The 57,671-nt window shown below is 69.0% G+C and carries 44 protein-coding genes (1 of these 44 running past the window's edge); 28 read left to right on the forward strand and 16 right to left on the reverse strand.

The genetic code is table 11. The annotated features are described in order from the left end of the window. Window positions 1–401: 401 nt before the first annotated feature. Window positions 402–779 (reverse strand): iron-sulfur cluster insertion protein ErpA, encoded by a 378-nt coding sequence (gene erpA, locus ACK4JY_RS12150; protein ID WP_409606050.1) that lies wholly within the window; start codon window positions 777–779, stop codon window positions 402–404. Between the two features lie 67 nt (window positions 780–846). Between erpA and ACK4JY_RS12155 the strand changes: the two genes are divergently transcribed. The 13 genes from ACK4JY_RS12155 (at window position 847) to lpxC (ending at window position 14,867) form a co-directional block, all read left to right on the forward strand. After that, window positions 847–2,019: a deoxyguanosinetriphosphate triphosphohydrolase gene (locus ACK4JY_RS12155; RefSeq protein WP_409606052.1), complete on the forward strand. Its 1,173-nt coding sequence runs from the start codon at window positions 847–849 to the stop codon at window positions 2,017–2,019. Between the two features lie 244 nt (window positions 2,020–2,263). Beyond that, on the forward strand, window positions 2,264–3,013 hold the full coding sequence (locus tag ACK4JY_RS12160; RefSeq protein ID WP_409606054.1) for an SPOR domain-containing protein: 750 nt from the start codon (window positions 2,264–2,266) through the stop codon (window positions 3,011–3,013). After that, the gene (gene nagZ / locus ACK4JY_RS12165) at window positions 2,968–4,062 is read left to right on the forward strand and encodes a beta-N-acetylhexosaminidase (RefSeq protein ID WP_409606056.1); all 1,095 of its coding nucleotides are present in this window, start codon (window positions 2,968–2,970) and stop codon (window positions 4,060–4,062) included. Before ACK4JY_RS12160 ends, nagZ begins: the two co-directional genes overlap by 46 nt. 175 nt (window positions 4,063–4,237) lie before the next feature. Continuing rightward, entirely contained in the window at window positions 4,238–5,056 is an 819-nt protein-coding gene (locus ACK4JY_RS12170; protein ID WP_409606058.1) for a segregation and condensation protein A, read from the forward strand. Then, entirely contained in the window at window positions 5,053–5,712 is a 660-nt protein-coding gene (gene scpB / locus ACK4JY_RS12175) for an SMC-Scp complex subunit ScpB (RefSeq protein ID WP_409606060.1), read from the forward strand. The genes ACK4JY_RS12170 and scpB overlap by 4 nt, the downstream gene beginning before the upstream one ends. Window positions 5,713–5,884: 172 nt before the next feature. Continuing rightward, the gene (murC, locus tag ACK4JY_RS12180) at window positions 5,885–7,315 is read left to right on the forward strand and encodes a UDP-N-acetylmuramate--L-alanine ligase (protein WP_409606062.1); all 1,431 of its coding nucleotides are present in this window, start codon (window positions 5,885–5,887) and stop codon (window positions 7,313–7,315) included. Beyond that, entirely contained in the window at window positions 7,312–7,728 is a 417-nt protein-coding gene (locus ACK4JY_RS12185) for a DUF4375 domain-containing protein (RefSeq protein WP_409606064.1), read from the forward strand. Before murC ends, ACK4JY_RS12185 begins: the two co-directional genes overlap by 4 nt. Next, window positions 7,725–8,636: a UDP-N-acetylmuramate dehydrogenase gene (gene murB / locus ACK4JY_RS12190; RefSeq protein WP_409606066.1), complete on the forward strand. Its 912-nt coding sequence runs from the start codon at window positions 7,725–7,727 to the stop codon at window positions 8,634–8,636. The genes ACK4JY_RS12185 and murB overlap by 4 nt, the downstream gene beginning before the upstream one ends. Before the next feature lie 105 nt (window positions 8,637–8,741). Beyond that, window positions 8,742–9,677, forward strand: coding sequence for a D-alanine--D-alanine ligase (locus ACK4JY_RS12195; protein ID WP_409606068.1), 936 nt, complete (start codon window positions 8,742–8,744; stop codon window positions 9,675–9,677). Further along, window positions 9,665–10,552: a cell division protein FtsQ/DivIB gene (locus ACK4JY_RS12200; RefSeq protein WP_409606070.1), complete on the forward strand. Its 888-nt coding sequence runs from the start codon at window positions 9,665–9,667 to the stop codon at window positions 10,550–10,552. Before ACK4JY_RS12195 ends, ACK4JY_RS12200 begins: the two co-directional genes overlap by 13 nt. Window positions 10,553–10,567: 15 nt before the next feature. After that, window positions 10,568–11,896, forward strand: coding sequence for a cell division protein FtsA (gene ftsA / locus ACK4JY_RS12205; RefSeq protein WP_409606072.1), 1,329 nt, complete (start codon window positions 10,568–10,570; stop codon window positions 11,894–11,896). Window positions 11,897–12,115: 219 nt separating this feature from the next. After that, on the forward strand, window positions 12,116–13,735 hold the full coding sequence (ftsZ, locus tag ACK4JY_RS12210) for a cell division protein FtsZ (RefSeq protein WP_409606074.1): 1,620 nt from the start codon (window positions 12,116–12,118) through the stop codon (window positions 13,733–13,735). A 232-nt stretch (window positions 13,736–13,967) separates the two neighbouring features. Beyond that, on the forward strand, window positions 13,968–14,867 hold the full coding sequence (gene lpxC / locus ACK4JY_RS12215) for a UDP-3-O-acyl-N-acetylglucosamine deacetylase (protein WP_409606076.1): 900 nt from the start codon (window positions 13,968–13,970) through the stop codon (window positions 14,865–14,867). Between the two features lie 11 nt (window positions 14,868–14,878). Here lpxC and pgeF read toward each other — a convergent pair whose 3' ends face one another. Genes pgeF through lgt form a run of 3 tightly spaced genes read right to left on the reverse strand, consistent with a single transcriptional unit; the run spans window position 14,879 to window position 17,615 of the window. Beyond that, window positions 14,879–15,649 (reverse strand): peptidoglycan editing factor PgeF, encoded by a 771-nt coding sequence (pgeF, locus tag ACK4JY_RS12220; protein ID WP_409606078.1) that lies wholly within the window; start codon window positions 15,647–15,649, stop codon window positions 14,879–14,881. A 2-nt stretch (window positions 15,650–15,651) separates the two neighbouring features. Further along, entirely contained in the window at window positions 15,652–16,740 is a 1,089-nt protein-coding gene (locus ACK4JY_RS12225; RefSeq protein ID WP_409606080.1) for a class I SAM-dependent methyltransferase, read from the reverse strand. Further along, window positions 16,740–17,615, reverse strand: a complete 876-nt coding sequence (gene lgt / locus ACK4JY_RS12230) for a prolipoprotein diacylglyceryl transferase (protein ID WP_409606082.1) — start codon at window positions 17,613–17,615, stop codon at window positions 16,740–16,742. Before lgt ends, ACK4JY_RS12225 begins: the two co-directional genes overlap by 1 nt. A 188-nt stretch (window positions 17,616–17,803) precedes the next feature. On the opposite strand from lgt, the gene ACK4JY_RS12235 reads away from it, so the two are divergent. The 3 genes from ACK4JY_RS12235 to ACK4JY_RS12245 all read left to right on the forward strand — a co-directional run bounded on the left by ACK4JY_RS12235 (window position 17,804) and on the right by ACK4JY_RS12245 (window position 19,458). Next, window positions 17,804–18,079: an accessory factor UbiK family protein gene (locus ACK4JY_RS12235; protein WP_409606084.1), complete on the forward strand. Its 276-nt coding sequence runs from the start codon at window positions 17,804–17,806 to the stop codon at window positions 18,077–18,079. A 64-nt stretch (window positions 18,080–18,143) separates the two neighbouring features. Next, window positions 18,144–18,647, forward strand: coding sequence for a YbjN domain-containing protein (locus ACK4JY_RS12240; RefSeq protein WP_409606086.1), 504 nt, complete (start codon window positions 18,144–18,146; stop codon window positions 18,645–18,647). 4 nt (window positions 18,648–18,651) lie between these two features. Continuing rightward, complete coding sequence (locus tag ACK4JY_RS12245) at window positions 18,652–19,458, forward strand: pyrroline-5-carboxylate reductase family protein (RefSeq protein ID WP_409606088.1); 807 nt, start codon at window positions 18,652–18,654, stop codon at window positions 19,456–19,458. Here ACK4JY_RS12245 and ACK4JY_RS12250 read toward each other — a convergent pair. The 3 genes from ACK4JY_RS12250 to ACK4JY_RS12260 form a co-directional block, all read right to left on the reverse strand. Continuing rightward, window positions 19,448–19,942 carry a hypothetical protein gene (locus ACK4JY_RS12250; protein ID WP_409606090.1) on the reverse strand — a complete coding sequence of 165 codons (495 nt, stop codon included), beginning with the start codon at window positions 19,940–19,942 and terminating at the stop codon, window positions 19,448–19,450. The two genes, ACK4JY_RS12245 and ACK4JY_RS12250, sit on opposite strands and share 11 nt — an antisense overlap. Before the next feature lie 75 nt (window positions 19,943–20,017). Further along, window positions 20,018–21,361 (reverse strand): ATP-binding protein, encoded by a 1,344-nt coding sequence (locus ACK4JY_RS12255; RefSeq protein ID WP_409606092.1) that lies wholly within the window; start codon window positions 21,359–21,361, stop codon window positions 20,018–20,020. A gap of 7 nt (window positions 21,362–21,368) precedes the next feature. Then, entirely contained in the window at window positions 21,369–22,100 is a 732-nt protein-coding gene (locus ACK4JY_RS12260; protein ID WP_409606094.1) for a response regulator, read from the reverse strand. Window positions 22,101–22,188: 88 nt separating this feature from the next. Here ACK4JY_RS12260 and ACK4JY_RS12265 point away from each other — a divergent pair, with 88 nt between their 5' ends. From ACK4JY_RS12265 to ACK4JY_RS12295, 7 genes are all read left to right on the forward strand, one after another. After that, window positions 22,189–23,067: a branched-chain amino acid aminotransferase gene (locus tag ACK4JY_RS12265; RefSeq protein ID WP_409606096.1), complete on the forward strand. Its 879-nt coding sequence runs from the start codon at window positions 22,189–22,191 to the stop codon at window positions 23,065–23,067. A gap of 18 nt (window positions 23,068–23,085) precedes the next feature. Then, window positions 23,086–24,207 carry an 8-amino-7-oxononanoate synthase gene (locus ACK4JY_RS12270; RefSeq protein WP_409606097.1) on the forward strand — a complete coding sequence of 374 codons (1,122 nt, stop codon included), beginning with the start codon at window positions 23,086–23,088 and terminating at the stop codon, window positions 24,205–24,207. A 2-nt stretch (window positions 24,208–24,209) separates the two neighbouring features. Continuing rightward, entirely contained in the window at window positions 24,210–24,833 is a 624-nt protein-coding gene (bioD, locus tag ACK4JY_RS12275) for a dethiobiotin synthase (protein ID WP_409606099.1), read from the forward strand. After that, a complete protein-coding gene (locus ACK4JY_RS12280) occupies window positions 24,830–26,098 on the forward strand; it encodes an adenosylmethionine--8-amino-7-oxononanoate transaminase (RefSeq protein ID WP_409606101.1) in 1,269 nt (422 codons plus the stop codon). Before bioD ends, ACK4JY_RS12280 begins: the two co-directional genes overlap by 4 nt. An 86-nt stretch (window positions 26,099–26,184) precedes the next feature. Next, window positions 26,185–27,450, forward strand: a complete 1,266-nt coding sequence (locus tag ACK4JY_RS12285; RefSeq protein WP_409606103.1) for a NupC/NupG family nucleoside CNT transporter — start codon at window positions 26,185–26,187, stop codon at window positions 27,448–27,450. 16 nt (window positions 27,451–27,466) lie between these two features. Next, entirely contained in the window at window positions 27,467–28,087 is a 621-nt protein-coding gene (locus tag ACK4JY_RS12290) for a glutathione S-transferase family protein (protein ID WP_409606105.1), read from the forward strand. 270 nt (window positions 28,088–28,357) lie between these two features. Further along, a complete protein-coding gene (locus ACK4JY_RS12295) occupies window positions 28,358–30,796 on the forward strand; it encodes a DUF305 domain-containing protein (RefSeq protein ID WP_409606107.1) in 2,439 nt (812 codons plus the stop codon). Between the two features lie 85 nt (window positions 30,797–30,881). On the opposite strand, the gene ACK4JY_RS12300 is transcribed toward ACK4JY_RS12295, so the two are convergent. From ACK4JY_RS12300 to ACK4JY_RS12325, 6 genes are all read right to left on the reverse strand, one after another. Then, window positions 30,882–31,592: a hypothetical protein gene (locus tag ACK4JY_RS12300; protein ID WP_409606109.1), complete on the reverse strand. Its 711-nt coding sequence runs from the start codon at window positions 31,590–31,592 to the stop codon at window positions 30,882–30,884. 8 nt (window positions 31,593–31,600) lie between these two features. Then, entirely contained in the window at window positions 31,601–32,452 is an 852-nt protein-coding gene (locus ACK4JY_RS12305; protein ID WP_409606111.1) for a universal stress protein, read from the reverse strand. Between the two features lie 9 nt (window positions 32,453–32,461). Then, window positions 32,462–33,943 carry a SulP family inorganic anion transporter gene (locus ACK4JY_RS12310; RefSeq protein WP_409606113.1) on the reverse strand — a complete coding sequence of 494 codons (1,482 nt, stop codon included), beginning with the start codon at window positions 33,941–33,943 and terminating at the stop codon, window positions 32,462–32,464. Between the two features lie 228 nt (window positions 33,944–34,171). Further along, entirely contained in the window at window positions 34,172–34,807 is a 636-nt protein-coding gene (locus tag ACK4JY_RS12315; protein ID WP_409606115.1) for a methyltransferase domain-containing protein, read from the reverse strand. A 4-nt stretch (window positions 34,808–34,811) separates the two neighbouring features. After that, the gene (locus ACK4JY_RS12320) at window positions 34,812–36,431 is read right to left on the reverse strand and encodes an alpha-D-glucose phosphate-specific phosphoglucomutase (RefSeq protein WP_409606117.1); all 1,620 of its coding nucleotides are present in this window, start codon (window positions 36,429–36,431) and stop codon (window positions 34,812–34,814) included. A gap of 104 nt (window positions 36,432–36,535) precedes the next feature. After that, entirely contained in the window at window positions 36,536–37,147 is a 612-nt protein-coding gene (locus ACK4JY_RS12325) for a TetR/AcrR family transcriptional regulator (RefSeq protein ID WP_409606135.1), read from the reverse strand. Between the two features lie 325 nt (window positions 37,148–37,472). On the opposite strand from ACK4JY_RS12325, the gene ACK4JY_RS12330 reads away from it, so the two are divergent. From ACK4JY_RS12330 to ACK4JY_RS12340, 3 genes are all read left to right on the forward strand, one after another. Continuing rightward, complete coding sequence (locus ACK4JY_RS12330) at window positions 37,473–40,535, forward strand: TonB-dependent receptor domain-containing protein (protein ID WP_409606119.1); 3,063 nt, start codon at window positions 37,473–37,475, stop codon at window positions 40,533–40,535. Window positions 40,536–41,095: 560 nt separating this feature from the next. Continuing rightward, a complete protein-coding gene (locus ACK4JY_RS12335; RefSeq protein ID WP_409606121.1) occupies window positions 41,096–42,127 on the forward strand; it encodes a helix-turn-helix transcriptional regulator in 1,032 nt (343 codons plus the stop codon). 179 nt (window positions 42,128–42,306) lie between these two features. Continuing rightward, the gene (locus ACK4JY_RS12340) at window positions 42,307–48,216 is read left to right on the forward strand and encodes a hypothetical protein (protein WP_409606123.1); all 5,910 of its coding nucleotides are present in this window, start codon (window positions 42,307–42,309) and stop codon (window positions 48,214–48,216) included. A 122-nt stretch (window positions 48,217–48,338) separates the two neighbouring features. Here the strand turns inward: ACK4JY_RS12340 and ACK4JY_RS12345 are convergent, their stop codons facing one another. Together ACK4JY_RS12345 and ACK4JY_RS12350 are read right to left on the reverse strand one after the other, a co-directional pair. Further along, the gene (locus ACK4JY_RS12345; protein ID WP_409606125.1) at window positions 48,339–50,798 is read right to left on the reverse strand and encodes an EAL domain-containing protein; all 2,460 of its coding nucleotides are present in this window, start codon (window positions 50,796–50,798) and stop codon (window positions 48,339–48,341) included. Beyond that, entirely contained in the window at window positions 50,795–52,567 is a 1,773-nt protein-coding gene (locus tag ACK4JY_RS12350) for a FecR domain-containing protein (RefSeq protein WP_409606127.1), read from the reverse strand. The genes ACK4JY_RS12345 and ACK4JY_RS12350 overlap by 4 nt, the downstream gene beginning before the upstream one ends. Window positions 52,568–52,854: 287 nt before the next feature. Here ACK4JY_RS12350 and ACK4JY_RS12355 point away from each other — a divergent pair, with 287 nt between their 5' ends. Further along, window positions 52,855–54,306 carry a ShlB/FhaC/HecB family hemolysin secretion/activation protein gene (locus ACK4JY_RS12355; RefSeq protein WP_409606129.1) on the forward strand — a complete coding sequence of 484 codons (1,452 nt, stop codon included), beginning with the start codon at window positions 52,855–52,857 and terminating at the stop codon, window positions 54,304–54,306. 125 nt (window positions 54,307–54,431) lie between these two features. Here the strand turns inward: ACK4JY_RS12355 and ACK4JY_RS12360 are convergent, their stop codons facing one another. Continuing rightward, entirely contained in the window at window positions 54,432–55,388 is a 957-nt protein-coding gene (locus ACK4JY_RS12360; RefSeq protein ID WP_409606131.1) for a hypothetical protein, read from the reverse strand. Window positions 55,389–55,559: 171 nt separating this feature from the next. On the opposite strand from ACK4JY_RS12360, the gene ACK4JY_RS12365 reads away from it, so the two are divergent. Continuing rightward, the coding region annotated (locus ACK4JY_RS12365; RefSeq protein ID WP_409606133.1) for an autotransporter-associated beta strand repeat-containing protein crosses the window boundary (this coding region is incomplete at its 3' end): on the forward strand, window positions 55,560–57,671 show 2,112 of its 6,431 nt. 4,319 nt of the annotated region lie beyond the right edge of the window.

The raw sequence follows: 57,671 nt of genomic DNA on the forward strand, positions 1-57,671 counted from the left end.
GCGCCCCGCCCCGCCGCCCGTGCCGCCGCGCCCGCTCCCACCCCGGCCGAGCCCGCCGGCGAACGCCCCTACCAGGCCCCGGCCGCCGAGGCCGCCGCCACCCCGGACCGCCCGCGCCAATCGGTGCAGTAGGACGCTCCCACCCCCTCAGGGTTCCTCTTTCTCCGCGCAGACCGGCCGGGTCGGCGGCGGGTAATAGCTCCGTGTTCCTTCTCCCATTGTGGGGAGGTAAGCGCTCAACGGCCTGTGACAGTGCTCGCGGACAACGGCGCTCCCGACAGCCTCGCGCTGGTCGGTCCCCCGAGAGTCGGACCGTCCAAGTGTAAAGAGCTCTTGATGTGGCCGACGCCCGGGAACTGATTGGGCAGCGCGCAACCCTGTGACGCCGCGCTGACGGAGCCTCAGATCGAGAAGCTGACGCCGCAGCCGCAGCTGGACGCCGCGTTCGGGTTGCGGACGACGAACTGGGCCCCGGCTAGGTCGTCGACGAAGGCGATCTCGGAGCCCTTGAGGAAGGGCAGGGAGACGGGGTCGACGAGGGCGGCCTGGCCGTCGGCCTCGATGCGGATGTCGTCGGACTCGGCGGTCTCGACCAGCTCCATCCGGTACTGGAAGCCGGAGCAGCCGCCGCCGTCGACGGCGACGCGCAGCAGCACCGGGTGACCCTCGGCCGCGGCCAGGGTCGCCAGACGGCGGGCCGCGCTTTCGGACAGGCTGAGGCCGTGACCGCCGGCGTGGGGCGTGATCTGGAAGGCGGGGACGGATTGGACGCTGCTCACGGGGCTCTATATGAGGCGCGCACGGGCGATCGCAAAGGCCCGGCCAGCGAAATGAGCCGCCGTGTTGATGCCTGAACGCGCCGCATACGCCGAATATCCCGAACACAGCCGCGGCCGGCTGACCCCGGAGCCGATCAGCCGCACGCGCAACGCCTATGCCCGCGACCGCGACCGCATCATCCACGCCACCGCCTTCCGCCGGCTGAAGGAGAAGACCCAGGTCTTCGTGGCGCACGAGGGCGACCACTATCGCACGCGCCTGACCCATTCGCTGGAGGTGGCGCAGATCGCGCGGTCGATCGCCCATGCCCTGCGGCTGGACACCGACCTGGCCGAGACGGTGGCGCTGGCGCATGACCTCGGCCATCCGCCGTTCGGCCACGCCGGCGAGGACGAGCTGCAGGCGCGGATGGAGCCGTGGGGCGGCTTCGACCACAACGTCCAGACCTTCCGCGTCGTGACCCGGCTGGAGCATCGCTATCCGCAGTTCGAGGGGCTGAACCTGAGCTGGGAGACGGTCGAGGGGGTGGTCAAGCACAACGGCCCGGTGTCGCACCGGCTGGACGAGCCGGCGTGGAAGGCGATCGCCGACTACGCCCCGGCCTGGGATCTGCGGCTGGACAGTTTCGCCTCGCTGGAGGCCCAGGCGGCGGCGATCGCCGACGACATCGCCTACAACAATCACGACGTCGACGACGGGGTGCAGGCGGGGCTGTTCAGCCTCGAGGACCTGACGGAGGTGCCGCTGATCGGGCCGGTGCTACGGGGCGTGCGGGCGGACTGGCCGGATATCGACGAGCGGATGGTGCGGATCGAGGCGGTGCGGCGGATGATCGGCGTCATGGTCGAGGACGTGCTGGCCGAGACCGAGGCGCGGCTCGAGGCCGACAACATCCGCTCGACCGAGGATGTGCGCCGGGCGCGACGGCCGCTGGTCGGTTTTTCGCACGCCATGCTGGCCGATCTGGGCGTGCTGCGGGCCTTTCTGTTCGAGCGGATGTACCGCCATTACCGGGTCAACCGGACGCGCAGCCAGGCGCGGCGGCTGCTGGGCGAGATGTTCGAGCTGTTCATGGCCGATCCGGGCACCCTGCCGCCGGAATGGTCGGGCAAGGCCGGGACGGAGGATGAGGCGCGGCGGGCGCGGGCGGTGTGCGACTACATCGCCGGCATGACCGACCGCTATGCGATCGAGGAGCACCGCAAGCTGTTCAGTCTGGATGTGGGACTGGATCTTTGAACCTCGTTCACCGCCGTCATCCTCGGACTTGATCCGAGGATCAGAGGCAATCGGCAAGCTGTGCGGCGGTGACGGCCCCGCGACCGTGACCGTGGGGCATCTGACGGAGCACCGGACGGTCCGATCCTCGGGTCAAGCCCGAGGATGACGGGGGGAGGGGAACACACGGCCTGAAAAAGGACTCGGACCGGGATACAGTGGTCTTTCCGCGCGCGATTCGTGCGGCACGACGGAAGGCGCGGCCATGTCCCATGAAGATCCCTATCGCCCGAACCCGAGCCGGGACCCCGGCCGCGACCGGGGCGCCTATACGCCGCCGACCGACGACGACCTGCCGTTCAACCGTCAGGGCTATGACCCGCGACGCGGCGGCGGCGGGGGAGGTGGCGGCGGCAAGGCTCCGCCGATGACGCTGATCATCTCGGCGGTGGTGCTGCTGGTGCTCATCATCGCCGTGGTGGTCTATTACCGCGCGGGGCCGCGCTCGTCCGAGGACGCCCCGCCGGCCGTCGGCACGCCGGTCGGCGAGATGACCTCGGCCGCCCCGGTCGACGCCCAGCCGGTCGATCCGACCGCCGGCATCGAGGTGTATGCCGAGACGGACGCTCCCGAGGCGGCCCCGACCTTCACGCCGCCGCCGGAAGCGGTGCAGCCGCGCCCCGCGCCGGCGCCGGTCGAGACCGCGCCCGCTCCGGCCCCGGCCCCGGCCGCGCCGGTGAAGAAGGCCGCCCCGGCTCCGGCCCCGGCCGCCGGCGGGACCTCCAGCGTGCAGATCGGCGCCTTCTCGACCCCCAACCTGGCCGAGCGCGAATACAACGCCGTCGTCGGCCGCTATCCGCAGTTCACGCAGGGCGGCGCGCGGCGGGTGCAGGAGGTCACGGCCTCGAACGGTTCGACCGTCTATCGCACCACCGTCAACGGCCTGAGCCGCGAGCAGGCCAGCGGCCTGTGCAACGCGATCAAGGCCTCGGGCGGCGACTGCATCGTCCGGTGACGCGTTCGGCGGCGATCTATGGCTGCAGCGGCCACCGGCTGACGGAGGCGGAGAAAGCCTTCTTCGCCGAGGTCCGGCCGTGGGGCTTCATCCTGTTTCGCCGCAATGTCGACAGCCCGGACCAGCTGCGCGCCCTGACCGACGAGATGCGCCACTGCGTCGACGATCCCGACGCGCCGGTGCTGATCGATCAGGAGGGCGGTCGGGTGCAGCGGATGGGACCGCCGCACTGGGCCAAATATCCGCCGGCCGGGGCCTATCTGGAGGCGGCCGACGGCCTGCTGCGGGCGCGCGAGCTGGCGCGGCTGGGCGCGCGGCTGATGGCGCATGATCTGAAGTCGGTCGGGATAACCGTCGACTGCGCCCCGGTGCTGGATGTTCCGGTGCCCGGGGCCCACGACATCATCGGCGACCGGGCGTATGCGCGCGATCCGGAGACGGTGGCGGTGCTGGGCCGGGCGGCGGCCGAGGGGCTGCTGGCCGGCGGCGTATTGCCGGTGATCAAACACATGCCGGGGCATGGCCGGGCCTTCGCCGACAGCCATCACAGTCTGCCGGTGGTGCATGCCGATCTGGCGACGCTGGACGGCTGGGATTTCGCCCCGTTCAAAGCGCTGTCGGACATGCCGCTGGCGATGACGGCGCATGTGGTGTTCGACGCGATCGATCCGAAGCGGCCGGCGACGACCTCGAAAAAGGCGCTGAAGCTGATGCGCCACCGGCTGGGGTTCGGCGGACTGATCATCAGCGACGACCTGTCGATGAAAGCGCTGACGGGCGGCCTGGACGAGCGGGCGGCGGCGGCGCTGAAGGCCGGCTGCGACGTGGTCCTGCACTGCAACGGCGATCTGGACGAGATGCGCCAGGTCGCGGCGGGCGTCGGCAAGCTGAAGGGCAAGGCCGGCAAGCGGGCGGCGGCGGCGCTGGCGCGGATCGTGCGCGAGCCGGAGCCGCTGGAGCTGTTCGCGGCGCGCGACCGGTTCGACGCCCTGATGGCCGGACGGCTGGAGGCGGCGGAGGGGCCGGACGTGGGGGAGGGGCAGGCGTGAGGACGGGCCCGTTGATGTCCTTCCCCCCTTGCGGGGGAAGGTGGGCCGCGGAGCAGCTCGGATGGGGGGGCTCTTTCCGCGAGCTGTCCGCTAACCGTAAGCATGGGTGTTTCACCCCCCATCCGTCAGGCTCCGCCTGCCACCTTCCCCCGCAAGGGGGGAAGGAGATCGTTCAGTGACCGACGCCTTCCAGCCGAATCTGGATTTCGCCGCGGTCGAACAGGCCGATGCGGGCGAGGCCTTCGTGGTCGATCTGGACGGCTATGAGGGGCCGCTGCATGTGCTGCTGGCGCTGGCGCGGACGCAGAAGGTCGATCTGCTGAAGCTGTCGATCACCCGGCTGGCGGAACAGTATCTGGCCTTCGTGCACGAGGCGCGGCGGCGCAATTTCGCGCTGGCGGCCGACTATCTGGTGATGGCTTCGTGGCTGGCCTATCTGAAGTCGCGCCTGCTGCTGCCGCGCACCGAGAAGGCCGGCGAGGATATGCCGGCCGAGGAGATGGCGGCGGCTCTCGCCTTCCGGCTGCAGAAGCTGGAGGCGATGCGCAGGGCGGTCGAGGCCATCACCGCGCGGCCGCGGCTGAAGCGCGACGTGTTCACGCGCGGCGACCCCGAGGCGCTGGTGATCATCCCGTCGGACCGCATCGACGCCAGCCTGTACGAGCTGATGGCCGCCTATGTGACGCAGCGGCGGCGCGAGGAGCAGCGGCACTACAACCCCGGCCAGCGGGTCGAGGCCTTCGCCCTGGAGGCGGCGCGGGACTGGCTGCGCGATGTCCTGCCGCGGCTGGATCAGTGGACGCCGCTGGAGCGGGTGGCGCCGGCGCGGCAGGGCGATGAGGGGCCGTCGCAGTCCAGCTTCACCGCCTCGACCCTGTCGGCCAGTCTGGAGCTGGTCAAGGAGGGGGCGATGGAGGTCAAACAGGCCGAGGCCTTCGCCGAACTGTATCTGAAGCGGCGCGCGATCGGGCAGGCGATGGAGCTGGTTCCGTGATTCAGTTCGCCCCCGATCACGGAGAGATCGAGCGCCGGGTCGAGGCCCTGTTGTTCGCCGCCGCCGGGCCGCTGTCGGCGGCGGAGATCGCACGGCGGCTGCCCGAGGGGGCGGATGTCGGCGGGGCGATTTCGGCGCTGCGGGAGCGGTATGAGGGACGCGGGGTCGAGCTGGAGTGCGTGGCGGATCGCTGGCGGTTCAGGACGGCGCCGGACCTGTCGTTCCTGATGACCGAGGAGCGCGAGGAGCCGCGGCGGCTGTCGAAGGCGGCGCTGGAGACCCTGGCCATCATCGCCTACCACCAGCCCTGCACCCGCGCCGAGATCGAGAGCGTGCGGGGGGTGTCGCTGTCGAAGGGGACGCTGGACCTGCTGCTGGAGATGGGGTTCGTGCGGCTGAAGGGGCGGCGGCGGACGCCGGGGCGGCCGGTGACCTATGCCACGGCGGACAAATTCCTCGAACATTTCAGCCTGTCGAGCCTGTACGACCTGCCGGGGGTGCAGGAGATGAAGGCGGCGGGGCTGCTGGACCTGTCGATCCCGGTCGGCTTCGAGGTTCCCGATCCGTCGCGGGCGGGGGACGACGACGAGACGCCGCTGCTGCCGGGCGAGGAGGACTCGCCGGAGTTCGCGCAGGATTTCGTCCAGGAAGACTGAGTATTCCTCCCCCGCAGGGGGAGGGGGACCGCCCGAAGGGGGGGAGGGGGCTGACCTGATCCGCCGGTGTCCGGAGCAAGGCCCCCTCCACCATGCTGCGCATGGTCCCCCTCCCCCAAAGGGGGAGGAATGTGGTGTCGCATTCCGCCCGAACCCTTGCTAATCGCTTCCGATGATCGCTCGCCTTCGTCCCGTACCCTTCGACCTCGGTCCCGTGCATTTCGTCGGCATAGGCGGCATCGGCATGAGCGGCATCGCCGAGATCATGCTCAAGATCGGCTATTCGGTGCAGGGCTCGGACGCCAGGGCCAGCGCCAACACCGAGCGGCTGGAGAAGCTGGGCGCGCGCATCTTCATCGGCCATGACGCGGCCCATGTCGGGGACAGCGTTTCGGCGGTGGTCTATTCGACCGCGGTCAGGGCGACCAACCCGGAGATGATGTCGGCGCGCGAGCGGCGCATTCCGCTGGTGCGGCGGGCCGAGATGCTGGCCGAGCTGATGCGGCTGCAGTTCTCGATCGCGGTCGGCGGGACGCATGGCAAGACGACGACGACTTCGATGGTCGCGGCCATTCTGGACGCCGGCGGGCTGGACCCGACAGTGGTCAACGGCGGCATCATCAACGCCTATGGCACCAACGCCAAGGTTGGCGACGGCGACTGGATCGTGGTCGAGGCCGACGAGAGCGACGGCAGCTTCCTGCGGCTCAAGTCGACGGTGGCCATCGTCACCAATATCGACCCCGAACACCTCGATCACTACGGCGACTTCGACGGGGTGCGGAAGGCGTTCGTCGACTTCGTCGAGAACATTCCCTTCTACGGCTTCGCCGCCGTCTGCCTCGACCATCCCGAGGTGCAGCGTCTGGTGGCCTCGATCGATAACCGGCGGCTGGTGACCTATGGCGTCAATCCCCAGGCCATGGTGCGGGCCGACAATGTCGAGATGAAGCCGGACGGCTGCCGCTTCGACGTGGTGATCCAGCAGCCGGGGCTGGCCGCCCTGGACGAGCCGACGCGGATCGAGGGGCTGCATCTGCCGATGGCCGGCTGGCACAATGTGTCCAATGCGCTGGCGGCCATCGCCGTGGCGCGCGAGCTGGACGTGTCGGACGAGGCGATCACGGCGGGGCTGGCCGGGTTCGGCGGGGTCCGGCGGCGGTTCACCACCACGGGCATCGTCGGCGGGGTGCGGATCGTCGACGACTACGGCCACCATCCGGTCGAGATCGCGGCGGTGCTGAAGGCCGCGCGTCAGGTGGCCGAGGGCCGGGTCATCGCCGTGGTCCAGCCGCACCGCTTCACCCGGCTGGAATCGCTGATGGAGGAGTTCTCGACCTGTTTCTCGGACGCCGACGCGGTGTTCGTGGCCGACGTCTATGCGGCCGGCGAGCCGCCGATCACGGGGGTCGACAAGGACGCCCTGGTCGAGGGCATCCGGCGGTTCGGGCACCGGTCGGTGCACGCGCTGGAGAGCGTCGAGGCTCTGCCCGGCGTGATCGCGGCGGAGGCGAGGGCGGGCGATCTGGTGGTGCTGCTGGGGGCGGGGGACATTACGCAGTGGGCTTATGCGCTGCCGGGGCAGCTGGAGGCGCTGGGTTGAATTATCGGGAACTCGTCGAACCCTATTGGAATGCGGTGAGCATCCATGTCGGGGCGGATAAATTCACCCAGCAGTTTGCCGCATTGCCGCGGGCTTCCCAGCATCTCTACGCAACCCATTGGACGCAAAGTGAAGTGCAGAATGGGGGACTCGGTCAGTTTTTTGACAACGGCGCCGGCATTCTCGCGCCCGAGGCGGTGGAAGGATTTCGGACGCTGGGAATGCCAGAGGCGGCGGCGGCCCTGGCGGACGTTATGAGGTTGTTCGGTGACCCGTATCCGCGGGAGCGCAAGACGGGCGAGCAGGTGACCCTGCCCAGGACTATCGAGGATCGGTTTTCCAAGCTGCTCGAGTCCGAAGCCGGCGGCTTCTGGGATGCGGCCGATCGCTATGCGGCGACCCACACCACATGACCTCCATCGTATCTCTTCCCCCCGTGCGCGGTAAGTTGTTGCGCGACGAACCGTTGGGCCCGTTCACCTGGTTCCGCGTCGGCGGAAATGCGGACGCGCTGTTCATTCCGGCTGACGCTGACGATCTGGCCGACTTTTTGAAGGCGCTGGACCCGGCCGTACCGGTTACCGTGCTGGGCGTCGGCTCGAACGTCATCGTGCGTGACGGCGGGGTCGAGGGGGTCGTGATCCGGCTGGCCGGACGGCCGTTCGCCGGGATCACGACCGAGGGCGAGACGATCACCGCAGGAGCGGGGGCGCTGGACGCGATGGTGGCGCGGGCCTCGGCCAAGGCGGGGCTGGCGGGGTTGGAGTTCTATGCGGGCATCCCGGGCACCATCGGCGGGGCGCTAACCATGAACGCCGGCTGCTATGGCGCCGAGACGAAGGACATTCTCGTTTCCGCCTGGGGGCTCACGCGGGCGGGGGAGAGGGTCGAATATTCGCTGGCCGACTTCGGCTACACCTATCGCCATTCGCAGGCCCCGGCGGACATCATCTGGATCGAGGCGACCTATCGCGGGACGCCCGACGATCCCGAGGCGGTCGCCGGCCGCATCGCCGAGATCACCTCGCGCCGCGAACTGACCCAGCCGATCCGCGAGAAGACCGGCGGCTCGACGTTCAAGAACCCGCCGGGCCAGTCGTCGTGGAAGCTGGTCGACGAGGCGGGGTGGCGCGGCAAGCTGTTCAAGGCCACCGGCGGCGGGGCCATGTTCAGCGAACTGCACAGCAACTTCATGATCAATCCCGGCGAGGCGACGGCGGCCGATATCGAGGGGCTGGGCGAGGCGGTGCGGGCGGATGTGCTGTCGAAAACCGGCGTGCCGCTGGACTGGGAGATCAAGCGCATCGGGCGAGCGGGATAGGCACGGCCGCTGCCTTCATCGAAGGCTTTTGTGCGCGCGGGCGCGATTGGTTGACCGGCTGTTAAGGACGTGCGCCGCATTGCGGTGACTGTTCCGGAGCTTCGCATGACCCGCCCCTTCGCAGACCTGCACGTCGCCGTCCTGATGGGCGGGCTGTCGTCGGAGCGCGCGGTGTCGCTGAGCTCGGGCAAGGAGTGCGCCGACGCCCTCGAGGGGCAGGTGGCGCGGGTCAGCCGGGTCGACGCCGGACGCGACATCGCCCAGGTGCTGGCGGCGCTGAAGCCGGACGTGGTGCTGAACGCCCTGCATGGCGAATGGGGCGAGGACGGCTGCGTCCAGGGCATCCTCGAGACGCTGCAGGTTCCCTACACCCACTCCGGCGTGCTGGCCTCGGCCATCACCATGGACAAGGACAAGACCAAGTCGATCCTGCGCGCGGCCGGCGTCCTGGTGCCCGGCGGCGGCCTGTTCGACCGGCACGCGGTGGCGCGCGGCCACGTCATTCCGCCGCCCTATATCGTCAAGCCGAATGCCGAGGGCTCGTCGGTCGGGGTCTATCTGGTGGCCGAGGGGGCGCCGCCCCAGGCCGAGGTCGGGGCCGACGACTGGGCCTATGGCGACCAGGTGATGGTCGAGCCCTATATCCGCGGCAAGGAGCTGGCCGTCGCCGTGATCGGCGAGGCGACCGGCCCACGCGCCCTGACGGTGACCGACATCACCCCGGTCAAAGGCTTCTACGACTACGAAGCCAAATACGCCCCGGGCGGCTCGGTGCACAAACTTCCGGCCGATCTGCCGCCCCATGTATTCGAGGCGGCGATGCGGGAATCCGAGCGGGCGCATGCGGCTCTGGGCTGCCGCGGAGTATCACGATCCGACTTTCGTTATGACGATCTTAAGGACGTTCTCGTTCTTCTGGAGGTCAATACCCAGCCCGGCATGACGCCGACCTCGCTCGTGCCCGAGCAGGCCGCGTTCGCCGGGATGGGATATAAAGACCTGGTCCGGTGGATGGTGGAGGACGCCTCATGCCCGCGGTAGTTCGCGGCGGTCGGCGACAGAGTTCGAAACAGCCCGTCAAGCGGTCCGCGGCTCCCAGGGGGGGAGGCCGGGGCCGTTCGCCCCGCAACGCCCCGGCCACGCCGGGCAAGGTGGCGGCGATCGGCCGGCTGGACCTGTCGCCCCGCGCCGTCGTCATCTCGATCGTCGCCGGCGTCGTGGTGCTGGCCGGCGTGCTGGCGACCGGGGCGCGCGCCGACCGCATCGGCGCCTCGATCAGCGACGGCGTCGACGGCATGGCCGTCGGCATGGGGCTGAAGCTGGACAAGGTGTTCATCGAGGGCGAGTCCGCCGAGGCCAGCGCCGCCATCCAGCGGGCGGTGCAGCTGAACGGCGGCCAGGCCATGACCTCGATCGACCTCGACGCGGTGCGCGAGCGGGTCGAGGGGGTGGGCTGGGTCAAGGAGGCGCGGATCGTGCGCCTGCTGCCCAACACCCTGATCGTCCACGTCGTCGAGCATGACCGGCTGGCCATCTGGCAGGCCGGCGGACGCAATATGGTGATCGACAGCCACGGCCAGGTGATCCGCGGGGCCGACGCCGGCCGCTATCCGAACCTGCCGCTGGTGGTCGGCAAGGGGGCCGAACAGGCCGCCGCCGAGGTGCTGCCGCTGATCGCCCAGCGGCCCCGGCTGATGGCCCGTCTGGAGGCGCTGGTGCGCGTCGACGAGCGCCGCTGGGACCTGCGGCTGAAGGACGGCAGCCTGATTCAGCTGCCCGCCGCCGATCAGGACGCGGCCCTGATCCAGCTGGACGCGCTGGACCAGCGCGAACGGCTGCTGGAACTCGGGTTCGCCCGCATCGATCTGAGGACGCCCGAGGAGGTCGCTGTCCGGCCCTCCGCCGGCGACGCATAGGGCTGGATTTGTAGTATGGCTGGACGTCTTGTGGACAAGTCTGTGGATGGCGGAAAATCCGCCGCCGGCCGCGCGCCCGTCGTGGCGGCGCTGGATCTCGGCCAGTCCAAGGTCGGCTGCTTCATCATGAAGCCCGACGGCGTGCGCCATGCCGACCGCACCATCCGGGTGGCGGGGGCGGGGCACGTCCAGTCGCGCGGCATCCGCGGCGGCGGCATCGTCAATATGGACGAGGCGGCCCAGGCCATCGGCCATGCGGTCGAGCGGGCCGAGCGGGCCGCCGGCTCGCCGGTCTCGGGCGTGGTGGTGACCACCGCCATCGGCCAGATGGCCAGCCACCGGGTCCAGGCCCGCGTTTCGCTCGGGGCCAATCCGGTCGGCGACGCCGATCTGGCGCGCGCCATCGCCATGGCCTTGGCCCAGATCCGCCTGCCGAACCGCCGTCCGATCCATGTGCTGCCGATCGCCTGGTCGGTCGACGGTGCGCGCGGGGTGCACGACCCGCGCTCGATGAAGGGGCATTCGCTGGGGCTGGACCTGCTGGTGGTGTCGATGGCCGAGAGCGCCTTCAACGCCCTGAGCCACTGTCTGGAGCTGGCCCACCTCGACCTGCAGGGCGTGGTGGCGGCGCCGGTGGCCTCGTCGCTGGCGGCGCTGGAAGACGACGAGATGGATCTGGGCTGCGTCTGCATCGACATGGGCGGCGGCGCGACCTCGGCCGCGGTCTGGGGCGGGCGCTCCCTGCTGCATATCGAGAGCCTCAACGTCGGCGGCGATCATGTGACGGCCGATATCGCCCGGGGGCTGTCGACCTCGCGCGCCGGGGCCGAGCGGCTGAAGACCCTGCACGGCTCGGCCATGGCCAGCGCCAATGAGGACCGCGAGATGTTGGAGGCCCCGCCGCGCGGCGAGGATCCCTCGGCCGGTCCGGTGGTGGTGCCGCGCGCCATGCTGAAGACGGTCATCGCGCCGCGCGTCGAGGAGACGCTGGAGCTGCTGCGCGACCGGCTGCGCAACGCCGGGGTCGGGCTGGAGCCGGGCGCCGGCCTGGTGCTGACCGGCGGGGCGAGCCAGCTGAACGGCGTGCGCGAGCTGGCGGTGCGGGTGTTCGACCGGCCGGTGCGGCTGGGCAAGCCGCAACGGGCGCCGCACCTCGCCGACGCCGCCTCGGGGCCGGCCTTCTGCTCGGCCGCCGGCGTGCTGCTGCGCGCCGCCTATGGGCCGCGTGAGGCGGTGTCGGCGCGCAAGCTGATGTCGCGCCAGATCACCGCCGCCGACGCGCCGCGTATCCATCAAGGCGGTCTGGTCGCCCGGGCCGCGGGCTGGCTGCGCGAGAACCTGTAGCGCCGGTCGGCGGCGGGGGCGGTTGTCCCCACGCTGTCCACAGTGGAAAACTGCGGCGAAGGTTAACGAATTCCGTGGCCCCCGGCCCGACTCACCCTATCCGGTAACACTCCCTTAAGCAGATAGGGTGTTTCCTTAACGCGCTCATAACCAATGCGAATCGGCGGGGGTTTCGCATCGGGGCAGACGGGCAGGGTCGAACCTAAGGTCGGAATTAGAATGTCTCTCTCGCTTGTGCGTCCGCAACACACGGAACTGAAGCCCCGCATCGTCGTCTTCGGCGTCGGCGGCGCGGGCGGCAACGCCGTCAACAACATGATCGACGCCGGCCTCGAAGGGGTCGAGTTCGTCGTCGCCAACACCGATGCGCAGCATCTGTCGTTCGCCAAGACCGACCGCCGCGTCCAGCTGGGCGAGACCATCACGCAAGGCCTGGGCGCGGGCGCCCACCCCGAGGTCGGCATGAACGCGGCCGAGGAGTCGGCCGAGGAAATCTACGGGCACCTCGATGGCGCCCACATGGTCTTCATCACCGCCGGCATGGGCGGCGGCACCGGCACCGGCGCCGCGCCGGTCATCGCCAAATGCGCCCGCGACCGCGGCATCCTGACGGTCGGCGTGGTGACCAAGCCCTTCACCTTCGAAGGCCGTCACCGCATGCGTCTGGCCGATGCCGGCATCGCCGAGCTGCAGCGCTACGTCGACACCCTGATCGTCATTCCGAACCAGAACCTGTTCCGCGTCGCCAATGAGCGCACCACCTTCGCCGACGCCTTCGGCATGGCCGACCAGGTGCTGCACTCGGGCGTGCGCTCGATCACCGACCTGATGATCCTGCCGGGTCTGATCAACCTCGACTTCGCCGACGTCCGCGCCGTCATGTCCGAGATGGGCAAGGCGATGATGGGCACGGGCGAGGCCTCGGGCGAGGACCGTGCCCTGCAGGCGGCCCAGAACGCCATCGCCAATCCGCTGCTGGACGAGACCTCTCTGAAGGGCGCCAAGGCCGTGCTGGTGAACATCACCGGCGGCATGGACATGACCCTGCTGGAAGTCGACGAGGCCGCCAACGCCATCGCCGGCGAGGTGGACGCCGACGCCAACATCATCTTCGGGGCCGCCTTCGACCCGGCGCTGGACGGCAAGATCCGCGTATCGGTCGTGGCCACCGGCATGGAAGACCTGGCCGCGGCCCAGTCGCCGACCTCGACCTCGACCGCGCCGTTCGACACCCGCCGGCCCGCCCCGTCCTACGCCGCCTCGCGCGCCGAGCCGGTGCGTCAGGAAGCGGTGCGCGAACCGGCCCGCGATCTGGGCCGTGACTTCGGCCGCGCCGAGGCCCCGCGTCAGGCCGAGCCCGCCCCCATCGTCCCGACCTTTCAGTCCAGCCAGCCGACCTATGGCGCCGTGGCCCGGGCCCCCGAGCCGCGTCCGGAGCCGGTGATCCACGTCGCCGAGGACCGCGCCCTCGAGCCGATCGTCGATCCGTGGGTCGAGGAATATGAGTCCGCCCCGCGCACCGCCGCCCAGGCGGCGCCGGTGGCCCAGGGCGACCTGTATATGGACCGCACCGGCGACCGCGCCGAGCGCCCTGCCGCCGAGCCGATGCAGCGCCGCGAAGAGCCGGCCTATGACGACCACGACGACCGGGATCACCGCAAGTCGGGCTGGAGCCTGTTCGGCCGCGGCAAGCGTCAGCCGGCCCAGCCGGCCTATGCGCCGCAACGCACGACCGAGATGCGTTCGACCAGCCAGGTTCAGCCGACGCCGGAGCTCGACCAGGGCCAGGCGGAGGACGATCTGGAAATCCCGTCGTTCCTGCGGCGGTTGGCCAACTAGGGTTCAGGCAGCAGGCAGCAGGCAGCAGGGAAGGGCGGTCGCAGGGCCGCCCTTTCGCTTTGCCGGGGGAGCGGCCTGCCACACACCGGCTGCCTGCTGCCGGCTACCTCCCCGTTAACGAAACAATCGGAAACCCGACTTTCATTTCAGTCTTGCGACACCCCCGCTAGACGGTTTCTGGGGCGAACTCCGCACGTAGAGGCGGGGCGCAAGTTGAAGCGAGTTTCTGCAATTGCCGGTCCGTCACGACCATCACCAGAAGACCACCGTCGCGCCGGCGATCATCGCCGGCGTGGGCGTGCACACGGGCGACCGGGTGCGTCTGGCGGTGCGTCCGGCGCCGGTCGGCACGGGCATCGTCTTCGTCCGCACCGACATCAAGGACCGTGACAACCGCATTCCGGTCTCGGGCGAGGCCGTCGTCGACGCCCGCCTGAACACCATGATCGAGAACGCCGCCGGCGTGCGGCTGTCGACCATCGAGCATCTGATGGCGGCCTTCGCCGCCCTGGGCGTGTCGAATGCCGTGGTCGAGGTGGACGGTCCTGAGCTGCCGATCCTCGACGGTTCGGCCCTGCCGTTCGTCAAGCTGCTGGACCGCGCCGGCTTTCGTCCGCAGGAAGCGCCGGTCCGCTATATCGAGATCCTCGAGCCGATCCGGGTGCAGGACGGCGACAAGAGCGCGGCCCTGCTGCCGTGCGACCGCTATGAGATGCGCTTCGAGATCGACTTCCCGACGCCGGTGATCGGCAATCAGGTGATCGACTTCGTCGTCGACGAACAGACCTTCCGCGACGAGATCATGGCCGCCCGCACCTTCGGCTTCGCCCATGAGGTCGAGGCCCTGCGCAAGGCCGGCCTGGCCCGCGGCGGCTCGCTGGAGAACGCCGTGGTCATCGACGGCGACCAGATCCTGAACCCGGGCGGGCTGCGGATGGAGCGCGAGTTCGTCAAGCACAAGGCGCTGGATGCTATCGGCGACCTGTATGTGCTCGGCGCGCCGCTGCTGGGCCGCTACGAGGGCGTCAAGGCGGGCCACGCGATCAACAACCTGCTGGTCCGCGAACTGCTGGCCAATCCGCAGGCGTGGCGCGAGACGACGCGCGTGCCGGAAATGGCGATGGCGGGCTGATCCGCCCCTGATCAGCCGACGCTGATCGCGCTCATCAGCCGGCCGAAGTCCGGCTCTCCGCTCAGATACGCCCGGCGGTTCGAATAGAAGCGCGTCGCGTCGGTGCGCGTGTCGTCGCCGGTCCAGGCGGCGTCGCCGACGCCGGCCTGCTCCAGCCGCCACAGGATATAGCCGGGCAGGTCGAACAGCCGTTTGTCGGCGGTCGCGCCCGGGGCGAAGAAGCGGCCGCTGCCGGCGTTGTGGTGGTCGAAGCGGTCGTGGAAGGCGGCGTCGACCTCGTAGGAGGCCTGGGCGATGCACGGGCCGACGACGGCGACGATGCGGTCGGGGCGGGCCCCGAGCGCCTGCATGGCCGCCACGGTCGAATGGACGATGCCCCCCAGGGCGCCCTTCCAGCCGGCATGAGCGGCGCCGACGACGCCGGCTTCGGCGTCGGCCAGCAGCACCGGGGCGCAGTCGGCGGTCAGGACGGCGCAGATCACGCCGGGCGCGGCCGAGACGACGGCGTCGCCCTCGGGCCGCTCGCCCTTCCAGCCGGCCTCGGCGACGCGGGCGACGGCGGAATGGATCTGGTAGCAGGCGGCGATGTCGTCGGCGGCGCCGCCCAGATGGGCCGCGACGCGGCGGCGGTTCTCGGCCACGGCGGCGGGATCGTCGTTCGAGCCGACGCCGGTGTTGAGGCCTTCATAAAGGCCGGTGGAGGCGCCGCCCTCGCGCGTGAAGAAGCCGTGGCGGAGGCCGGCGCGGGCCAGCAGGGGGTGGGTGATGGGGACCAGCGACATGGTCAATCCTCGAAACCCGGTACAACCAGACTGCGCGGCGAAAAGATCGCGCAGACCTTGAACAGGCTTCCCATCTGGTCGTCGGCGGTCAGGCGGGCCAGCTGGCGGTCGATGACCGGGGCGGCGTCGGGGCGGCCGTCCCTGAGCCGGTCGGCCCTGGCCTCGATGCCGAGCAGGCCGAGGAACTCGCCCTGACCCAGGGTTCCGGTGACATCGGCGCCGGCGTGGACGGCGGCCTCCAGCACGGTCGGGAAGTCGGCCCATTGCGTCAGGTCGGCCTCGCCCGGCGTGGCCAGCGGATCGACCTTCTGGTGCCGGCGCAGGGCCTGCAGGGTGTCGCCGGCCTCGGGCCGGGCGCGGCCGTAGTCGATCAGCAGGGCGGCCCCGGAGGCGGCCTTGATCAGGGCCGCGACCTCGCGTCCGAACACGGCCTGCTGCTCGGACATCTCCACCGTCTGGCCGGGCTCGACCTCGAACGCGGGGCGTTTGAAGCCGCCGGTGATCGTCTTCAGGCCGAAGGTCAGGGCGCCGTCTTCGGTGACGCCGACGCAGCGTTCGGCCCAGCCGTCTTCCGTCTTCACGAACTGGCGGGCGGGGAGGCAGTCGAGCACCTCATTAGCGATCAGGATGACCGGGGCGTCGGTCTCGATACGGTCGAGGGCGGCGACCCAGCGCGGGTGCACGTCGCTGTCGGCCAGCATGCGGGCCTGGGCCTCGCGCAGGGGCGGGCTGGGCTCGATCAGGACCAGATCGACCGCCCGGAGGAACTCCGGGGCGAGGCGGGCGGCGCGCAGGGCGTCGGCCATCAATGTGCCGTCGCCGGGGCCGACCTCGACCAGCCGCACCCGCTCGGGCGCGCCCAGCCGTTCCCACAGCTCGACCGCCCACAGGCCGAGCAGCTCGCCGAACATCTGGCTGACCATCGGCGCGGTGATGAAGTCGCCGGTCGCGCCGATCGACGGCCGGGTGGCGTAGTAGCCGCCTTTCGGGTCGTGCAGGCAGCGGGTGACGTAGTCGGCGACCGTCATCGGCCCGGTCAGGGCGATCTCGCGCGCCAGACGGTCGCGCAGGTCGCTGGCCGGGGCGGCCATCAGGCCTCCGCGACCACCGGCGGCCGGCTCCAGGCGCGCCAGATCAGCCAGGTGCCGACGATCATCATCGGGATCGACAGCATCATGCCCATGGTGAGGCCCAGCGGCAGGTTCTCGAGGCCGACGTCGGGCTGGCGCACGGTCTCCAGCGAAGCGCGGACGAGGCCGTAGCCGAACAGGAACAGGCCGGTGACATAGCCGGGCTTGGCGAGCAGACGCCCCTTGAACACGGCCAGCCACAGGATGACCGCCAGGGCGATCCCCTCCAGCGCGGCTTCATAGAGCTGGCTGGGATGGCGCGGGACCAGGCCGGCGGGGCAGTAGCCGTACATCGTCTCGATGGTGCGGTTGCAGAACACCATGCCCCACGGGGCGTCGGTCGGACGGCCCCACAGCTCGCCGTTGATGAAGTTGGCGATGCGGCCGAAGAACAGGCCGATCGGCGCGACCGGGGCGATCAGATCGCCGAGGCTGAGCAGGCGGATCCTGTTCTTCCAGGCGTACCAGACGATCGCCAGCGACACGCCGATCAGGCCGCCGTGGAACGACATGCCGCCGTCCCACAGGCGGAACAGTCCGAGTCGCTCGCCCCAGTCGGCGCCGGTGAACAGATTGGCGTAGAGTTCGGGCTTGTAGAACAGGGCATAGCCGAAGCGGCCGCCGAGGATGATGCCGAGGGTGATCCACAGCACCAGATCATCGAGCTGGGGGGAGGAGACCGGCGGCTTGCCCGGCTGCCAGATCGAATTGTTGCGCGCTAGCCGGTTGGCGTACCACCAGCCGAGGACGATGCCCGCCACATAGGCGAGGGCGTACCAGCGGATGTCCAGCGGACCGATGCTGAACCATACGGGCTTGATGTCGAAAAAAGGCACGGGCGCTCCTGTGGGCAGGTCTGGCTGGCGGTTTAGCAAGCGGCGCCATCCGCGTCCCTGAAATTTCCGCAACGGCCGCGGGCGCGCGCCGCAATCGGGCCACAGGTCGCATCGACATCAAGGTTTCGTTTACCATATCAGGCAACCATCCCTTAACGACGCTCGCCTGTCCGAGTCGGAGATTTCCCATGCAGACGCGAAACCCTATTCTCGACGAGTTCGCCAAGCTCACCACCGGCGCCATGGGGCTGGCCCAGGCCGCCGGCGAGGAGGCGAAGACCGCCTTTCGCGCTCAGGCCGACCGCTTCACCGCCGAGATGGACCTGGTCCGCCGCGACGAGTTCGACGCGCTGAAGGCCGAGATCGCGGTCCTGCGGGCCGAGGTGGCGGCGCTGACGGCGGCGAAGAAGCCTCAAAAGGGAACGTCCACAGCGGCTTCTCCCGCACAGGACGCAGCCGGTTGAGCCGAATCTGCGAACCCGCCTACCGTTCCCGCAGAGGGCGTGAGTCGCGCCCGGAGACGCCTTGATGGACACTGCCCGGCCCGAAGAAGTTGAGGTTCCCTACGATCCGCTGGATGTCGTGGAACACGTCCTGGTGGCCGAGAATCTGCCGTTCGACCGCACTGACGAGGGCGACCTCGCCTTCGCCCTGGCGGGCGACTGGAAGGACTATGAGCTGTGGTTCGCCTGGCGTCCGGAGGGCGACTGCCTGCAGCTGTGCTGCGCCCTCGACCTGCAGGCCTCAAAGTCGCGCCGGGCCGCGGCCTATGAGCTGGTCGGCCTGATCAACCAGCGCACCTGGATGGGCCATTTCGAGGTCTGGGCCGAGGACGGCGAGATCGTCTTCCGCCACTCGCTGGCCCTGCCGATGGGCGAGCGGCCGACGCTTGGCCAGGCGGCGTCGATGATCGACGCGGCGGTCGAGGCGGCGGACCGCTACTACCCCGCCTTCGACTTCATGATCCGCGGCAACAAGAAGCCGCAGGAGGCGATCGACTCCTGCCTGTTCGAGACCGTCGGCACGGCGTGACGCCATGACAGACTTCTCTTCTTCCGGTCCCGTCGTCCTGCTCGGCTGCGGGCGGCTGGGTTCCGCCATTCTTGAGGGCTGGCTGGCGACAGGGACGGTCGCGCCGTCCGATCTGATCATTCTGAGCCGCTCGGAAGCGCCGGCCGCCGAGGCGGCCCGGGCGCTGGGCGCGCGGGTCAATCCGCCCTCGGATGCCCTGTCCGGGGCCCGGGCGCTCGTGCTGGCGGTCAAGCCGGCGAGCTGGCGCGAGGCCCTCGGGCCATTGGTCGCCGGCCTTCCGCAGGACACACCCATCGTCTCGGTCATGGCCGGGGTCGGCTCGGCCGACATCGCGGCCGTGGCGGAGCGGCCGGTCGTCCGGGTGATGCCGACCACGGCCGTGGCCCAGGCCCGCGGCGTCGCCGCCCTGTGGTCGTCGGATCCGGCCGCGCGCGAGACGGCGCGGGGACTGTTCGACCAGATCGCCGACGTGGTGGACCTGGACGAGGAGTCCGTGATGGACGTGGCCACCGGGGTGGCCGGTTCGGCCCCGGCCTTCATCTACGCCTTCGTCCAGGCGCTGGCCCGGGCGGGGGCAGCCCAGGGTCTGGCTCCGGACGCCGCCGCGCGGCTGGCGCGCGGGGCCCTGCGCTCGGCCGGGGCCGGGGCCGAGACCGGCGCCGCGCTGGAGGATCTGGTCACGCGCATCGCCTCGCCGGGCGGCACAACCCGCGCCGGACTGGACGCCATGGAGGCAGGCGACGACCTCGACGGCGCGGCCCGCGCCGCGGTCGAGGCCGCCGTTCAGCGCGCCCGGGCGATCAGCGGCTGACGTAGCGCCCTTCGCCCAGATGGCCGGCGAGCCGCCGGTAGGCCCGTTCGGCGTCCTGCCAGGTCCCGTAGCCGCGCACGTCGGCGAGATTGTGCGAGAACCAGTCGTATTTGACCGGCAGCACCTCGCCCTCCGCGGTGGTGATCACGCCCTCGATGGCGGCCCCGCCGATGGAGATGCTGCGGAAGGGGTCGAGGCCCGGCGTGGCGGCCGTCTGTTCGAACGTCGGCCGGTTCGGCTTGAGATCGGTCAGCACCAGTTCGATCCGCGCGCCGTCCAGACGGGCGCTGTCGGCGATACCCTGGCGGACGATCTCCGCGAGGCGGTCGGACTGTTGCCGGACGTCGCGTTCGCCCAGTTCCTCGACCTTGTCCTGAAGGTCTGGACCGAGGGTCACGGTGACCGAGGCCGGATCCGCCATGGCCGGGCCGGCGATGGCGAGAATGGCGCCGAGGGGCGCGAGGAAGGCGAGTTTGCGCATCATGGTTCTCCGGTTTCCCCGTCGCTGAAAAGATGCGCCTCGCCGCTCCGTTTCGCCAGTGGGCGGCGCCGTTTGTGATCAGCCGGGCAGGCGGATGGTGGCGCGCAGCCCGCCGAGGTCGCTGCGCCCCAAGGTGATGTCGCCGCCATGACTGCGGGCGACGTCGCGGGCGATGGCGAGGCCGAGGCCGACGCCCTTGCGGTTCTGGTTGCGCGACGCGTCGAGTCGCGAGAACGGCCGGAACGCCTCCTCGTGCATGTCGTCTGGAATGCCGGGGCCGTCGTCCTCGATGGTGATCTCCAGCCCGCCAGACGGCAGGGCGCGGGCGCCCAGCCGGACGTGGTCGCCGTGCGCGGCCGCATTGCCGGCGAGATTGGCCAGGGCGCGCTTGAGGGCGAGCGGGCGCAGGCTGGCGGTCAGGGTCTGCGGCGCCGTGACCTCGACCTCGGCGCCGACGCGGCGGGCGTTGTCGGCGGCGACCGCCAGCAGGTCGGCGACCGGAACGGTCTGCGCCGCCTCGCCAGCCTCGCCGCGGGCGAAGGCGAGGTATTCGTCGATCATGTGCTCCATCTCGTCGAGATCGCCCTGCATGGCGCTGGCGCGCTTGAACGGCGGGGCGAGGGCCAGTTCCAGCCGCAGGCGGGTCAGCGGCGTGCGCAGGTCGTGACTGACCGAGGCGAGCAGGGCGGTGCGCTGGTCGATATGGCGCTGGATCCGGTCGCGCATGTCCATGAAGGCCCGGGCGGCGGCGCGCACCTCCCTGGCCCCATGCGGCTTGAACCGTTCGCGCGACTCGCCGCGCCCGAAGGCCTCCGCCGCCTCGGCCAGGCGCTCAATGGCGCGGACCTGGTTGCGGATGAACAGGATGGCGACGCCCATCAGCAGGACGGTGGCGAGGAACAGCCACAGGACGAAGATGTGCGCCTGGGTGGCGACGGCCCGTTCGCGCGGGGCGATGACGCGCAGCACGCCGTCCGGCTGCTGGACCCGGATGTCTACATAGGCGGGGTAGCGGGTGGTCGAGAACCACACCGGTCGGTCGATCCGCGCCTGCAGCGCCTTCTCGAGCGTGCGGTCGACCACGCCGATCGGCCCGCGATCCTGCTCGGCCGGCAGGACGTCGTCCTCGCGCAGGTCGACCGACAGGGACATCGAGCGCTGGGCGCGATCGGCGATGATCGCCAGATTCCGCGGCGTCGGGTCGTCGGCATAGCTTTCCGAGGCCCAGGCGATGTCCCCGGCGAGGCCTTCGGACAGGCGGGCGGTCACCGTCTGCCAGTGCATGTCGAAGAAGGCCCAGGTGACGGCCACCTGCATCACCAGCACCGGCAGGACGATGATCAGCAGCGACCGGCCCCACAGCGAGGTCGGCAGGCGCCGCTTCAGCACCCGCGCCCAGACGTTTGCGGGGAGCCATCGCACCGGCGGCTCAGTCCGGGGCCAGCATATAGCCGACGCCGCGCACGGTCTGGAGGTAGCGCGGGTTCTTGGGGTCGGCCTCCAGCTTGCGGCGCAGGCGGGTGACCTGGACGTCGACGGCGCGGCCGGTGATGTCGGCGGTGTCGGGCGACAGGCTCATGCGCTCGACCGGGGCGTGGGCGTGGATGGCGAGGGTCTTGAGCAACTGGGCCTCGGCCTCTGTCAGGCGCTGCGGCTTGCCGTCCTTCGACAGCTCCAGCCGCTCCATGTCGAACACGGCGGGGCCGAGCTTGATCTCGCGCGGGGTCAGCGGCTTGCCGCCGGTGCGGCGCAGGATGGCGTCGACGCGCAGGGCCAGTTCGCGCGGGTCGAACGGCTTGGACATATAGTCGTCGGCGCCGCGCGACAGACCCTCGATGCGGTCGTCGGGATCGCCGCGCGCGGTCAGCAGCAGGACCGGCGTCTTCGAGGTCTCGGCCTTGGACCGCACCCAAGTGGTCAGGTCGAAGCCGCTCTCGCCGGGCATCATGACATCGAGGACGACGAGGTCGAACTCGATCAGCTCCATCATCCGTTTGGCCGCGGCGGCGTGGGCCGCGCCGGTGACGCGGTAGCCTTCGCGGGCGAGGAATTCCTTGAGCAATTCACGGATGCGGTCGTCGTCGTCGACGACCAGCAGGTGGCGGCCGGCGCCGGGACCGGCGATCGGGCCGGAGCGGCCATTGGAACGCACGTCGCTCATGCGGAGGCGACCTTGCGGGCTGTGGAGGCGTTGACCTCGACGGTCCGGGGGGCTCTAACCCGGGGATAGACGCGGGAGACGTTATTCAATGGCCTTCGTTCCTTTCGACGATCGTGACGGCTGGATCTGGTTTGACGGCGATTTCGTGCCCTGGCGGGACGCGAAAACGCACGTTCTGACCCATGCCCTTCACTACGGCTCGTCGGTCTTCGAGGGTGAGCGTATGTATGGCGGCGAAATCTTCAAGCTGACCCCGCATAGCGAACGCCTGAAGCGTTCTGCAAACCTGCTGGATTTCGACCTTCCGTACAGCGTGGCCGAGATCGATGCGGCCTGCAAGGCGACGTGCGAGAAGATGGGCCTCGAGGACTGCTATGTCCGGCCGGTGGCCTTCCTCGGCGCCGAACAGGTCAGCGTCACCGCGAAGAACAGCAAGCCGCATGTGGCCATCGCGGCCTGGGAGTGGCCGAGCTATTTCGACGCCGAGGCCAAGGCGAAGGGCATCCGGATGGAATGGGCCAAATGGCGCCGGCCCGATCCGGCCACGGCCCCTTCGGCGGCCAAGGCGGCCGGCCTGTACATGATCTGCACCATGTCGAAGACGGCGGCCGAGAAGCGCGGCTTCGCCGACGCCATGATGCTGGACTGGCGCGGCTATGTCGCCGAGGCCACCGGAGCCAATGTCTTCTTCGTCCAGGACGGCGTGCTGCACACGCCGCCGGTCGACGCGATTCTGGACGGCATCACCCGGCAGACGATCATCGAGATGGCCGCCGCCAAGGGGATCGAGGTCGTGGTGCGCCACATCCGTCCGGAAGAGCTGGCCAATTTCAGCGAATGCTTCGTCACCGGCACCGCCGCCGAGGTGACGCCGGTGAGCGAGATCGGCGAATACCGCTTCACCCCGGGCGCCCTGAGCCTCGGCCTGATGGAAGATTACGGCCGGCTGGTGCGGCGGCAGGGCTGACGGACCGTCCCTCCCTCCATGTTCGACGCTCACCGTAGCCATCTGCGCGACCTGGAGGCAGCGGGGCGTTTGCGCGCGCTTCGGCCCCGCTCCGGGATCGATTTCGCCTCCAATGACTACCTCGGCCTGGCAGGGTCCGCGGCCCTGTCGGAGGCCGTAGCGGCGGCGCTGGAGCGTGGCGTGCCGGTCGGCTCCGGCGGCTCGCGCCTTCTGCGGGGAAATCACCCCGAGCACGAGTCGCTTGAGGCCGAGGCGGCCGCGCTGTTCGGGAGTTCGGCCGCCCTGTATTTCAGCAGCGGCTATGCGGCGAATTCGACCATGCTGGCGACCCTGCCGCAGACCGGCGACCTCGTCGTCCATGACGCGCTGATCCACGCCAGCGCCCACGAGGGACTTCGCCTGGGGCGGGCCGAGAGCCGGGCCTTCCCCCACAACGATATCGCCGCCCTCGAAGCGGCGGTGGCCGACTGGCGGTCGCGCGGCGGCCGGGGTCGGGTATGGATCGCGGTCGAGAGCCTCTACAGCATGGATGGAGACCGCGCGCCCCTTACGGCACTGGCCGCCGTCGCCGATCGACTGGAGGCCATGCTTCTGATCGATGAGGCCCATGCGGTCGGGGTTCTCGGACCGGGCGGCCTTGGTCTGGCGGCGGGCCTGGATGGGCGGGAAAATGTGATCGTGCTGCGCACCTGCGGCAAGGCGTTGGGTTGCGAGGGCGCCCTGGTCTGTGGCGACCGGACGGTGATCGACTTCCTCGTCAACCGGGGTCGCGGTTTCATTTTTTCGACCGCCCCCTCGCCACTGATGGCGTCCGCTGTGCGCGCCGGCTTGAGACTGATGGCTGACGACGGCCTGCGGACACGGCTGGGTGATCTGGTCGCGCGGGCGGGAACGGCCTTCGAAAGGCGCCTGGGGCGACCGGCGACCGGCTCGCAGATCCTGCCCCTGGTCCTCGGCGACGACCATGCCGCCATGCGCGCGGCGGCCGCCCTGCAGGCCGCCGGCTTCGATGTTCGCGGCATCCGCCCCCCGACCGTGCCTGTGGGGACAGCCAGGCTGCGGATTTCGGTGACGTTGAACGTCGTCGCCGCCGAGATCGACGCCCTGATCGACGCCCTCGAACCCCTGCTGGAGATCTGAAGATGCGGCCTCTGGTGGTGGCGGGTGTCGGCACGGACGTCGGCAAGACGGTATTCGCCGCGGCGCTAACCGCGGCGCTCGACGGCGCCTACTGGAAGCCGGTCCAGTCCGGGCTGGAGGGCGGGACCGACTCCACGCGGGTCGCCGCCCTGGGCGGGCTGACTCCCGACCGCGTCCTGCCCGAGGCCTGGCGGCTGCGGACCCCGGCCTCGCCTCATCACGCCGCGGCTCTGGAGGGGGTCGAGATCGACGCCGCCGCCTTGGTTCCGCCGCCGTGCGCGCGCCGGCTGGTGATCGAGGGGGCAGGCGGGGTGCTGACGCCCCTCAACGACCGGGTGCTCTATGCCGACGTCTTCGCCCGATGGGCCCTGCCGGTGATCGTCTGCGCCCCCACCGGGCTGGGGACCATCAACCACACCTTGCTGACGCTCGAAGCCCTGCGCGCCCGATCGGTCCCCGTGCTGGGCGTCGCCTTCATCGGCGAGGCCATGCCTTCAAGCGAGGCGGCGATCGTCAGCTTCGGGCGCGTACGGCGTCTGGGCCGGTTGGCCTGGCTGTCGCCTCTGGATCGCGCCTCCCTGACGGCCGCCTTCGCCGCCGGCTTTGAGATGGAGCCTTTCCTGTGAGCGGATCGCCGGTCTGGCACCCCTTCACCCAGCACGGTCTGGACGAGCCCATCCCGCAGGTGGTCCGGACCGAGGGTGCGGCGCTTCATACCGCCGACGGACGACGGGTGATCGACGCCATCTCCAGCTGGTGGGTCATCACCCATGGTCACAGCCATCCGCGACTGCAGGCGGCGATCCGCCGGGCCAGCGAATCCTTCGACCAGATCATCTTCGCGGGATGGACCCATGAGCCGGCGGAGACCCTTGCCCGGGGGCTGGTGGACATCACGCCCGAGCCCTTGCGCCACGTCTTCTACTCCGACAGCGGCTCCACCGCGGTCGAGGTGGCCCTGAAGATGGCGCTGGGCTTCTGGGCCAACACGGGTCGGCCCCGCCACCGTATCGTGGTGATGCAGCACAGCTACCATGGCGACACGATCGGCACGATGTCCGTTGGCGAGCGGGGGGTGTTCAACCAGGCCTATACGCCCCTGTTGTTCGACGTGGCGACCCTGCCGTTCCCCGCCGCGGGCGCGGAACAGGCCTGCGTCGACGCCCTGGAAGCCCTGTGCGTGGAGGAGCCTCGTCCGGCGGCCCTCATCCTTGAACCCCTGATCCTCGGCGCGGGGGGGATGCGGATCTGGTCGGCCGCCACGCTGAAGGCGCTCGCGGAAGTCTGCGCCCGGCATGAGATCCTGCTGATCGCCGATGAGGTCATGACCGGCTGGGGGCGGACGGGAAGCCTGTTGGCCTGCGAACAGGCCGGCGTCACGCCTGACATATTGTGTCTTTCGAAGGGGCTGACCGGAGGGGCGCTGCCTCTTGCGGTGACCCTTGCGACGGCGCCGATCTTCGAGGCGCACCGATCGACCGACCGGGCGCGGATGTTCTTCCACTCTTCGAGCTATACGGCGAACCCGATCGCCTGTGCTGTGGCGGCGGAAAATCTGGCGATCTGGCGCGAGGAGCCAGTGCTTGAGCGGGTCGCCGCCCTCGGGGCCGCCCAGGCGTCCCAAATCAACCGGCTGGCGGGACATCCAGCCCTGTCGGGCGCCCGTCAGCTGGGGACCATCGCCGCGGTCGATTTCAATGCCGCCCGTGACGGCTATCTGTCGGGTATGGCGCCGTGGCTGTCCGCCTTCTTCCGATCCCGCGACCTGCTGGTCCGGCCCCTGGGCGACACCGTCTATGTGATGCCGCCCTATTGCATCGAACAGACCGATCTCGCCCGGGTGTGGGACGCCGTTGCCGAGGCCGCCGACGTCGTGCAACGGCGCGGTTGACGCGAAGGGGCTTGCAGCCCGACGGCGGGTCGCGTTCAAGCGCTGCAGGATTCCGGCGCGGCCGGGTGTGAGAAGGTCCGGACCCGATGTTCAGCCTGCTGAATCTTCAGAGCCTGCTCGGGCTCGTCGTCATCGTCGGCGCCTGCTGGGCCCTGTCGGAGAACCGGCGCGCCTTTCCGTGGAAGCTGACGATCGGCGCCATTGCGGTCCAGGCGGCGCTGGTGCTGGCGCTGTTCGCCATTCCGGGCTCGCAGAATGTGCTGGCGGCCATCACCGGGGCGGTCGACGGGCTGAACCTGGCGACCCAGCAGGGGACGCAGTTCGTGTTCGGCTATCTGGCCGGGGGCGACCAGCCCTATGCGGTGACCAATGGCGGGGCCCTGTTCACCTTCGCCTTCCAGGTGCTGCCGCTGATTCTGGTGATCTCGGCCCTGTCGTCCCTGCTGTGGCACTGGCGAATCCTGAAGTGGATCACCCACGGCTTCGGCTTCCTGTTCCAGCGGACCATGGGGCTGGGCGGGGCCTCGGCGCTGGCGGTGGCCGCGAACATCTTTCTCGGCATGATCGAGAGCCCCATCGTGATCCGCGCCTATCTGGACAAGCTGACCCGGTCCGAGCTGTTCCTGATGATGGTGGTCGGGCTGGCGACGGTGGCCGGATCGACCATGGTCGCCTACGCCGCCATCCTCGGGCCGACGCTGCCGAACGCGGCGGGCCATGTGCTGGTCGCCTCGATCATCTCGGCGCCGGCGGGCATATTGCTGGCGCGGATCATGTTGCCGGAAACGCCGGGGCAGGGCGGGGCCCACGCCGAATACGATTCCGCCCTGAAGTACGACAGCGCCGTCGACGCCATCGTCAAGGGCACGTCTGACGGCCTGATGGTGGTGCTCAACATCTCGGCCATCCTGATCGTGTTCGTGGCCTTGGTGGCGCTGGTCAATCTGATGATCGCCTCTGTGTTCGGTTCGGGGATCAGCGTCGAATGGCTGCTGAGCTGGGTGTTCGCGCCGCTGGCCTGGCTGACGGGCGTGGCCTGGGCCGACGCGCGAGAGGCCGGGCTGCTGTTGGGGACCAAACTGACCCAGACCGAGTTCCGCGCCTTCATCGAACTGGGCCAGGTTCCGGCCGGGGCGATCAGCGAGCGGACGCGGATGCTGATGACCTACGCCCTGTGCGGCTTCGCCAACATCGGTTCGGTCGGCATCACCGTGACGGGCCTGAGCGTGCTGATGCCCGAGCGCCGCGAGGAGGTGCTTGGGATGGTCTGGAAAGCCCTGTTCGCCGGCTTCCTCGCCACCCTGATGGCGGCGGCGGTTGTCGGGGCGATGCCCGCCTCCATATTCGGCTGAAGCGAGAGGCTGACCGATGAAGCTGTACACCTCCCACCGGGCTCCGAACCCGCGCCGCGTCCGTTGGGTCATGGCCGAGAAGGGCATCGAGGACGTCGATCTGGTCGAGATCGACATCATGGTCGGCGAGCACAAGACCCCCGACTATCGCGCCCGCGTCGGCGTGCCGCATGTCCCGGCCCTGGAGCTGGACGACGGCGTGACGATTTCGGAATCGATCGCCATCGGCCGTTATCTGGAGTCGCTGCACCCCGAGCCCAATCTGTTCGGCCACGACGCCCGCGAACAGGCCTTGGTCGAGATGTGGATGCGTCGGTGCGAGTTCTACCTGGCCAATCCGATCATGCTCAGCGTGCGCCATTCGCATCCGGCGCTGGCGGCGCTGGAGGCGACCCAGCTGCCGCAGGTGGCCGAGTACAACCTGGTCGCGGCCGAGCGCTTCATGAAGACGCTGGACCGGCATCTGGCGGACCGGGAATTCATGGCTCTGGACCGGTTCACCATCGCCGATATCGTGGCGGTGGTCGGGCTCGATTTCGCTCGGCTGGTCCGCTACCGGCCGCCGGAGGAGCTGACGAACCTGGCCCGCTGGCTGGAGGCCTGCCGGGCGCGTCCGGGAGCCAAGGCCGGCGCCTAGGACGGGCCGTCCGCCGGGGGTTGAGAGGGCTGGAGCGGCCGGCGAGGCGCCCGATGACTTGCCGAGGGCGACGTTACGCCATAACGCTGGACGCCTCGAAGGGGGAGGTGTGTTGAATCAGTGCTCCGGCGTCGGAAGATATCGCGTCTCGATGGCGACGTGTCCTCTGCGCGGCCTGGCCGTTCGACCGGGCTCCTGCCCTGAAGTCCAACCCCGATAACTGTCATCGACCGTCGCCTTCGCGAACGGTCGCCGCCGGAGGATAGACCTGTGCTGACCAAACCCGCCTCGTTCCGTCACATGCTCGGCGGCGCCGCCGCCGCCGGCGTCCTGCTCTTCGCCCTCGGGGCCGCCGCCCAGGACGCGCCGATCGTCCAGCCCGGCGCGCCCGGCCAGGCGACCCGCGCCCTGAACGCCGCTGAAGCCGCCCGCATCTCCGACAACCGCTATTCGGCCGACGACGTCGCCTTCATGCAGGGGATGATCCTGCACCACGCCCAGGCCGTGCAGATGGCCGCCCTCGTCGCCGACCGCACCAACACCCAGGCGGTGGTCGACATCGCCGGCCGCATTGACGCCTCGCAGGCGGACGAGATCCAGTTCATGCGGGGCTGGCTGCGCGAGCGCGGCGAGACGGCGCCGGATCCGGCCGCGCCGGCCGCGATGGACCACAGCGCCCACGGCGCGCATCAGATGGCCGGGCACGGCGGCCACGGCGACATGCCGGGGATGGCCACGCCGGCGCAGATGGAGGCCCTGGCCGCGGCGCGCGGCGAGGTCTTCGACCAGCAGTTCCTGCAGCTGATGATCGCTCACCACGAAGGAGCGGTGACCATGGTCGCCGACCTGTTCCGGCGGCCCGGCTCGGCCTATGACCCGGTGCTGTTCCGCTTCGCCAATGACGTGACCAACGAGCAGCAGGCCGAGATCAATCGCATGGCCGCCCTGCTGCGCGAACGGGCGCAGGACCCGCGCGCCACGCTGAAGGGCGATTTCCGCGACGCCGAACAGGCCGCCGACAATATGACCCTGCTGGCCAGCCTGCCGAAGCCGGCCGGCTTCTTCGACCCGCAGAATCCGGCGGGCCTGCCGCCGAAGGTGGAGGCCCCGGCCGCGGCCGACGGCGCCCCGGCCCGGACCGGCGGGCGTTCGCCGTTCCTGAGCTTCTCGAACACCGACATGGCCTTCTCGGGCGACCTGCTGGCGGTCGGCAACTATCACGGCTTCAACCTGTACCGGCTCGGCCAGGGCGACGAGCCCCAGCTGGTCAGCTCGGTCGTCTGCCCCGGCGGTCAGGGCGACGTCTCGATCGTCGGCAACCTGCTGCTGATGTCGGTCGAGTCGAACAACGGCCGCGTCGACTGCGGCCGTCAGGGCGTGCCGGACGAGCCGACCGCCGAACGTTTCCGCGGCCTGCGCATCTTCGACATCACCGACCAGGCCCGCCCGGTCCAGGTCGGCCAGGTCCAGACCTGCCGCGGCTCGCACACCCATTCGGTGGTCGCCGAGGATGATCGGCGCCTTATCGTCTACAACTCGGGCACCGCCAATATCCGTGACGAGGAAGAGCTGGCCGGCTGCGTCGTCGGAGGCCCCGGTGACGCGCAGACGGCCCTGTTCCGCGTCGACGTCATCGAGATCCCGCTGGCCGATCCGTCGCAGTCGCGGATCATCGACAGTCCGGCGGTGTTCGCCGACGCGACGACCGGCGAGATCGCCGGCCTGTGGCGCGGCGGCGATCACGGCGAGGGCACCCAGACCACCGGGCGCACCGACCACTGCCACGACATCACCCTGTTCCCGACCAAGAACATCGCCGGCGGGGCCTGCTCCGGCAACGGCATCCTTTTCGACATCTCCAACCCGCGCGCGCCGAGCCGGCTCGATGCGGTGACCGACACCGGCTTCGCCTACTGGCACTCGGCGACGTTCAACAACGACGGCACCAAGGTGGTCTTCACCGACGAATGGGGCGGCGGCGGCCGGCCGCGCTGCCGGGTGCAGGACCCCCGCACATGGGGCGCCAACGCCATCTACGACATCGTCGACGGCGAGCTGGTGTTCCGCAGCTATTACAAACTGCCGGCGCCGCAGACCGACAAGGAGAACTGCGTCGCCCACAACGGCTCGCTGGTCCCGGTCCCCGGGCGCGATCTGTTCGTCCAGGCCTGGTACCAGGGCGGCATCTCGATCAGCGACTTCACCGACTCGGCCAACCCGCACGAGATCGCCTATTTCGATCGCGGGCCGGTCAATGAAGAGCACGGCAGCATGGGCGGGTACTGGTCCGTCTACTGGTACAACGGCCGCATCTACGGCTCGGAGATCGCCCGCGGTCTGGACGTGCTGGCGCTGCAGCCCAGCGAGCACCTGAGCGAGAACGAGATCGCCGCGGCGATGATGGCCGACCAGGGCGGCACGGTGAACCCGCAGCAGCAGTTCCCGGTCACCTGGCCCGCCCACCCGGTGGTGGCGCGCGCCTATCTGGACCAACTGGCCCGCGCCGACGCCATGCCGGCCGAGATGCGGACCCGCATCGCCGGGATTCTCGACCAGGCCACGGTTCCGGTGGAAAGCGGAGCCAAGGACGCCGGCGTCGCCGGCCGGCTGCGTGCCCTCGCCGACGCGGTCGAGGTCTCGGGTTCGGCCAGCCGCAGCCTCGCGGGTCTGAAGGAGACGCTGAGCGGGATCGCCGCCCGGATCAGCTAAGGTCGGCTTCCGTCCCCGCGCTCCCATGGGCGCGGGGACGGGCTGGCGGCTTATGGATCGAGGCCCCGGACCGGGGCCGCGCCGGCTAGCCGCGGGCGCGGTAGATGGTGCAGCGCGAGGTCTCGCCCGACAGGGGGTTGGGGAATTCGACCTCGACCGCGTCGGTTTCGGCGAAGACAGCGGCCAGTCGCGCCGTGAAGCGCGCATCGGGGCGATCGTCGGACCACAGGGCGAAGACTCCCTCCGGCCGCAGGGCGTCGCGCAGGCGGCCAAGCGCGGCCTCGCCGTAGAAGTCGGCGTGCGACGGCGCCAGCCAGCGGTCGGGCGCGTGGTCGATATCGAGCAGGATCGTGTCCCACTGGCGGTCCGGCGCCGCCATCAGGGCGAAGAAGTCGACACGGCGGAAGGCGCAGCGCGGATCGGCGCTGAGGGCGGCGCCCAGCGGCGTCAGCCCCGCGCGATGCCAGTCGATGACCGGCTCCAGATATTCGGCGACCTCGACGCGGGCGACGCGCGGGTCGTCGAGGGCGGCGCGGGCCGTGTAGCCGAGCCCGAGACCGCCCACCAGCACGTCCAGTCCGTCCCCCGTGGCCCAGGCGAGGCCCAGCTCCGCGAGGCGGATTTCGCCGACGGTGAACAGGCTGGACATCAGGTGTTCGTCGCCCAGCATCACCTCATGGACGTCGGCGTCGATCGCCGAGACCCAGCGGCGACGCAACGACACCGGCCCGATCGGCGTCGGCCGGTAGTCGATTTCCTCGACGAGTCTCCGGGCGGGGCGGTCAGGGTCGGCCATGGCCCATCTCACTCGCGGAACAGCAGGACGGGGAGGTTGGCGATGCGGATCATCGCCGTGGTGGTGCTGCCGATGATGAAGCGCCGGATCGGCGAATGGCCCCAGGCGCCCATGACCAGCAGGTCGATGTCCTGCTCGCGGGCATAGGTCTCGATGACCGCCTCGGGCTCGCCGGGGCGTTCGACGACCTGGTGCGCGCCGCCCCATTCCGCCAGCCGCGTGCGCGCCCAGGCCAGGTGGGGGTCGTCGGCCTTCGGCTTGCCGGCGTGCACCAGATGGCATTCGTACGATGTGAAGGCCGGGTCCGAGAGCAGGAAGTCGACCGCCTTGCGCGAGCTGGGCCCTCCGTCGAAGGCGATCAGCAGCTTGCGGATCGGGCGGAATTCGCGCGAGGCGACGAGGACCGGCAGGTGGCTGGCGCGGATCACCTGTTCGACCGAGCCGCCGAGGTGCAACTTGGCGAAGTCGGCGTGCTCGCCGCGCTTGCCCAGCACCACCAGACGGGCGTCGGCCTCGAACTCGTGCACCGTGTCGACGAGGCCGCCGTGGCGCAGCAGGGTGGCGACCCCTGCGACGCCCTGGGCGCGCACGCGCTTTTCGGCTTCCTCGAGGATCGCCCGGCCACGTTCGAGCCGCAGCCGGGCGCGGTCCTCATCCAGCCTGGCTAGGTCCGCGAGCAGATGTTCGGAGGCGCCCAGGCCGATGCTGCCCGACATATCGGTCGGCACGGCGTCCGGCGCGCGGTCCAGCACGTGCAGCAGCTGGACCTCCGTCTTCAGCTGCGTGGCCGCCCAGGCGGCGTGATCGCAGACGCTGGCGCCGTAGAGGGAGGCGTCGATACAGGCGAGTACCTTGGTCATGGGGTTTCCTCAGTGCGCGAGCAGGCGTTCTAATGCGCCCGGTTTGTCGTGGGTGCCGAAGCGGTCGACCATGGTGGCGCTGGCTTCGTTGAGGCCGGTGACCTCGACCTCGGCGCCTTCGCGGCGGAATTTCAGAATGGCCTTGTCCAGCGCGGCGATGGCCGAGACGTCCCAGAAATGGGCCCGGCTGACGTCGATGCGGACGTGGTCCAGCGCCTCCTTGAAGTCGAAGGCGCCGACGAAGGCGTCGGCCGAGGCGAAGAAGATCTGGCCCAGCACGACGTATTCGCGCGTGGTCCCGTCCTCGGACAGGGTCGAGCGGACGGCGACGACCCGGGCCACCTTCTGGGCGAAGAAGATGCCGGACAGCAGCACGCCGGTGAACACGCCCTTGGCCAGGTCATGTGTCGCCACGGTCACCACCACGGTCGCCAGCATAACGAAGCTGGAGCTCTTGGGATGCTGTACCAGGCTCTTGATCGAGCCCCAGTTGAAGGTGCCGATCGCGACCATGATCATCACGGCGACCAGGGCGGGCATCGGGATTTGGGCCACCCACGGTCCGAGCACCAGGATCATGAACAGCAGGAATACGCCGGCGAGCAGGGTCGACAGCCGGCCGCGGCCGCCGGATTTCACATTGATCACCGACTGGCCGATCATGGCGCAACCGGCCATGCCGCCGAAGAAGCCGGCGACGATGTTGGACAGGCCCTGACCCTTGCACTCGCGGTTCTTGTCGCTGGGGGTGTCGGTCAGGTCGTCGACGATGGTGGCAGTCATCAGCGACTCCAGCAGTCCGACCATCATCAGCGTCACCGAATAGGGGAGGATGATCATCAGGGTGTCGAGGTTCAGCGGGATGTCGGGGATCAGGAACATCGGCAGGGTGGCGGGCAGCTGGCCCATGTCGCCGACGGTGCGGACCTCCAGGCCCATGAAGATCGACAGGGCGGTCAGCACCACGATCGCCACCAGCGGCGACGGGATCGCCCGGGTGACGCGCGGCAGCAGGTAGATGATGGCCAGGCCGGCGGCGACCATGGCGTAGGTCGGCCAGGCGACGCCGGTGAGCTCGGGCAACTGGGCCATGAAGATCAGGATGGCGAGGGCGTTGACGAAGCCGGTGACGACCGATTTCGACACGAACCGCATCAGCGAACCCAGCTTGATATAGCCGGCGATGATCTGGAGGATGCCGGTCAGCACCGTCGCCGCCAGCAGATACTGCAGCCCGTGCTCGCGCACCAGGGTGACCATCAACAGCGCCATGGCGCCCGTCGCGGCCGAGATCATGCCGGGCCGTCCGCCGGCGAAGGCGATGACCACGCAGATGGCGAAGGAGGCGTACAGGCCGACGGCGGGATCGACGCCGGCGATGATCGAGAAGGCGATGGCCTCCGGGATCAGGGCGAGGGCCACGACGATCCCGGCGAGCGCGTCGCCCTTGATGTTTCCAAACCAGGTCTGGCGAATTCCGGCCAGGGTCATGCGTAACTCTCCCACGGCGCCAGTGGCGTCGCGCCTCCGCTGTCGCGGGGCCTTTAGCGATTTAAATCTGTGTTGCGTGCAGCGGTGCGCCGGAAGCGTTTAGACACCGCGGTTAGACCAGCCCTCAAGAGCCGGCAGCACACGCCCGGCCCCCATAACCGCCGCGCGTTGTGTCCGCAAGGGCGGAATGGGCCGTAATCCGCGACCGGCCGGGCCGCGCTCACGAAATCAGGCCGTGAAAACCGCCATCTGGGTAGGCGCGCCGCAGGTGGGGTGCTCCCAGCCTATGGCTTCGAACTCGACCCGATAGCCGGAGCGTGCGGCGAGGCCCGTGGCCCAGCGCTGGAACCGCTCCCGCCCCCATTCGAATCGGTGGTCCCAGTGTCGGCGCCGCCCGCGCGGCACGCCGAGCCAGGCGTTGGCCTCGGCGTTCGGCGTGGTGATCAGCACCTGACGTGGACGCCAGGCGCGGAAGACGGCGATCTCCAGCTTCGACAGTTCCTCGGGATCGATATGTTCGATCACCTCGAGCAGCACGATACAGTCCAGCGGGCCCAGCTTCAGCCGACCGTCCATCACCGACCCCTGCACCGTCTCGACCTCGATCCCGTCGTGGGCTTCGAACCGCGCCCTGATCGCCTGCAGCGTGGCGGCGTCGAGGTCGACCGCCACCGCGGCGGCGACGGCGGTGGGCCCGGGCAGGCGATCCAGCAGGGCTCCGCGGCCGCAGCCGAGGTCGGCGATGCGCCGGGCGCCGCTTTGCTTCAGACGGGCCAGCACCGCTTCGAGGCGCGCCTCGTGCAGCGAGGTCGGGGCGGCCGGGGTCTGCGCCGGACCGGGGGCGTCGAAGCGGTCCGGGGTCATGGCCTCAGCTGACCGAGGTGGGCGCGGTCTGGCCGGTGAACCGCTCGAGATCGATCAGCCGGATGGCCGCCCCGGCCAGCGGCGCCAGAATGTCCGACGGGGCCGCGTCCAGTTCGCCGCCGGGCGGCTCGAACCGTTCGATATAGACGCGCAGGGCGGCGCCCGACGAGCCGGTGCCCGACAGCCGGTAGGTGATGCGGGCGTCCGGGCCGAGCTCCAGTCTCAGTCCGGCGTCGGCCAGACGGTCGCCCGAGACGGGATCGACATAGTCCAGGACTTCGAACCTCTCGACCGACGGCTCCACCTTTTGCAGGGCGGCGACGTCGCTGGCCGCGAGGGCCGCCATCATCGCATCGGCCGCCGCCGTCTCCAGCCCCTCGACGTCCAGCCGTTGGTAATAGTCGCGCCCGTAGGCGCCCCAGTGGTCGCGCAGCAGATCGCCCGCCGAGCCGCCGCGCGCGGCGAGGATGTTCAGCCAGCACAGCACCGCCCACAGGCCGTCCTTTTCGCGCACGTGATCGGAGCCGGTGCCGAAACTCTCCTCGCCGCACAGCTGGATGCGTCCGGCCTCCAGCAGGGTGGAGAACCATTTCCAGCCGGTCGGGGTCTCGTACAGCGGCGAGCCGGAGGCGGCTAGGACGCGGTCCAGCGCCCGGCTGGTCGGCATGGATCGCGCCGCGCCGATCGGCATCCGGTCGGCGAAGCCCGGCAGGCGTCCGGCGTTGGCCGCGATGAGGGCGAGGCTGTCGCCGGGCGACACCACCATGCCCGGGGCGAGGATCATATTGCGGTCGCCGTCCCCATCGGAGGCGGCGGCGAGGTCGAACGGGTCAGGGCCCCACATCGGCGCGGCAAGGGCCTGCAGATGGTCGAGGTGGGGATCGGGCGGTTCGCCGCCGAAATCCGGCAGGGGCGTGGCCCGCAGGACCGTGCCCTCCGGCGCGCCCAGCCGTCGCTCGAACAGTTCGACCGCATAGGGGCCGGTGACGGCGTTCATGGCGTCGAAGGCGAAGCGGAAGCCGCCGCGGAACAGGTCCCGGATCGCGGCGAAATCGAACAGCGTCTCCAGCAGGTCGACATAGTCGCCGACCGGGTCGACGATTTCCACCGAGCCGGCGCCGAGGGGCTGAACGCCGGGGCGTGACAGATCGAGCGGCGGGCCGTCGATCAGCCGGTACTCTTCGAGCGATGTGGCGATCTCATGGATCCGGTCGCCCATCGCCTGGGGGGCGGGGCCGCCGGTGCGGGTGTTGTATTTGACGCCGAAATCGCCGTCGGGACCGCCGGCGTTGTGGCTGGCCGACAGGATGATGCCGCCCCAGGCGTCGAGACGCCGGATCGCCGCCGATACAGCCGGAGTCGAGAAGATCGCGTCCTGGCCGACGACCACCCGGGCGTAGCCGTTGGCCAGGGCGATGCGCGCCGTGATCTCCGCCGCTTCGGCGCTGAAATAACGCCCGTCGCCGCCGATCACGAGGGTCGCGCCCTGCGGCGGCGGGTCGGCGAGGAAGATGGCCTGAACGAAGCTCTCGAGATAGTGCGGCGTCTGGAACACCGCCGTGCGCTTGCGCAGGCCCGAGGTGCCGGGCTTCTGGTCGTCAAACGGGGTGATCGTACGGATCATGGGCGGCATCGATGGTCCTCTTTCGCGGCGCGACAGCATAGCGCCTGACCGGCGGGGATGATCCAGCCAGGGTGACGGAGATCGCCGACGCCCTCCGGGCCGTGTCAGCGGTCGTCAAGGGCGAGGAAGCCGGCGGCCATGAACCGCGCCATCCGCTTACGCACCGCCGGGAAGTCGTCCGAATGGCACAGGCCGCCGGACACGGTGTCGATGCGCCCGGTGCGCGCCAGGGTGTTCATCAGGGCGCCGGTGACGAAATGGTAGCCCCAGAAGATATCCTCGGCGGAGTGGTCGGGGAGGGCGCGCTTGAGGATATCGACCAGCTTCAGCACCACCGGATCGAAATAGGTGTCCATTAGCTGCGCCCCCTCGGGCGTGTTGCTGACGCGGGCGCAGAAGGCGGCGTAGTTCATCCAGGCCTCGCCGCCCTCATAGTAGAGGTCGAGGTCGGTATCGAGGAAGGCGTGCAGGGCCCCCTCCACCGTGGGATTGTCGCCGGCCTCGCGCTCGTACTCTTCCAGGGCCACCATCCGCCGTCCGCTGGTGGTGCCGGCGCGACGCGCGAACACGGCCTCGAACAGGTTGGTCTTGTCCTTGAAATAGTAGTGCAGCAGCGTCGTGTGGATGCCCACGCGCACGGCGACGTCGCGCAGGGTGACGCCGTGGAAGCCGTTTCTCGAGAACAGGTACTCGGCCGCGTCGAGGATCAGTTCCAGACTCTGGGCGCGCTGCTCGGCCTTGGTGCGCGGCCGGCCCTTGCCGGCGGGAGCCTTGGCGGCTGAGGTCTTTCCAGTCTTCGCGCCCTCAGGGCCTCCGGTGGAAACCTTCGCCTTCGCACTGCCCACCTACGCGTCTCCTGATCGTCACGAACGCCCGGTCCGTAGCCCGGTTGCCTCCCCGTTTCTAGGGTCTGCGCGCGGTCGTGGGCCCTTCCGTCCACCCCGACCGGCCAGGAAATCGTGGTTGACGGTCCGGGCAGACTGCATAACACTCATTCATGCGAGAATGAGTATTATAACTCACCGCGGGGAGGATACCATCATGAAGGTCACGCTTAACGGCGTCTCCGCCCTGGCGATCCTGATCGGATCCGCAGGCGCTTTTCCGGCTCTGGCGCAGGAGGCGGCGCCCCCTGATCCGACCGCCGCACAGAGTCGGGACGAGGCGGCCCAGGTCGCGGACATCATCGTCACCGGCTCGAACATCCGCGGCACGCCCGTCGACGCGGCCTTGCCGGTCGAGGTCTACACCCGCGAGGACATGGAGGCGCAGGGATCGCCGACCGCCCTGGAGTTCGCCAAGAACCTGACGGTCTCCGGGCCGACGACCGGCGAATCCTACTATTTCGGCGGGCCGACGCTGATCGGCTCGGTGAACTTCAATCTCCGCGGCATCGGGTCGGACAAGACCCTGGTCCTGCTGAACGGCCGGCGGATGAACATCAACACTGCCAATGTGCCGTTCATCGCCCTGGCGCGGACCGAGATCCTGAAGGACGGGGCGGCGGTGATCTACGGCGCGGACGCGACCGGCGGGGTGGTCAACTTCATCACCCGCCCGCGCTTCACCGGTCTCGAGGCCCAGGCCCAGTACAAATACATCGACGGCTCCGACGGCGACTATTCGCTCGGCCTGCTGGGCGGGATCGGCGAGGACCGGGTCAATTTCATGTGGTCGGTCGAGTACGAGCATCGCTCCCGTCTCGGCGCCCTGGAACGCGACTTCACCTATGACGCGATCAATGTCGGGCCGGGGTATAATCCGGCGCCGTGGTCGACCCTGACCAATCTGGCCGGCTGGGTGCCGCGGGGCGCCCTGCCGGCGACGCCGAGCGCTACCGATGTCGGCGAATGGGGGCCGGCGCTGGGGCTGGTGTCGGACTTCACCCCGGAGAGCTGCGCCGCCGTCGGCGGCCGCTACGACAACGCCTTCACCTGCGCCTACAACTATATCAACTACTACCGGCTGGTGGAGAACCAGGACACCTGGCGGCTGTACGCCCAGCTCAACGCCGAGATCACGCCCGACATGAATTTCCATGCCGAGGCCTCCTACGCCGACGTCACCGTGCCACAGGTCATGGCCTCGCCGGCGCAGCCGCTGGTCAACGGCCCGGCGCTGGCGACGGGCGCCCTGTACCAGCTCTATGTGCCGACCACGAACCCCTATGCCGCCGACTTCGCGGCGCGCAACGGCATTGTCGGCGCGTCCGGCTTCACGCCGGTGACCTATCGTCTGATGGGCCACGGCGGGAACCCGTTCTACGCCGACGGCGACGGCTTCGGCGTGCCCGACCGGATCGAGAACCAGGTGTTCCGGACCTCGGCGGGACTGAACGGCCGGTTCGGCGACTGGGCCGGATCGGCGGCGGACGTCGGCTTCGACTTCGCCGTCACCTACAACTACGCCCGCAACTACAACACCCATCCGGACACCATCGGCTACCGGCTGCAGGAGGCCCTGAACGGCTTCGGCGGCCCGGGCTGCAGCGTGCCCGATCTCGATCCGGCGCGGTTCGGCACCCAGAACTCGGCGCTCGCCGGGGTGGGGGACTGCCACTGGTGGAACCCGTTCGCCAGCGCCTTCGCCGAACAGCCGATGCTCGGCCTCGACAATCCGGGCCATATCGCCGGCCAGGAGAATCTGGAGGAGGTCGCCGACTGGCTGTTCGACCCGCGCGCCACGGAGGTGCGGTCGCATGACGTGACCGTCGATCTGGTCTTCGACGGGATGCTGCCGGTCCAGCTGCCCGGCGGGGCGGTGGGATGGGCGCTCGGCGGCCAGTGGCGGTCTTTCGAGACGCGGGAGACGGTCGACAGCCCGATCTTCAACGGCTCGATCGCCTGCGAATGGCCGTCGAACTACACCAGCGCCAACGGTCCGGGTTCGCCCAATCTGTCGCCGACGCCGCTGCCGACGACCGATCCCAATTTCCGCGGCTGCACGCCCAACGCCCCGGGGCCGTTCGTGCTGTTCGCGCCCAATCCGCCCGACTCCGCGGACCGCGAGCAATACTCCTTCTTCGGCGAGCTCCAGGCGCCGATCCTGGACAATGTCGATCTGCAGATGGCGGTGCGCCGCGAGGAATTCTCCGGCGGACTGGGCGCGACCGTCTACAAGGTCGCGGGCCGGTGGAACGTCTGGGGCCCCCTCTCGCTGCGCGGCTCCTACGGCACCAACTATCAGTCACCGCCGGTCGGGGTGCTGCCGGGTCAGATAACCATCGCGGCGCGGACCTATACGGTCGCCGCCGGCAACTGGCTGGCGGCCCAGTTCGTCACCGACGACAACCTCGAGCCGGAGACGGCCAAAACCTCCAACCTCGGCCTGATCTGGGAAAGCCGCGGGCTGCGCGACGACCACGATTTCCGTTTCATCCTCGACTATTTCGATATCGAGACGGAGAACCAGATCGGCCAGATCGCCGATCCGAACCAGATCGCCAGCCTGGTGTTCAACGGCGCCGGCGGCACGATCACCACCTGCGATCCGGCGGTCCAGCCGCTGCTGAACCGGGTCACCTTCAACAGCGGCTGCACCGTCGGCATGAGCGGCGTCGGCAGCTTTTCGATGGTGACGACCCTGTTCGGCAACGGCCCCGGCCAGAGCACCAACGGCTTCGATCTGCAGACCAGCTATACAATGCCGGTGGCCAGCGGCCTGTTCTCGGCCAGCCTGACGGCCACCCGGATCACCGAGCTGACGACCGGACCGACCCAGCTGGACGGGGTGACGGTGTCCGCCGGCGACGACCGGCTGGGCTATCTGAACTTCGCCACCTTCGCCACCTCGGCCCCGGAATGGCGGGCCAATCTGGGCCTGAACTACGGCCTGGGCGGCCAGAATTTCCGTTTCGGCGTCAATTACGTCTCGGCCGTCGAGGATGAACGCCCGGGGATCCAGTACGGCGAGGAGGGGGAGGACTGGATCACCGCCGACTTCACCTACCGGCTGGAGCTGGGCGAGGACCTCGCCTTCACCGCCACGGTCGCCAACCTCTTCGATCGCGACCCGCCTCCGGCGCAGGAGGAGTTCGGATACGATCCCTGGACCGCCAATCCGCTCGGACGGACGTTCGAGGTCGGGGTGAAGAAGGCCTTCTGACGAGGACGGCGGGGGCGGGCCGACGCGCGCCCCCGGGACCGTCGGATTCGCGGGCGCGCGCCCTGACCGGGCCGCGGGGCCGTACGTCGAATGGACGGCAAACATTTTCGAAGGGCCGCTGGCGGAGGGTGTCGCCAAATGGTCCCATGGGTCAAAGGTTGCAACGCCGTCCGATGCTCTTACTCCCGCTTGCACCCACCCACGCGCGGAAAGGACAAGGTGGAGGTCAGCGGCTGACTCTCAGGCGACCTTCGGAGCGTCCGCTTTCAGCGATCACGGCGGCCTGCGCCATTCGCCGGGTTCGGCGCTCGTCGCGGTTAGCTCCGGCCCGCAGGCCGCAATCGGCCCAGCCTGGACGGTGCGCTCCGGCTCGGCCCGTTTGGCGTCACTCATCACGCGCCGGTCCTTTAAACACTGCTATCTCGTGTGAGTTGAAATAGCGCCGTTCGTGTACTTAGCTGTCGTGAGGCGTGTGGAGTGGCGTGGCGTTTATGGGTGGGGTTACACAAGAGGCTGTCGAGGGGGCGGCGGAGCTACTTCGTGCCGCGGGGCTCGGACAGGTGTCGTGGGAGACGGCGCTGGACGTTCTGGCGGGCGTCACCGGCTCGACCGGCGCCCAGTTGATCGGCCTGGGCTCCGAGGCCACGGTGCCCCTCAATGTGATGACTGGCGTGCCTGATGAAACCGGCGAGGCTTTCGTGGCTGTCGGCGGAGGTGATCCTGCAATCAACTCGCGCGTCCGGATCGGACTGCAGGCCGCCGAGCTGGAGGTGCTGGACGAGACGGCGTTCACCACCGCCGCGGACATGCGACTGAATCCCGACTACGCCGAGTGGATTCGCACGTGGGACATGCACCACGCCTGCCTGACCAATCTGGTCAAGGAGCCCGACAGGCACGCCGGATTGGCGCTTTTGCGCAGCGAGCGTCAAGGCAATGTCAACGACGATCAGAAACGTGTCTTCGCTTTCCTGGCGCGTCAGGCGCGCGCTGCGGTGCGCACCCAAATGGCGCTGGAGACTCAAGGCGCCCAGTTGCTGGCCGGGGCGATGGAAGCAGTACGGGCGACGGCCTACGTCTGTGACGGCTTCGGCCGGGTGCGCGGCATGACGGTCTCGGCCGAGGCCCTGCTGTCGGCGGGGGACGTGCTGCGTTTGCGCAGGGGGGTGCTGACGACCGCCTGCGAGGCAGATCGACGGGGTTTGGAGTTCGCCCTGGCAGAGGCCCTGGCCGGGGGCGCGCCGGCGTTCGCCGTGGCCGCCCGGCGGGTGAACACACATGAGCGGGTGTTCATTGAGGTCGCGCCACTGTCGTCGTCGAGCATGCCGGGTTTCGGTCCCCGGGCGCTGGTCGTCGTGCACGGGCCGGGGGTGGACGAGGCGCGGGTGGCGGCGGCGGCGGGGTCGCTCTACGGCCTCAGCGTCGGCGAGGCGGCGATCGCGGCCCAGCTCGTCTCGGGTCGTTCGCCGGCCGCCATAGCGCATCAGCGCAGGGTATCTCTGGGTACCGTACGGACCCAGGTGCGGCGCATCTACGAGAAGGTTGGAGTGGCCTCTCAACTGGAGCTGGCGGCGCTTCTTCCGCGGCTGTGACGGAAACACGCCCGGCGTACCGGAGAGCGCCGGCCCGGGGTCTCGGACTCGCCGTCGCCTGCCCGAGCCGCGCCAGGAAACCAAAGCCCCCGCAAATATACAATCCTGTAGACATCGTCGCCCGGACGTCTGGTTAAAGTCGGATCGGGCCGAGGGGGCCCGAAGTTCCGGGGAAATCTATGCTCGCCATCGTTCATCGCCGTTCGCGTTCGCTGCTGGCCCCTCGCGGGCTCGACCGCGCAGGCAAGGTTTCGGCCAGACTGCTGTGCGGCAGCGCCCTGGGCTGCAGCCTGATTGTCCTCGCCGCGCCGGGCATGGCGCGCGCCGACGACGAATGCGGCCCTAACAACGGCGCGCCGGTTACCTGCACCGCCAGCAACTACCCAAACGGGGTCGCCTATACGAACATCGGCCAGCCCCTGGACCTGATTCTGTCGCCGCAGACTCACATCGGCACGGGAGCTGACGGCCGGCACGGCCTCCATGTGACGGGCAATCTACCGGCGATCAGCATCGTCTCGGACGGCTCGATCACCACGACGGGCCTGACAGCCGCCGGCCTTAGGGTCGACGGTGGCGCGGGCGCGGTGATGATCGGCAGCAACCTCATCGACACCTCCGGAGACGGGTCGGCCGGACTCTTCGTGCGTACGGGCTCCGGGGCTGTGACGGTCGACTCCGCGTCGATCATCACCCGGGGCGGTCCAAGCGCTGACGGGAACGACTATGCCGAAGGGTTGGCAGTGTTCACTGACACCGGCGCCATAGACATCACCAGCGGGGCGGTGACCGTCGGCGGCCTCTATGTCAGCGGCATCGTCGGCGTGACGCGGGACGCCGATGTGACCGTCACCAGCGGATTGATCACCTCAACCTCCGACGGCTCCAGCAGCATGTATGTAGAGGCCGGGGAAGGCGGCGACATCTCCATCACCAGCGGAACGATCATCAGCCGCAACCAGGGGGTCGCGGCGCAGGGCACGGAGTCGATCTCGGTCGCCAGCGACGAGATTCTCATCAGCGACTCAGGGGACACCGGCCACCACGGCCTTCTGATCCAGTCCACGGGCGGCCCGGTCGTGATCGACAGCGGCGTGGTCGCGACGGCGGGCCCACGCGGCTTCGGAATTATTGGATACGGCGATACGGTCTCGATCGTCAGCGAGACCGTCACCACCACAGGGGCCGGATCGATCGGCGTCCGGGCGTCGGCGGCGGCCGGAGTGGAGATACTGTCAGGTTCGGTGACCACCACCGGCGACGTACTGGACGTCGGCGGCACGCTTTACTTCAGCCGCGGGATCGACGCTTCCAGCGGGGGCGACATCAACATAGTGAGCGGCGCGATCAGCACGGCCGGCGACGGTGCGGAGGGCATCTGGACCTTCAGCCAGACCGGCGCGATCACCATCGACAGCGGCTCCATCGTCACGGGGGGGAACGACGCCCACGGCATTCTGATCGACCCGGACGGCGATGTGCACTGGACCGACCACCGCGGGGCCGACCCGGCCAACGGCACGGGAGTCCTGTCGATCGTCAGCGGGACCATTGAGACAAGCGGGCTTGGCGCGCGCGGCGTGTTCGTGGATCACGTCGGTCCGATCTCAATCGACAGTGAAAGCGTGCACACCACCGGCGAGATGGGCTGGGGGATCTATGTCTACGGCGGCGACGGCGTGACCATCGACAGCGACTCGGTGATCGTCGAGGGCGACATCGCGCCCGGCATCGTGGTGCGGACCGATGCGGGCGACATCGCCATCGCCAGCAGGTATGCCCAGGCCAATGACGACGTCGGCGTCGCGGGTATCAGCAACAGCGGCGATATCAGCATCGTCAGCGAAACCGTTCTCACCACCCTCAGCGGGCCGATCGTTCGCACCGACTCCTTCACCCCCGACGGCATCTATGCTGCCAGCGGATCGGGGGCGGTCAGCATTGACAGCGGATCGGTCGAAGTTCGGGCCGACGACGCCTGGGGCGTTGTCGGCCTGTCCGGCTCCGGCCTCGTCTCCGTGACCAGCGACCAGATCGTCACCGCCGGCGAGCGGGGCTACGGCCTGTTCGCCCGCGGCGGCTCCGGCGTCGCGGTCGACAGCGGCTCCATCGCCACCGTCGGCGTCGAGGGCGTCGGCATTCGCGCCTTCAGCAACGGCGCGGGCGACGTCGCCATCGTTTCGGATTCCATCGCCACCGAAGGCGACGAGGCCGACGGCATCTGGGCCTTCAGCCAGACCGGCGCGATCTCGATCGCTAGCGGCTCGATCGTCACGGCCGGCGACGAGGCGGCCGGCATCTTCGTCGACCGCGACGCCGACAGCTCCTTCACCGGCCTTCGCGGCGCCCAGGCTGACAACGGCCTCGGCGCGCTCGACATCGTCAGTGGCTCGATCGTCACGGCCGGCGAGGGATCGGTCGGCATCCACGTCGACCATCTCGGCGCCATCTCGATCGCCAGCGAATCTATTGAAACCTCCGGCCTCGCTGGCGCCGGCCTGCTGGCCTACGGCGGCGCGCCGATCGCGATCGACAGCGGCTCGGTCGTCACCCTGGGCGATATGGCTCCCGGCGTAACCGCCTACAGCGACACCGGCGTCGTCGACATCTCGAGCGCCTTGATCGAGACGGCTGGCGCGGGCGCCTACGGCCTCGGGGCCTTCGGCCGTGACCGGGTGTCCATTGTCAGCGACAGCATCACCACCACCGGCGGCGGCGCCGGGGTCGGCGGGCGGACGTACCTCGCGCACGGCGTCTGGGCCGAAAGCCAGCTGGGCGATATCGCCATCGATAGCGGGTCGATCGCCGTCGCCGGCGACGGCTCCATCGGCATCAATGCGATGGCCGTCGACGGCTCGATCGCCATCATCTCGGACAGCGTGACGGCGACCGGCGACCTGCTGGTGAGCCAGGCGATCGGTTCGGGCGGCGAGACCGTGAACGTCAACAACTTCGCGAACGGCGTCTATGCGCGCAGCCTCGGGGGGGGCGACGTCTCGGTCGACAGCGGCGCGATTTCGGTCGCCGGCCGGCAGGCGTGGGGGCTCTACGCCCGGGCCTTCGGCGGAACGACCACGGTCATCAGCGACAGCATTGTCACCAGTGGCGACGGCGGTCGAGGCATCTACGCCGTAGGCCTCGGCGACGTGTCCGTGACCAGCGACTCGATCGTCACGACCGGCGGCTACGGAGTCTCCTCGGCCGCAGAAGGCGTCTACGCCTGGAGCCAGCAAGGAGCGCTGACGGTCGATGCCGGCTCGATCTCCACTGAGGGCGTCAATGCGTCCGGGATTTGGGCCCAGACGGGGCCGGGCGCCGTGACGATCTCGGTCGACGAAATCGCCACGGAAGGCCTGCGGGCTACGGGCGTGCGCACCGTGACCGGCGGCGGCGGCGGCGCCACAGTCGATGCAGGATCGGTGACGACCCGCGGCGACTACGCCGACGGGGTGTTTGTCTCCTCCGGCGACGGCGACGCCACGGTAACCGTCGCTTCGGTCGAAGCCTTCGGCGGCGGTTCAGCCGGCGTCCGGGTGGTGTCGAACGCAGGCGACGTCGTCATCGCCGTGGCGGAGGCGACGACCCATGGCGACACGCTGTTCGTCGACGAGGCCGATCCCGGCACCTTCGCGGAGGCTGTGACCGCCTACACCAACAGCGGCGATATCGCGATCACGGCCGGCCACACCACGGTCTCGGGCCTATACGCCAGCGGCGTCTCGGCCGTCAGCGAGTCCGGCTCGGTGTCGATCACAAGCCAACTGGTCGACTCCACAGCAGAAGGCGCGGCGGCCCTCGCGGCCTACGCGAATTTCGGCGGAACCATCAACATCCTGAGCGGCGACATCAACGCGACTTCGACCGGCGTGCAGGCGATCGGGGTCAGCGATATCGCCATCACCAGCGACACCATCTCGACGACCGGCGGCAACGGCGTCTACGCCCAGACCACGGACGGTTCGATCGCCGTGGACTCCGGCGCGATCACGACGGCCGGCGTCGGGGGGCGCGGCATGCGTCTGGACGCCGGTGGAACCATCGACGTCATCAGCAGCTCGATCACCACAAGCGGAGGCGCTGGCGCCACCGCATCGGGGGTGGTCCTCTACAGCCACGGCGTCCACGCCGTCGCCGCCGGCGACATCACCATCGACAGCGGCTCGATAACGACGAGCGGCGACGGCTCGGCGGGGATGATGCTGACGTCAAATGGCGGAGACATTTCTGTCATGAGCGACAGCATAGCCGTCACCGGCGCGGGGGCCACCGGGGTCTGGGCCACGTCCGCCGGTTCGGTCGACATCTTCACTGGCGACATCCTCGCGTCGGGCGTCGATGGCGTCGGCGTGCGGGTCAACGCCCAGGAGCTGACCCTCAATGTCACCGGCGACGTTGTCGCGGCCCAGGGGTACGGCGCCCACGTCACCTTGTCCGGTTCGGGCGAGATCAATCTCGCCTCGGGCGCCTCGCTGCAGGGCGGCGTCGCCGGGCTCTACCTATCCAGCCTGGAGTCCTCGACCATCAACATCCTCGGCGAGATCGTCGGCCTCGGCGGCGGCGCCGCCCTGGTGGTGGAAGGCGCGCCGGTCACCATCAACAACAACTCCAACACCATCGTCGGTTCGATTACCCTGACCGATGGCGCTGACACCTTCAACAACAACGGCACATGGCGCGCGGCGGGCGTCAGCGATTTCGGCGCCGGCGACGACGCCATCGTGAACAACGGCCTGTTCAGCGCAACCGATGGCGGCGACGTGGTCATCGGCGGTCTGGAATCGTTCCAGAACAACGCCCGGATCGACCTGCGCAACGGCCAGCTTGGCGACAGCCTCGATCTGGGCGGCGCGGCCTATGTCGGCGGCGCCGGCTCCAGCCTGCTGGTCGACGTCGACTTCGCTACGGGCGAGAGCGACAGCCTCGCGGTCGGTTCCGCCACGGGCTCGACCGGGATCGTCGTCAACAACGTCGCGACCCAACCGGGCTTCAGTTCGGGATTGAGCTTCATTCAGTCCGACACCCCGCTGACCGGGTCCGAGTTCGCCCTCGACCCCGCCGCCATCGAGGACGGCTTCATCGACTACGATCTGGAATTCGACGCGGCCACCAACAGCTATATCGTCAAGGCGCTCCCGAGCGGAGACTCCGTATCGATGCTGAGAGCGGGCGCCGCGGCCCACGACTACGCCGCCAAATCGGGCGAGGCGTGGAGCGGCCGCATGGAGGACTTCCGCGACAGCCAGTGGGCGGGGATCGGGCGGGCCGGCCGGAACGAAGCCTGGGGACAAATGCTCGTCGGGGAACGCGAGCTGGAGCAGGTTGGCACCTTTGACTTGCTCGGAGTTCCGACCGTCCGGGACATTTCGTCGAATGCGAGTTGGCGTGGATTCCAGATGGGCATGGACCACGCCTACGGCTCGGCACGAGGCTCGGCTATCGTGGGCGTCACGGCGGGCGTCATGGACTACGAGATGAAGTTCACCGCAGACCGCAACAGCTTCGACCTCACCGGCTTCAACATTGGAGCCTACGCAGCGTGGACCTTCGATGGCCTCGTGGTCTCCGGTCTGGCCAAATACGACCAGTTCGATGTCGACGCCAACCTGTTCGAACTTGACGCGCGGGGGGAGCTCGAAGGCTCCACCGTCGGGCTCCGGGGCGAGGCCGCCTATCGCTTCGGCGACGCGATCCTGTTCATGGAGCCGGTCGCGGGGGTCGAGTGGATGGAAGTCGATCTCGACCGTCTGTCCGCGGCGGGCGCCACCGCGGACTTCGACAAGGCCACCAGCCTGCGCGGGAAGATCGGCTTGCGTGCGGGCGGCCGCACCCGCTCCGGCGACTGGACGATGGCTCCCAGCATCGGCGTATTCGCCATTGAAGAGTTCGAGGGCGAAAACGGCATGCGCTTCGCTTTGGGCGCCACTGATTATCGGGTTCGGGACCAGCCCTACGAAACCCACGGGCGCGCCGACCTCGGTCTGTCGATCGACGGCCCCGGCGGGCTTCAGGCTTATAGCAAGGCGGAAATCGACTTCGGAGATGGCGCCGAAGGGGTCACCTGGAGGCTTGGCGCTCGCTGGAGCTGGTAGGCGGCCGAATGGCCGCGGGGAGCCACGTCCGACGAGCCACGAGCCAAAGCGTAGTCAAGGCAGGCGGGAAGTTGTGCGGGAACATGACCCGGTATTGGCCAGTCGCCGAAAGTGGGCCTCCTTCACCCTCGGGCTGACTGGTCGACAAACTTTTCGATGATCGCCTCGGCAGGAAGGGCCGTCGTCTGTCTCGCCCATTGGGAAGGCTGGTTTTCGATGCTGGTCGTGGAGTCCATGAACTCCGCGAGCTGAAGGATCGGCAACGGTTTCGAGAACCAGTATCCCTGGATGACATCACATCCGAGCAAGGCAAGGCAGGCTGTGAGCTCCTGGGTCTCAACCCCCTCGGCGACCACGGACATCCCAAGTCCGTGAGCGAGGTCGATGGTCGACTTCATAATCAAACGGTCACGCTGGCTTTTCAACAAGTCCAGCACCAGTGATCGATCAATCTTGAGCTCATCCGCATTCAGCATCTTGAGGTAGCCGAGCGATGAAAGCCCTGATCCATAGTCGTCGATGGAAATTTTTATGCCTGCCGCGCGGTAAGCAGCTATCGAGTCTATGGCCTTGGCCGGGTTCTGGATGACGGCCGTCTCCGTGATCTCGAAACATAGCTTCGCGTCGGTTCCGGCGACGGTCGCCAGCACCGTGGCTTTGAAGCCATCGTCCTGGAGCAGGCGTCCGGACACGTTGATCGCGATGGTCACATCATGGCCCCAGCCGCGCAAACGGATCTGGTCGGCTATCGCCCGATCCAGACTCCACTCCGTGAGGCCCCGGATGTGCCCCGTTTCCTCGGCGATCGGGATGAAGAGGTCGGGCGCGAGGAAACCGCGGACCGGGTGGCGCCATCGGCACAGGGCTTCCACCGAGGCGACGCCGCCGTCGGCCGTGGTCATCTTCGGCTGATAGTGCAGGGAAAGACCGCCCGAGCCCATCGCCCCGCGCATCTCGGTCATCAGCGCGAGGTTGTTCGCGGGCGAGCCGAACGTCGCCTCGTCATAGACGACCGCATGGTCGTCGGAGGCGCGGGCCAGATTCAATGCGGCGGTTGATCTCTCGACCAGCAACTCCGGAGAAATCGGCCCGTCCGCCTGGCGCGCCGCACCCACGCGTATGAATATGTCGATCGAGTTTCCGTCGACCTCGAAATTGGTTTCGAGTTCCTGCAGCCTTGACAGCAAAACCGCCAGCGAGGACTCGTCGAGATCCTCGCGCGCGAAGGCGAGGACGGATGTGGAGATATGCGCACAGCGGGCCTGGACCAGGCCGGACATGCGCTGTGCCAACTGGACGATCAGGGCGTTGGCGACGCCATAGCCGACGACCCCGCGCATGTCGGCATGCCGTTCCACACCGACCGTGATCACGGACAGACACGCCTGTGGACAGGCCTCCCATGCCTGGCTGATATCCTTGAGGAGCAAGCGCAGGTTGGGAAGTCCCGTTTCCGGCTGATGCGTCGCCAGATGAAGAAGGCCGGCTTCCCGTTCCGCCGCGATCGCGCGCTCCCGGCGGTCGAGTTCGACCCGGGTCGCCCAGACGGCCAGCAGGATCTGCGTGAGGACCAGGGGCGCGATCTGAAGGCTGATGGGGAAGAGAATCTGAAGGGCGATCGGCAGGAGAAACAGGACGGCCGCAACGGCGAGATGGCGATATACGAGCCAACGCAGAGGCGCCCCGCCCTCGCGAGTGGGCATGAGCAGAAGCACGAGCGCCCCGCACAGCCCCAGCAGGGCCAGGGGATGCAGCGTCCCCAAGGCACGGCCGCCGACCAGGCTCTCGTAGGCGAGTCCGTGAAGGTAGACGCCCGGAACCAGACCCGCGGGCGTGGCGAACTCGTCGCCCAGTTCAAGCGCCGTCGCCCCAACGAGGATCATCCGGCCAGCGACCAGAGATCTATCGAACCGGTCGTGCAGGACGTCGTCGAAGCTCAGATGCGGGATGCTCCGATGGTCAATGCCGTAGTCGATGTCGAACATGCCAGCGGTGGAGGCGCCGCCGGCCAACAGGGCTGCGAGCGAAGGTTGATTGGACGCGCCCGGCGACGCGTCGTAGCTGCGCACCTGTCCGTCGCTGTCTACAGGCACGTTCACGGAGGCCAGCATGGCGTCGCGGCGGATCATGGCGAGCGGCGTATTCTCGACCAGGGCCTGGCCCGCCGGGCCGTAGGATTCGGCCTGGACGAAATTTGCAAGGGCGACCTGGCCGGGGTGTCTCGAAATCGCGTCGGCAAGCGACTGATCCCCCACAGGATCTGATGCGGCGCTGAAGTCCACATCCATGGCCACCAGGATCGCACCCGCGCCGATGAGGTGTTCGATGGCTTCGGCGTAGCGAGTCCGATCCCAGGGCCAGCTATCGGCTGCGTGCAGGCTTCGGGAATCGATCTCCACGATCGTCAGCGTCTGGCTGGCGTCTGATGGCGCAAGCGTGAAGCGCACGCCTTTGAAGACATCTTCCACGGGGCGCAGCGCGTCCGTGAAGAGGGCGGCGGCGACGGCGGCCAGAAGCAGCGTGCTCCAGATCGCATTGCGCAGGCGAGGGCCGACGGGGCTATCCGGAAACCGAGGGATCAATCCGATTCCCCGCGGCCGTCCCGGCCACCTTCGCCGTCGCTTTCACGGCCGCCACCGCCATTGCGGTTGCCGTTTTCGGGGTTTCCGCCGCCGTTGCCAGGGTTGCCGCCGGCGTTCCCGCCGCCGTTGCCGTTTCCGGGGCTGCCGCCGGCATTCCCGCCGCCGTTGCCATTGCCGGGATTGCCGCCGCCGCTGCCGTTGCCGGGGTTGCCGCCGGCGTTGCCGTTTCCGGCGTTGCCGCCGGCATTCCCGCCGCCGTTGCCATTGTCGGGGTTGCCGCCGGCGTTCCCATTGCCAGCGTTGCCGCCACCGTTGCCGTTTCCGGCGTTGCCGCCGGCATTCCCGCCGCCGTTGCCATTGCCGGGGTTGCCGCCAGCGTTGCCGCCGCCGTTGCCGTTTTCGGGATTGCCGCCAGCGTTGCCGCCGCCGTTGCCGTTTCCGGGGTTGCCGCCAGCGTTGCCGCCGCCGTTGCCGTTTCCGGGGTTGCCGCCAGCGTTGCCGCCGCCGTTGCCGTTTCCGGGGTTGCCGCCGGCGTTCCCGCCGCCGTTGCCATTGCCGGGGTTGCCGCCGGCGTTCCCGCCGCCGTTGCCGTTTCCGGGGTTACCGCCGGCATTCCCGCCGCCGTTGCCATTGCCCGGATTGCCGCCGCCGTTGCCATTGCCGGGGTTGCCGCCAGCGTTGCCGCCGCCGTTGCCGTTTCCGGGGTTACCGCCGACATTCCCGCCGCCGTTGCCATTGCCCGGATTGCCGCCGCCGTTGCCATTGCCGGGGTTGCCGCCGGCGCTACCGCCGCCGTTGCCGTTTCCGGGGTTGGCGCCGGCATTCCCGCCGCCGTTGCCGTTTCCGGGATTGCCGCCGGCGTTGCCGCCGCCGTTGCCCGGGCTGCCTCCGGCGTTCCCGCCGCTGTTACCATTGCCGGGGTTGCCGCCGTCGTTGCCGGCTCCGGGGTTGCCGCGACCGGTGTTGCCGGCGTTACCGACAATCCCGGCGCTCGCGTTGCCGAGGTCGGAAAGGCCTGCGGCGATCTCGGTTCCGCCCTGCGTCGCGTTGCCCGGGACGGCGTCTCTTGCGCCGCCGCCGTTGCCGGGAGACCGCTCGCCGATGACGGCGGCGCCCGGGCGCTCGACCACGACAGTCTCCACCAGTCCACCCGAAACAGCGGTGTAGTCTATCGGAGCAAGGTTGACGGACGCGACCTCGAGGGTCACCGCCGCTGATGGAGCGGAAATCTCAAGGGCTCCGGGTTGGGCGCGCGAAACCTGGGCCGTCGCTCCGGCCGCCACGTCGCCGACGGAGTTCCCGCTGTTGGCTCGTACCTCCACCAGGCCTTCGGTCACGTGCACCTGGTCGCCCTGCGGCTCCACGCTGACGGTGAAGGTGGTGCCCTTGACCACGGCGGCGAGCAGGGGCGTGTCGACCCGGAAATGGGGCTGGCTGCGCCGATCCACCTGGAACAGGGCAGAGCCGAGGTCCTGCAGGATACGGGCGAAACCCCCGGACTCCGCCGCGAGGGTCGTGCGACTGTTGGGACTGACGACAATTCGCTGACCGCCGTTGGTGAGGATCGCGCGGCCATCGCCGCCAGTGGTGATGCTGGTTCCCACGGGCAGCACCTGACCTGCGACCCCGTGGGCCACGGGGCGCGCCGGCACGGCAACCCGTACGGCGCCGCGCACTTCTGTCAGCCGCCAATCAGCCGCGAAAGCGGCCGTCGGGCACAGAATGAATATAGATAGGAGCGCGATCAGAACTGATCGAAGGTTCACCATGTCTAGCCCTAGCCCAAATAACAACGTCGCAGTCTGGGGCCGGCATGCCTGCCAGTTCATTAAGTGGCGAGCTTAACGGCCAGTTCACCAAAATCAGGCCAAGTTGAGATGCGCATCTCTATGTACGGTATACGACATTGTACTTTCAAATATCAGACAATCTTAGCCACCGCGTCCGTCGTGCGCACTGGGTGTCGGCATTGGCTGCGAGTGTAGTTGGATACGTGGTCGCGCCAGCCATGGTCTGGGCCCAGTCGGCCCAATCGTCGTGCACCGGTGACTGTTTCGTGCTCACCGACGTGCAAATTCAGGGGGTAACGGCCTATCCGATGGCGGAACTCGCCGGCGCCTACGAGGGCAGCCTCGCCCAGAGCGTCGACGTCGAGGAACTGGTCGGGATCGCGGCCCGGATCACGGACAAATACCGGACCGACGGATATTTTCTCACGCGCGCCGGCGTCGCGCCGCACGACGGCCGCGACGGCTCGGCCACGGTGGTCGTGTATGAGGGTTACATAAGCGAGGTTGTGGTCACCGGGGACGGGGCCGAGGCCGTCCGGCCGCGGCTCCTCCCGCTCCAGCGACGCGGCCCGCTCGGGATCTATGAGCTCGACCGCGCCCTGGCGCTGGCGGCGGACACGCCCGGCGTGACGCTGACCAGCCGCATCGAGCCGGTGCTCGGAGATCCCGCGCAGCATCGTTTGGTGGTCGAGGCCGGGATGAAGCGGTTCACAGGGGGCGTCTATGTGGAGAATCGGGGGTCCGAGGCGCAGGGCCCGATCCAGGCCTATCTGACCAGCAGCGGCAATTCGCTCGTCCGACCCGGCGACCAGCTAACCCTGTCCACCTTGACGACGCCCGAGCGGATCGATGAGCTGACCTTCGCGGAGGTGGCCTATTCGACACCGGCGGGCGATGGCCGGCGGCTGCGCCTCGCGCTCTCCGGCTACACGACCGACGCGCCGCCGGCGACCACCAACGGCTGGCTCAGCGGACGGAGCTCGGCCGCCTCGGTCTACATGTCCCACCCTCTCGTCCGGTCGAAACGGCAGAGCTTGTGGATGAACACCGGCGTCGACGTTCGGCACGTCGAACAAACGTATTCGGAGACAGGCGCCGCCGGGGAAAACCTTACGGTCGCCCGTGTTTCCCTCTCGGGCCGGCGGACCATCGAGGGTGGTTACCTGTCCGGGACGTTGCAGGTGTCGCAGGGGCTCGACGCGCTCGGCGCGACCACGCGCGATGCGCCAAACCTCACGCGAAACGATGCCGACGGCATTTTCACCAAGGTCAACCTCGGCGTGTCGGCCTATCGCGATATCGGCCGCTACGCCGGGATCTATGGCCAGGTCGGCGCGCAATGGTCCGGCGACCCGCTGCTGAACTCGGAGGAGTTCTCTGTGGGGGGCTCCACCTTTGGACGGGCCTACAACTACGGAGAGGTCAGCGGGGACCGGGCCATCGCTGGAATGGCCGAACTGCGGTTCGGTTGGGACCCCGCGCCCCAATCCGTCCGCTTTCTCCAGATGTTTCTCTTTTACGACGCCGCTGCTGTGTCGAACTTTGGCGTCGGCGGATACCGGAGCGATGAACTGTCGTCAGCCGGGATGGGTGTGCGGCTTACCCTCGACGGCGACACGATGTTGAAGCTGGAACTGGCCAAGCCACTGGATCGGACGCCCTATACCGAGACCGACCGGAACTGGCGGACATTCCTTTCGCTGTCGAAGGAACTTTGAAAGCGGTCGGCCCGAACAGCGGAACTTTCCGGCAGCAGGCCGACCTGCCGAATGTCGTGTGTCTGACGCTTGGTGAACGACCACTCTAGGCGCATCTACGACGCCGCCTATCGGGTCTAAGCGACTCAAAACGTTAGCCGGGAAGCTCCACGTTCGGCGAGGGCGAAGTCGCCCGGAACAACCGACCTGGACATCTGGCTGATCGCGAGGGCGTGGGTCAGGTCATGGTTGGACATGCCCTCGGCGATGAACTGGTCGAGGCTGGCCAGCAAGGTCGGGGCCAGGGTGATCTGTCGGCTGGCGACGTCAAGGTCGACGAGGCCGTGCGCCTCGGCGTCGGCGAGAAGCTGGCGCACATGGGTGCGCGACACCCCCCGACGCTCACCGAGACCGGCCAGCGATAGCGGGATGGTGGCCGATCCCTCAAGGAGCGACGCCTGCACCAGCTCCATCACAACCAGAATGCCCGCTTCGCGCGAGAAGAAGAGCATGATGCCCGGGTTGCGCATCAACACATGCGCCGACTCCTCCAGAAATCCGGTGGCGACCCTGCGCTGGGTCTGCTGGAAGACCACGTCGCGGTTCAGGGGGAGCCGGTAGTCGGCCTCGCCGAACAGGCAGGCCAGCGGACGATAGTGCGCGATCAGCCAGTCCTGGTCGTGCTCCAGCGTTCGGGCTGTCGGCCGCAGCAGACGGACCCGGCCGTCGACGGGCGACGGGGCGCTCTCGATGAAGCCCGTCTGAATCAGGCGGCCGACGATCTGGTCGATCCGCCGCGAACTGGCCAGGCCGAAGGTGGCCAGCGCCGCTTTGAGACGGCCGACCGTGGGCCAGGTGGACCGATCCTCGACACGATAGTTGGCGTCCAGACAGATGACGACAAAGAACAGCACCATCCGCGCGGCCACCACCAGCAGCTTGTTGATGGCCGGATCGTGCCCGTACAGCGCCAGCACGTCGCGGATGTAGGTCGCGCGGGCGAGCGGAAAATCCGGGTGGGCGAGGATCGAGGCGGCGCTTCGATAGGGGACGTCAAACCTGGGGTGGCGCGCCTTGGCGTCCAGGCCGTTGCTCGCTTCCACGCGGGACTACTCCCCCGAACAGTTTCCAGTACGCGCGCCCTGCGCCCGATGTCGAAGGCGAACTTATACGCAAACAGTTTCAGCGCGTCCCTCGGGAAAGTGAGGTAGCGGGTTCCGGGAAAGAGCTTTTTCAGGGTGGGGCGCGTCGTGCGGAAGTCGGTTTTTCATCCCGTGGGACGCACGCGTCGCCAAGGCGAGCGAGTTGGTGCGGGGCGCGGGACCCTTCTGACGACGACGGCCCTGTCGGCGGCGACGGCGCTGATGGTCATCGCGGCGCCAAACGTGGCGGCGGCCCAGTGGGTGATCGAGCCTGATTTCGGCGACCACATGATCGTCGATGGCGCCGGCGTGGGCGTGGGCGCGCCTCCCTCCACCCAGGCGAACTTCAGCGCCGCCTCCCTATATATCGGAGCGAACGCGACCGGATTCCTGACCATTCGAAACGGTGGCGTGGTTCGGGTCTCCAACTCCTACATGGGCTACTTCAATACGACGTCCCTTGGCGAGGCTGTCGTAACGGGTGCGGGCAGCCTGTGGGGCATCAACCAGGACTTGATTGTCGGTGGTAACGGAAGCGCCGCCGTGACCGTCGCGGATGGCGGGCTGGTGACCCTGCGGCGCGCAGAAATCGCCGGGGGCGGCGACAGCGACGTTCTCGTGTCCGGCGTGGGCAGCGCCCTGAGGGCCAGGGAATTCGTCACGATCGGAGGAAGCGGGGCTGCTACCCTCACCATCACGGGGGGAGGCGCGGTCTCGAACACAATAGGTTGGCTCGGCAGCAGCAGTGGCTCCACCGGCGAGGTCACGGTCACCGGCGCGGGCAGCACGTGGACCAACAGCAGCGGATTGGCTGTCGGTATTTCCGGCGCAGGCGTTCTGACCATAGCCGACGGCGGGGCGGTGAGCGCCAACGGGGTGTCCGTCGCGAGTTACAGCGCCTCGACCGGCGTGCTCAATTTCGGCGCCGCGGCGGGTGATGCGGCGGTGGCTGCGGGGACGCTGACCACTCCGACGATCACCTTCGGTAGCGGCGCCGCCTCCGTCGTCTTCAACCACACGGATGACGATTTCTCGCTCGCGTCCAATATCACCGGGGCCGGGATAATCCGTCTGCTGTCGGGCCACACCACGCTGACGGGCGCGAGCAGCTATACCGGCTCCACCCGGCTGGAGGGCGGCACGCTGACGCTGGGTTCGAGCGGCGCCCTGGGCGGCTCGACCCTGACCACGACGGGCTCGGTGGTGGACTATGCCGACGGCGTCACCATCGCCAACCCGATCGTCATCGATTCCAACACAACGCAGTTCCAGGTCCTGACCGGCTCCGCGACCCAGTCGGGCGTGATTTCCGAGCTGAATGGTCCCCGTCCGTTCGAGAAGATCGGCGCCGGCGAGCTGGTTCTGACGGCGGACAACAGCTGGACCGGCAAGACCACGGTCACGGCCGGAACGCTCACCTTCGACCGCGGCTCGGTCAGCCTGGCCGCGGACCTGGCCGTGGGCGAAGGCGGCGGCGACGACGGCGCCCTGATCATCCGCAACGGCGGCGCCGTGTCCAACACCTACAGCCACGTTGGCTACGACGACGGCTCGGTGGGCGAGGTCACGGTCACCGGCGGAGGCAGCACATGGACCAATAGCGACAACCTGTATGTCGGGGTGTTCGGAACCGGCGCACTGACCGTCGCGGACGCCGGCGCGGTGTTGAGCCTCAACGGGTTTATTGGCGGCGAGCCCGGCGCCATCGGCGAGGTGACGATCACCGGCGCGGGCAGCCGCTGGACCAACAGCAACGAACTGCACGTCGGCCACTACGGGAGCGGCGCGCTGACCATCGCGGACGGCGGCCGGGTGTCCAACACCGTCGGCTACATCGGCGAATATGCCGGCTCCACAGGCCAGGTGACGGTCACCGGCGCGGGCAGCGAATGGAGCAACAACGACCAACTGCTTGTCGGCCGTTACGGCGACGGCGCGCTGACGATCGCGGACGGCGGCGCGGTGTACAACGCATCCGGCCTTATTGGCTACGTCGCTGACTCAACGGGCGCGGTCACGGTCACCGACGCCGACAGCCTCTGGAGCAGCAACGGCTCGATGTCTGTCGGCTACTACGGCGATGGCGCGCTGACGGTCGCGAACGGCGGCGGGGTGTCCAGCGAGCATGGATTGATCGGCGACTATCTCGGCGCCACGGGCGACGCCACGGTCACCGGCGCCGGCAGCCTCTGGACCACAGGCGACCTGTTCGTTGGCTACGAAGGGATCGGGTCGCTGACCGTC

The sequence above is a fragment of the Brevundimonas sp. genome (genome assembly GCF_046295595.1).
Lineage (GTDB): Bacteria > Pseudomonadota > Alphaproteobacteria > Caulobacterales > Caulobacteraceae > Brevundimonas.

What these genes read in the sequence shown, in the direction of transcription:
- ACK4JY_RS12155 (WP_409606052.1), top strand. Translation starts at nt 847, where the DNA reads ATGCCTGAACGCGCCGCATACGCCGAATATCCCGAACACAGCCGCGGC.
- ACK4JY_RS12160 (WP_409606054.1), top strand. Translation starts at nt 2,264, where the DNA reads ATGTCCCATGAAGATCCCTATCGCCCGAACCCGAGCCGGGACCCCGGC.
- murC (WP_409606062.1), top strand. Translation starts at nt 5,885, where the DNA reads ATGATCGCTCGCCTTCGTCCCGTACCCTTCGACCTCGGTCCCGTGCAT.
- murB (WP_409606066.1), top strand. Translation starts at nt 7,725, where the DNA reads ATGACCTCCATCGTATCTCTTCCCCCCGTGCGCGGTAAGTTGTTGCGC.
- ACK4JY_RS12195 (WP_409606068.1), top strand. Translation starts at nt 8,742, where the DNA reads ATGACCCGCCCCTTCGCAGACCTGCACGTCGCCGTCCTGATGGGCGGG.
- ACK4JY_RS12200 (WP_409606070.1), top strand. Translation starts at nt 9,665, where the DNA reads ATGCCCGCGGTAGTTCGCGGCGGTCGGCGACAGAGTTCGAAACAGCCC.
- ftsA (WP_409606072.1), top strand. Translation starts at nt 10,568, where the DNA reads ATGGCTGGACGTCTTGTGGACAAGTCTGTGGATGGCGGAAAATCCGCC.
- ftsZ (WP_409606074.1), top strand. Translation starts at nt 12,116, where the DNA reads ATGTCTCTCTCGCTTGTGCGTCCGCAACACACGGAACTGAAGCCCCGC.
- pgeF (WP_409606078.1), bottom strand. Translation starts at nt 15,649, where the DNA reads ATGTCGCTGGTCCCCATCACCCACCCCCTGCTGGCCCGCGCCGGCCTC.
- ACK4JY_RS12225 (WP_409606080.1), bottom strand. Translation starts at nt 16,740, where the DNA reads ATGGCCGCCCCGGCCAGCGACCTGCGCGACCGTCTGGCGCGCGAGATC.
- ACK4JY_RS12235 (WP_409606084.1), top strand. Translation starts at nt 17,804, where the DNA reads ATGCAGACGCGAAACCCTATTCTCGACGAGTTCGCCAAGCTCACCACC.
- ACK4JY_RS12240 (WP_409606086.1), top strand. Translation starts at nt 18,144, where the DNA reads ATGGACACTGCCCGGCCCGAAGAAGTTGAGGTTCCCTACGATCCGCTG.
- ACK4JY_RS12245 (WP_409606088.1), top strand. Translation starts at nt 18,652, where the DNA reads ATGACAGACTTCTCTTCTTCCGGTCCCGTCGTCCTGCTCGGCTGCGGG.
- ACK4JY_RS12250 (WP_409606090.1), bottom strand. Translation starts at nt 19,942, where the DNA reads ATGATGCGCAAACTCGCCTTCCTCGCGCCCCTCGGCGCCATTCTCGCC.
- ACK4JY_RS12260 (WP_409606094.1), bottom strand. Translation starts at nt 22,100, where the DNA reads ATGAGCGACGTGCGTTCCAATGGCCGCTCCGGCCCGATCGCCGGTCCC.
- ACK4JY_RS12265 (WP_409606096.1), top strand. Translation starts at nt 22,189, where the DNA reads ATGGCCTTCGTTCCTTTCGACGATCGTGACGGCTGGATCTGGTTTGAC.
- ACK4JY_RS12270 (WP_409606097.1), top strand. Translation starts at nt 23,086, where the DNA reads ATGTTCGACGCTCACCGTAGCCATCTGCGCGACCTGGAGGCAGCGGGG.
- bioD (WP_409606099.1), top strand. Translation starts at nt 24,210, where the DNA reads ATGCGGCCTCTGGTGGTGGCGGGTGTCGGCACGGACGTCGGCAAGACG.
- ACK4JY_RS12285 (WP_409606103.1), top strand. Translation starts at nt 26,185, where the DNA reads ATGTTCAGCCTGCTGAATCTTCAGAGCCTGCTCGGGCTCGTCGTCATC.
- ACK4JY_RS12290 (WP_409606105.1), top strand. Translation starts at nt 27,467, where the DNA reads ATGAAGCTGTACACCTCCCACCGGGCTCCGAACCCGCGCCGCGTCCGT.
- ACK4JY_RS12300 (WP_409606109.1), bottom strand. Translation starts at nt 31,592, where the DNA reads ATGGCCGACCCTGACCGCCCCGCCCGGAGACTCGTCGAGGAAATCGAC.
- ACK4JY_RS12305 (WP_409606111.1), bottom strand. Translation starts at nt 32,452, where the DNA reads ATGACCAAGGTACTCGCCTGTATCGACGCCTCCCTCTACGGCGCCAGC.
- ACK4JY_RS12310 (WP_409606113.1), bottom strand. Translation starts at nt 33,943, where the DNA reads ATGACCCTGGCCGGAATTCGCCAGACCTGGTTTGGAAACATCAAGGGC.
- ACK4JY_RS12315 (WP_409606115.1), bottom strand. Translation starts at nt 34,807, where the DNA reads ATGACCCCGGACCGCTTCGACGCCCCCGGTCCGGCGCAGACCCCGGCC.
- ACK4JY_RS12320 (WP_409606117.1), bottom strand. Translation starts at nt 36,431, where the DNA reads ATGATCCGTACGATCACCCCGTTTGACGACCAGAAGCCCGGCACCTCG.
- ACK4JY_RS12330 (WP_409606119.1), top strand. Translation starts at nt 37,473, where the DNA reads ATGAAGGTCACGCTTAACGGCGTCTCCGCCCTGGCGATCCTGATCGGA.
- ACK4JY_RS12340 (WP_409606123.1), top strand. Translation starts at nt 42,307, where the DNA reads ATGCTCGCCATCGTTCATCGCCGTTCGCGTTCGCTGCTGGCCCCTCGC.
- ACK4JY_RS12350 (WP_409606127.1), bottom strand. Translation starts at nt 52,567, where the DNA reads ATGGTGAACCTTCGATCAGTTCTGATCGCGCTCCTATCTATATTCATT.